Source organism: Janthinobacterium sp. CG3, from assembly GCF_000344615.1.
In the GTDB taxonomy this organism is placed as follows: Bacteria; Pseudomonadota; Gammaproteobacteria; order Burkholderiales; family Burkholderiaceae_D; genus Janthinobacterium.
This window is the reverse complement of the sequence record NZ_KB467824.1, coordinates 3,590,885-3,645,892: the sequence shown is the minus strand read 5'-3', so window position 1 is coordinate 3,645,892 and position 55,008 is coordinate 3,590,885. Positions and strand designations below refer to the sequence as shown.

50 protein-coding genes and 1 pseudogene (2 of these 51 only partly in view) are annotated in these 55,008 nt (G+C 68.0%); 24 read left to right on the top strand and 27 right to left on the bottom strand.

The features are described from left to right. From JANGC3_RS0116070 to JANGC3_RS0116060, 3 genes are all read left to right on the top strand, one after another. Positions 1 to 1,342, top strand: partial view of an APC family permease gene (locus JANGC3_RS0116070; protein WP_017877517.1) — the 3' portion only. The gene continues 620 nt to the left of window position 1, outside the view; the window shows 1,342 of its 1,962 coding nt (coding positions 621-1,962); the start codon falls outside the window, past its left edge; it ends in the stop codon at positions 1,340 to 1,342. Between the two features lie 420 nt (positions 1,343 to 1,762). Then, entirely contained in the window at positions 1,763 to 2,368 is a 606-nt protein-coding gene (locus JANGC3_RS33840; protein WP_081611883.1) for a PEP-CTERM sorting domain-containing protein, read from the top strand. Positions 2,369 to 2,482: 114 nt separating this feature from the next. Then, positions 2,483 to 4,159 carry an AMP-binding protein gene (locus JANGC3_RS0116060; RefSeq protein WP_026133057.1) on the top strand — a complete coding sequence of 559 codons (1,677 nt, stop codon included), beginning with the start codon at positions 2,483 to 2,485 and terminating at the stop codon, positions 4,157 to 4,159. A gap of 46 nt (positions 4,160 to 4,205) precedes the next feature. On the opposite strand, the gene JANGC3_RS0116055 is transcribed toward JANGC3_RS0116060, so the two are convergent. The 11 genes from JANGC3_RS0116055 to hutC form a co-directional block, all read right to left on the bottom strand. Then, a complete protein-coding gene (locus tag JANGC3_RS0116055; protein WP_026133056.1) occupies positions 4,206 to 5,813 on the bottom strand; it encodes an alkaline phosphatase D family protein in 1,608 nt (535 codons plus the stop codon). A gap of 91 nt (positions 5,814 to 5,904) precedes the next feature. Then, the gene (locus JANGC3_RS0116050; RefSeq protein ID WP_017877513.1) at positions 5,905 to 7,851 is read right to left on the bottom strand and encodes an AAA family ATPase; all 1,947 of its coding nucleotides are present in this window, start codon (positions 7,849 to 7,851) and stop codon (positions 5,905 to 5,907) included. Positions 7,852 to 8,222: 371 nt separating this feature from the next. Further along, positions 8,223 to 9,164 carry a choice-of-anchor A family protein gene (locus JANGC3_RS0116045; RefSeq protein ID WP_017877512.1) on the bottom strand — a complete coding sequence of 314 codons (942 nt, stop codon included), beginning with the start codon at positions 9,162 to 9,164 and terminating at the stop codon, positions 8,223 to 8,225. A gap of 147 nt (positions 9,165 to 9,311) precedes the next feature. Further along, a complete protein-coding gene (locus tag JANGC3_RS0116040; RefSeq protein WP_017877511.1) occupies positions 9,312 to 11,036 on the bottom strand; it encodes an ArnT family glycosyltransferase in 1,725 nt (574 codons plus the stop codon). A gap of 90 nt (positions 11,037 to 11,126) precedes the next feature. Then, positions 11,127 to 11,396 carry a type B 50S ribosomal protein L31 gene (locus tag JANGC3_RS0116035; RefSeq protein WP_017877510.1) on the bottom strand — a complete coding sequence of 90 codons (270 nt, stop codon included), beginning with the start codon at positions 11,394 to 11,396 and terminating at the stop codon, positions 11,127 to 11,129. A gap of 217 nt (positions 11,397 to 11,613) precedes the next feature. Further along, positions 11,614 to 12,876 (bottom strand): transcription termination factor Rho, encoded by a 1,263-nt coding sequence (gene rho / locus JANGC3_RS0116030; RefSeq protein WP_035787757.1) that lies wholly within the window; start codon positions 12,874 to 12,876, stop codon positions 11,614 to 11,616. Between the two features lie 138 nt (positions 12,877 to 13,014). After that, positions 13,015 to 13,341 (bottom strand): thioredoxin TrxA, encoded by a 327-nt coding sequence (gene trxA, locus JANGC3_RS0116025; protein ID WP_017877508.1) that lies wholly within the window; start codon positions 13,339 to 13,341, stop codon positions 13,015 to 13,017. Positions 13,342 to 13,609: 268 nt separating this feature from the next. After that, entirely contained in the window at positions 13,610 to 14,023 is a 414-nt protein-coding gene (locus JANGC3_RS29460; RefSeq protein WP_017877507.1) for a response regulator, read from the bottom strand. Beyond that, positions 14,020 to 14,463, bottom strand: a complete 444-nt coding sequence (locus tag JANGC3_RS29455) for a response regulator (protein WP_232429715.1) — start codon at positions 14,461 to 14,463, stop codon at positions 14,020 to 14,022. The genes JANGC3_RS29460 and JANGC3_RS29455 overlap by 4 nt, the downstream gene beginning before the upstream one ends. Positions 14,464 to 14,528: 65 nt before the next feature. After that, positions 14,529 to 18,809, bottom strand: coding sequence for a PAS domain S-box protein (locus JANGC3_RS0116010; RefSeq protein WP_157406677.1), 4,281 nt, complete (start codon positions 18,807 to 18,809; stop codon positions 14,529 to 14,531). Positions 18,810 to 19,017: 208 nt separating this feature from the next. After that, positions 19,018 to 19,737 (bottom strand): histidine utilization repressor, encoded by a 720-nt coding sequence (hutC, locus tag JANGC3_RS0116005; RefSeq protein ID WP_017877504.1) that lies wholly within the window; start codon positions 19,735 to 19,737, stop codon positions 19,018 to 19,020. A gap of 152 nt (positions 19,738 to 19,889) precedes the next feature. On the opposite strand from hutC, the gene ada reads away from it, so the two are divergent. The 9 genes from ada to JANGC3_RS0115960 all read left to right on the top strand — a co-directional run bounded on the left by ada (position 19,890) and on the right by JANGC3_RS0115960 (position 30,905). Next, complete coding sequence (gene ada / locus JANGC3_RS0116000) at positions 19,890 to 20,960, top strand: bifunctional DNA-binding transcriptional regulator/O6-methylguanine-DNA methyltransferase Ada (protein ID WP_017877503.1); 1,071 nt, start codon at positions 19,890 to 19,892, stop codon at positions 20,958 to 20,960. Continuing rightward, positions 20,957 to 21,673, top strand: coding sequence for a 2OG-Fe(II) oxygenase (locus JANGC3_RS0115995; protein WP_017877502.1), 717 nt, complete (start codon positions 20,957 to 20,959; stop codon positions 21,671 to 21,673). The genes ada and JANGC3_RS0115995 overlap by 4 nt, the downstream gene beginning before the upstream one ends. Positions 21,674 to 21,886: 213 nt before the next feature. After that, entirely contained in the window at positions 21,887 to 23,599 is a 1,713-nt protein-coding gene (hutU, locus tag JANGC3_RS0115990; RefSeq protein ID WP_017877501.1) for a urocanate hydratase, read from the top strand. A gap of 65 nt (positions 23,600 to 23,664) precedes the next feature. Next, positions 23,665 to 25,224 carry a histidine ammonia-lyase gene (hutH, locus tag JANGC3_RS0115985; protein ID WP_017877500.1) on the top strand — a complete coding sequence of 520 codons (1,560 nt, stop codon included), beginning with the start codon at positions 23,665 to 23,667 and terminating at the stop codon, positions 25,222 to 25,224. Between the two features lie 55 nt (positions 25,225 to 25,279). After that, the gene (gene hutG, locus JANGC3_RS0115980; RefSeq protein ID WP_017877499.1) at positions 25,280 to 26,068 is read left to right on the top strand and encodes an N-formylglutamate deformylase; all 789 of its coding nucleotides are present in this window, start codon (positions 25,280 to 25,282) and stop codon (positions 26,066 to 26,068) included. Beyond that, the gene (locus tag JANGC3_RS0115975) at positions 26,065 to 27,426 is read left to right on the top strand and encodes a formimidoylglutamate deiminase (protein ID WP_026133055.1); all 1,362 of its coding nucleotides are present in this window, start codon (positions 26,065 to 26,067) and stop codon (positions 27,424 to 27,426) included. The genes hutG and JANGC3_RS0115975 overlap by 4 nt, the downstream gene beginning before the upstream one ends. A 1-nt stretch (position 27,427) precedes the next feature. Next, positions 27,428 to 28,009 (top strand): HutD/Ves family protein, encoded by a 582-nt coding sequence (locus JANGC3_RS0115970; protein ID WP_017877497.1) that lies wholly within the window; start codon positions 27,428 to 27,430, stop codon positions 28,007 to 28,009. 103 nt (positions 28,010 to 28,112) lie between these two features. Continuing rightward, positions 28,113 to 29,339: an imidazolonepropionase gene (gene hutI / locus JANGC3_RS0115965; protein ID WP_017877496.1), complete on the top strand. Its 1,227-nt coding sequence runs from the start codon at positions 28,113 to 28,115 to the stop codon at positions 29,337 to 29,339. A 60-nt stretch (positions 29,340 to 29,399) separates the two neighbouring features. After that, positions 29,400 to 30,905 carry a glycine betaine ABC transporter substrate-binding protein gene (locus tag JANGC3_RS0115960; RefSeq protein ID WP_017877495.1) on the top strand — a complete coding sequence of 502 codons (1,506 nt, stop codon included), beginning with the start codon at positions 29,400 to 29,402 and terminating at the stop codon, positions 30,903 to 30,905. Between the two features lies 1 nt (position 30,906). Here JANGC3_RS0115960 and JANGC3_RS0115955 read toward each other — a convergent pair whose 3' ends face one another. The 3 genes from JANGC3_RS0115955 to JANGC3_RS0115940 all read right to left on the bottom strand — a co-directional run bounded on the left by JANGC3_RS0115955 (position 30,907) and on the right by JANGC3_RS0115940 (position 33,099). Beyond that, on the bottom strand, positions 30,907 to 31,086 hold the full coding sequence (locus JANGC3_RS0115955) for a hypothetical protein (protein WP_017877494.1): 180 nt from the start codon (positions 31,084 to 31,086) through the stop codon (positions 30,907 to 30,909). 580 nt (positions 31,087 to 31,666) lie between these two features. Next, a complete protein-coding gene (locus JANGC3_RS0115945; protein WP_017877492.1) occupies positions 31,667 to 32,155 on the bottom strand; it encodes a GNAT family N-acetyltransferase in 489 nt (162 codons plus the stop codon). 8 nt (positions 32,156 to 32,163) lie between these two features. After that, a complete protein-coding gene (locus JANGC3_RS0115940; RefSeq protein WP_017877491.1) occupies positions 32,164 to 33,099 on the bottom strand; it encodes a DMT family transporter in 936 nt (311 codons plus the stop codon). Between the two features lie 208 nt (positions 33,100 to 33,307). Between JANGC3_RS0115940 and JANGC3_RS32795 the strand changes: the two genes are divergently transcribed. Further along, positions 33,308 to 33,448: a hypothetical protein gene (locus JANGC3_RS32795; protein ID WP_157406675.1), complete on the top strand. Its 141-nt coding sequence runs from the start codon at positions 33,308 to 33,310 to the stop codon at positions 33,446 to 33,448. Between the two features lie 20 nt (positions 33,449 to 33,468). On the opposite strand, the gene JANGC3_RS0115930 is transcribed toward JANGC3_RS32795, so the two are convergent. Both JANGC3_RS0115930 and JANGC3_RS0115925 read right to left on the bottom strand, forming a co-directional pair. Continuing rightward, entirely contained in the window at positions 33,469 to 33,927 is a 459-nt protein-coding gene (locus JANGC3_RS0115930; protein WP_017877489.1) for a glycine zipper 2TM domain-containing protein, read from the bottom strand. A 163-nt stretch (positions 33,928 to 34,090) separates the two neighbouring features. Beyond that, positions 34,091 to 34,528, bottom strand: coding sequence for an Mpo1 family 2-hydroxy fatty acid dioxygenase (locus JANGC3_RS0115925; protein ID WP_026133053.1), 438 nt, complete (start codon positions 34,526 to 34,528; stop codon positions 34,091 to 34,093). Positions 34,529 to 34,627: 99 nt separating this feature from the next. Here JANGC3_RS0115925 and JANGC3_RS0115920 point away from each other — a divergent pair, with 99 nt between their 5' ends. Both JANGC3_RS0115920 and JANGC3_RS0115915 read left to right on the top strand, forming a co-directional pair. Beyond that, positions 34,628 to 35,134, top strand: coding sequence for a DNA-deoxyinosine glycosylase (locus tag JANGC3_RS0115920; protein WP_035788743.1), 507 nt, complete (start codon positions 34,628 to 34,630; stop codon positions 35,132 to 35,134). Positions 35,135 to 35,190: 56 nt separating this feature from the next. Beyond that, on the top strand, positions 35,191 to 36,114 hold the full coding sequence (locus JANGC3_RS0115915) for an alpha/beta fold hydrolase (RefSeq protein WP_017877486.1): 924 nt from the start codon (positions 35,191 to 35,193) through the stop codon (positions 36,112 to 36,114). 14 nt (positions 36,115 to 36,128) lie between these two features. Here JANGC3_RS0115915 and JANGC3_RS0115910 read toward each other — a convergent pair whose 3' ends face one another. Further along, the gene (locus JANGC3_RS0115910; RefSeq protein WP_017877485.1) at positions 36,129 to 36,560 is read right to left on the bottom strand and encodes a DUF1801 domain-containing protein; all 432 of its coding nucleotides are present in this window, start codon (positions 36,558 to 36,560) and stop codon (positions 36,129 to 36,131) included. 69 nt (positions 36,561 to 36,629) lie between these two features. Here JANGC3_RS0115910 and JANGC3_RS0115905 point away from each other — a divergent pair, with 69 nt between their 5' ends. Continuing rightward, positions 36,630 to 36,824: a hypothetical protein gene (locus JANGC3_RS0115905; protein ID WP_017877484.1), complete on the top strand. Its 195-nt coding sequence runs from the start codon at positions 36,630 to 36,632 to the stop codon at positions 36,822 to 36,824. A gap of 22 nt (positions 36,825 to 36,846) precedes the next feature. Here JANGC3_RS0115905 and JANGC3_RS0115900 read toward each other — a convergent pair whose 3' ends face one another. Together JANGC3_RS0115900 and JANGC3_RS0115895 are read right to left on the bottom strand one after the other, a co-directional pair. Next, positions 36,847 to 37,791: a GGDEF domain-containing protein gene (locus JANGC3_RS0115900; RefSeq protein ID WP_017877483.1), complete on the bottom strand. Its 945-nt coding sequence runs from the start codon at positions 37,789 to 37,791 to the stop codon at positions 36,847 to 36,849. Between the two features lie 168 nt (positions 37,792 to 37,959). After that, positions 37,960 to 38,661 carry a S24 family peptidase gene (locus tag JANGC3_RS0115895; protein WP_157406673.1) on the bottom strand — a complete coding sequence of 234 codons (702 nt, stop codon included), beginning with the start codon at positions 38,659 to 38,661 and terminating at the stop codon, positions 37,960 to 37,962. Between the two features lie 226 nt (positions 38,662 to 38,887). Here JANGC3_RS0115895 and JANGC3_RS0115890 point away from each other — a divergent pair, with 226 nt between their 5' ends. Both JANGC3_RS0115890 and JANGC3_RS0115885 read left to right on the top strand, forming a co-directional pair. Next, on the top strand, positions 38,888 to 39,430 hold the full coding sequence (locus JANGC3_RS0115890; RefSeq protein ID WP_017877481.1) for a hypothetical protein: 543 nt from the start codon (positions 38,888 to 38,890) through the stop codon (positions 39,428 to 39,430). Positions 39,431 to 39,680: 250 nt separating this feature from the next. After that, entirely contained in the window at positions 39,681 to 40,028 is a 348-nt protein-coding gene (locus JANGC3_RS0115885; RefSeq protein WP_017877480.1) for a hypothetical protein, read from the top strand. A 33-nt stretch (positions 40,029 to 40,061) separates the two neighbouring features. On the opposite strand, the gene JANGC3_RS0115880 is transcribed toward JANGC3_RS0115885, so the two are convergent. The 3 genes from JANGC3_RS0115880 to JANGC3_RS0115870 form a co-directional block, all read right to left on the bottom strand. After that, positions 40,062 to 40,847: an enhanced serine sensitivity protein SseB C-terminal domain-containing protein gene (locus tag JANGC3_RS0115880; protein WP_017877479.1), complete on the bottom strand. Its 786-nt coding sequence runs from the start codon at positions 40,845 to 40,847 to the stop codon at positions 40,062 to 40,064. 191 nt (positions 40,848 to 41,038) lie between these two features. Beyond that, positions 41,039 to 42,247: a DUF2863 family protein gene (locus tag JANGC3_RS0115875; RefSeq protein WP_026133051.1), complete on the bottom strand. Its 1,209-nt coding sequence runs from the start codon at positions 42,245 to 42,247 to the stop codon at positions 41,039 to 41,041. 78 nt (positions 42,248 to 42,325) lie between these two features. Then, positions 42,326 to 43,192, bottom strand: a complete 867-nt coding sequence (locus tag JANGC3_RS0115870; protein ID WP_017877477.1) for an HDOD domain-containing protein — start codon at positions 43,190 to 43,192, stop codon at positions 42,326 to 42,328. Between the two features lie 242 nt (positions 43,193 to 43,434). On the opposite strand from JANGC3_RS0115870, the gene JANGC3_RS0115865 reads away from it, so the two are divergent. Then, positions 43,435 to 44,001 carry a DNA-3-methyladenine glycosylase gene (locus JANGC3_RS0115865; RefSeq protein WP_026133050.1) on the top strand — a complete coding sequence of 189 codons (567 nt, stop codon included), beginning with the start codon at positions 43,435 to 43,437 and terminating at the stop codon, positions 43,999 to 44,001. A 56-nt stretch (positions 44,002 to 44,057) separates the two neighbouring features. Here JANGC3_RS0115865 and JANGC3_RS0115860 read toward each other — a convergent pair whose 3' ends face one another. Both JANGC3_RS0115860 and JANGC3_RS0115855 read right to left on the bottom strand, forming a co-directional pair. Then, positions 44,058 to 45,836 (bottom strand): methyl-accepting chemotaxis protein, encoded by a 1,779-nt coding sequence (locus tag JANGC3_RS0115860; RefSeq protein WP_017877475.1) that lies wholly within the window; start codon positions 45,834 to 45,836, stop codon positions 44,058 to 44,060. Between the two features lie 60 nt (positions 45,837 to 45,896). After that, positions 45,897 to 46,361, bottom strand: a complete 465-nt coding sequence (locus JANGC3_RS0115855) for a cache domain-containing protein (protein ID WP_017877474.1) — start codon at positions 46,359 to 46,361, stop codon at positions 45,897 to 45,899. 348 nt (positions 46,362 to 46,709) lie between these two features. Between JANGC3_RS0115855 and JANGC3_RS0115850 the strand changes: the two genes are divergently transcribed. The 3 genes from JANGC3_RS0115850 (at position 46,710) to JANGC3_RS0115840 (ending at position 50,564) form a co-directional block, all read left to right on the top strand. Next, on the top strand, positions 46,710 to 48,107 hold the full coding sequence (locus JANGC3_RS0115850) for a KamA family radical SAM protein (RefSeq protein ID WP_051068385.1): 1,398 nt from the start codon (positions 46,710 to 46,712) through the stop codon (positions 48,105 to 48,107). 304 nt (positions 48,108 to 48,411) lie between these two features. Further along, entirely contained in the window at positions 48,412 to 49,698 is a 1,287-nt protein-coding gene (locus JANGC3_RS0115845) for an MFS transporter (protein WP_017877472.1), read from the top strand. Positions 49,699 to 49,712: 14 nt separating this feature from the next. Continuing rightward, on the top strand, positions 49,713 to 50,564 hold the full coding sequence (locus JANGC3_RS0115840) for a fumarylacetoacetate hydrolase family protein (RefSeq protein ID WP_017877471.1): 852 nt from the start codon (positions 49,713 to 49,715) through the stop codon (positions 50,562 to 50,564). A 41-nt stretch (positions 50,565 to 50,605) separates the two neighbouring features. On the opposite strand, the gene JANGC3_RS0115835 is transcribed toward JANGC3_RS0115840, so the two are convergent. After that, positions 50,606 to 51,940, bottom strand: coding sequence for an aspartate aminotransferase family protein (locus tag JANGC3_RS0115835; protein WP_017877470.1), 1,335 nt, complete (start codon positions 51,938 to 51,940; stop codon positions 50,606 to 50,608). 199 nt (positions 51,941 to 52,139) lie between these two features. Here JANGC3_RS0115835 and JANGC3_RS0115830 point away from each other — a divergent pair, with 199 nt between their 5' ends. Then, on the top strand, positions 52,140 to 52,694 hold the full coding sequence (locus JANGC3_RS0115830; protein ID WP_017877469.1) for a carboxymuconolactone decarboxylase family protein: 555 nt from the start codon (positions 52,140 to 52,142) through the stop codon (positions 52,692 to 52,694). A 70-nt stretch (positions 52,695 to 52,764) separates the two neighbouring features. Here JANGC3_RS0115830 and JANGC3_RS29450 read toward each other — a convergent pair. After that, positions 52,765 to 53,677 (bottom strand): annotated as a pseudogene (locus JANGC3_RS29450) (helix-turn-helix domain-containing protein). A 181-nt stretch (positions 53,678 to 53,858) separates the two neighbouring features. Here JANGC3_RS29450 and JANGC3_RS0115820 point away from each other — a divergent pair. Then, positions 53,859 to 54,770, top strand: coding sequence for a DMT family transporter (locus JANGC3_RS0115820; protein ID WP_017877468.1), 912 nt, complete (start codon positions 53,859 to 53,861; stop codon positions 54,768 to 54,770). Between the two features lie 93 nt (positions 54,771 to 54,863). Here JANGC3_RS0115820 and JANGC3_RS0115815 read toward each other — a convergent pair whose 3' ends face one another. Then, on the bottom strand, positions 54,864 to 55,008 hold the 3' portion of the coding sequence (locus JANGC3_RS0115815) for an alpha/beta hydrolase (RefSeq protein ID WP_026133049.1). The gene runs 524 nt beyond the window's last position; only the last 145 of its 669 coding nucleotides appear in the window; its start codon lies off the right edge, out of view; its stop codon occupies positions 54,864 to 54,866.

The window sequence follows — 55,008 nt, the reverse complement described above, 5'->3', positions numbered from 1 at the left end:
AACCACCGAGCTGGCCAGCAGCATCGGCTGGACCGGCGTGGCCGGCATGCTGCTGCTGGCCTATTCCCAGGGCGGCGGCACCTATACCGGCCTGGAGGCGGTGTCGAACAACGTCAACCTGCTGGCCGAGCCGCGCGTGCGCACCGGCAAGGTGACGATGCTGTACATGGCGCTGTCGCTGGCGTTCACGGCCGGCGGCATTATCTTGCTGTACCTGCTGTGGGACGCCAAACCGACGCCGGGCGAGACGCTCAACGCCTCGACCTTCAAGAGCATCATCGCCAGCATGGACCTGGGCGGGCCGCTGGTGAACCAGGTGCTGCTGGTGATCGTGCTGGCGTTCGAGGCCGGCCTGCTGTTCGTGGCCGCCAACACCGGCTTCCTGGGCGGCCCGTCGGTGCTGTCGAACATGGCGGCCGATTCGTGGGTGCCGCACAAGTTCCGCTACCTGTCGACCCGGCTGGTGACGCAGAACGGCATCCTGGTGATGGGCCTGGCCGCGCTGGCGATCCTGTTCTGGACCGCCGGCAGCGTGACGCTGCTGGTGGTGCTGTATTCGATTTCGGTGTTCCTGACCTTCGCCATCTCGCTGTTCGGCCTGTGCCTGTATTGGATGCGCAACCGCAAGGAGGGCACGCACTGGCTGCGCCGCCTGCTGCTGTCGCTGGTTGGCTTCGTCATCTGCGCCGGCATCCTGGTGATCCTGGTGTTCGAGCGCTTCGCCGAGGGCGGCTGGGCTACCGCCGTCATCATCGCCGCCATCGCCGCGCTGTGCATTGTCATTCGCAAGCACTACGGCCAGACCAAGCGCGCCATCCATTCGGTCGACGAGGTTTTCGCCGCCCAGCCGTTCGGGCCGGGCGTCGAGCCGATCGAGCCGGACCCGGACCACCAGACCGCCGTGTTCATCGTCGGCACCTCGCGCGGCGGCGGTCTGCACGCGCTGTTGTGGGTGCAGCGCATGTTCCCCGGCCATTTCAAGAACTTCATCTTCGTCAACGCCAGGACGGTCGATTCGCACGCCTACGGCGGCGAGGGCGCGCTCGAGCAGATGCGCAGCGAGGCGGCCAAGACGCTCGAATTCTTCGTCGATTTTTGCCACAGCCACGGCATGGCGTCGGCCTCCTACATCGGCTTCGGCACCGACGCCGTCGACGAGGTGACGCGGCTGTGCGAGGACATCAGCGAGGACTTCCCGAACGCGATCTTCTTCACCAGCAAGCTCATTTTCGCCACCGACAACTGGTTCACGCGCCTGCTGCACAACCAGGCCGCGCTGGCGGTGCAGCGGCGCCTGCATCTGGAGGGTTTGCAGATGGTGATTCTGCCGATGAAGGTGTAGGCGCCGGCACGCCGGCAATAGCGACCGCGCCGCTCCCCGGGCCGCGGCCGCGCGCTGGCGCAACATCCTGCTGCAGGCAGGAGATCGGTTGTTGTGCCAACTCAAGGAATTTTTCAGTCAATGTCGTGAAGCCTGCGTAACAGTATATTCTTTCTCTCTCCCCCGCCACGGTAGGCCTCGCCCCCTGCGTCGGCTTCTGCCCCTCCCGTGGCAACGCCTGTGTCTAGCCGCGGTTCCCAGATGCGCGCGCCGGCCCGGCGCGAAAACGACTCTTTCTATTGTTGTTTTTTTTGTTTTTTTTCCCGCTAAGTATTATATAAGTAATATTGTCTGTGCCATACTATTGATGTTAGGAAATCAATTCCCACGCTCTTGTGCTGCGGAAGTGTCTTTTTATATAAATCAATTGAAAGGTTTCATATGGAACTAGGATTTTTGGGCACCTTCGCTGCGGCGGCCGCTCTCGCCGCACCCTTCGCTTTGCCCGCCAGCGCCGCAGACGATTTCACCGTGCACAAATTTTCGTTCAGCCAGCAGCAAGCGGATAGCTCCTACTTTACCGGCACTTTCAACGGTATCGATTTCGACAGCGACGGCTTCCTGAGCGCTGACGAGACGTGGAATTTCACTTACGCCGCTTTCGACGGCCCACGCGGCTACCTCGATGGTAATTTTCGGGTGTCGTATGAATGGATGACCTTTAACCTGTCGGAATTCAAGGCCAATCCCAACAGCGACTCGCTGCTTAAATTTTCCGCCTTTACCGACTGTGCGCATTGCTCCGGCTACTACCGCAGTATCTATTCGGAAAATTCGCAAACCGACTTTGCATACACAAACGTAAATCTGTTCCACTCCAAGGGCGCCGGCAATTCCGATCTTCCTGATTATTTCAACCGCCACATCAATGGCCACGTCGTGATCCGCGACCTCACCCTGTCCGCCGTGCCTGAGCCAGGCACCTACGCGATGCTGCTCGCCGGCTTGGGACTGCTCGGTTTCGTCGCGCGCAAACGTCGCGCCTAAGCAAGCAGGGGTGGCGGCGTAATCCCCGCGTCAGCAAAAAAGCTTATGATTTCCCTATCAGAGCGCGCAGCGCGGCCGCAAAGGCCGCGCCCGCCGCCGTCATAAGGAGATCGGATGCAACAGCTTAGTTATGTACACGGCGCCCACCAGACGCCGTTGATCGGTGCCACCATCGGCGCCTACCTCGACGCCGTGGCCCTGCGGCACGGCGAACGCGAGGCGCTGGTCGTGCCGCACCAGGGCGTGCGCTGGAGCTACCGCGACTTCCACGCGCGGGTCGAGCGGCTGGCCGCCGGCTTGTTGAAGCTGGGCTTGCAGCCGGGCGAGCGCGTCGGCATCTGGTCGCAAAATTGCAGCGAGTGGGTACTGACCCAGTTCGCCACGGCGAAGGCCGGTTTGATCATGGTCAATATCAACCCGTCCTACCGCCGTTCCGAGCTGGAATACGTGCTCGACAAGGTGCACTGCAGCGCCTTGATCCTGGCGCCCGCCTTCAAGACCAGCGACTACCTGGCGATCCTGCAAGACGTGGCGCCGGAACTGCGCCATTGCGCCGCCGGCGATCTGCGCTCGCCGCGCCTGCCGCACCTGCGCCACGTGATCCGGCTGGGCGCGCAACACACGCCGGGCATGCATAATTTCGACGCCGTGGCCGAGGCGGCCGGCGCCGCCGATCTGGCGCGCCTCGCCGAGGTCGCCGCCACCCTGCAGTTCGACGACGCCGTCAACATCCAGTTCACCTCCGGCACCACCGGCGCGCCCAAGGGCGCCACGCTGACCCACCACAATATCCTGAACAACGGTTTTTTCATCGGCGAGGCGATGCGCCTGACCGAAGTCGACCGGCTGTGCATTCCGGTGCCGCTCTACCATTGCTTCGGCATGGTGCTGGGCAACCTGGCCTGCGTCACGCACGGCGCGGCGATGGTGTATCCGGGCGAGGGTTTCGACGCCAGGGCGGTGCTGGACACCGTGCAGGCCGAGCGCTGCACCGCCTTGCACGGCGTGCCGACGATGTTCATCGCCATCCTCGACCATCCGGCGTTCGGCGAGTTCGACCTGTCGAGCCTGCGCACCGGCATCATGGCCGGCTCGCCGTGCCCGATCGAGGTGATGACGCGCGTGGTCAAACTGATGCACATGGCCGACATCACCATCGCCTACGGCATGACGGAGACCGCGCCGGTCAGCTTCCAAAGCTCGGTCGACGACCCGCTGGCGCTGCGCGTGTCGACCATCGGCCGGGTCCATCCGCACCTGGAGGTGAAGATCGTCGACGCCGGGGGGCGCATCGTGCCGCGCGGCGAAAAGGGCGAGTTGCTCACGCGCGGCTATTCGGTGATGCGGGGGTACTGGGGCGACCCGGAGAAGACCGGCGAGGCGATCGACGCGGCGCGCTGGATGCACACCGGCGACCTGGCGGTGATCGACGCCGACGGCTTTTGCAGCATCGTCGGGCGTTCCAAGGACATGGTGATACGCGGCGGCGAAAACATCTATCCGCGCGAGGTCGAGGAGTTTTTGTACCGCCATCCGAAGGTGCTGGACGTGCAGTGCGTCGGCGTGCCGGACCCGAAGTACGGCGAGGAGCTGTGCGCCTGCATCATCCTGCGCCCCGGCGCGCGGGCCGACGCCGAGGAGATCCGCGCCTTTTGCGACGGCCAGATCGCCTACTACAAGGTGCCGCGCTATGTCCGCTTCGTCGAGGCGTTTCCGATGACGGTGACGGGCAAGATACAGAAGTTCATCCTGCGCCAGCAGGTGGCGGGCGAGCTGGGACTGGGCGGCTGAACGCCGCCGGCAAACGCCGAAGCGGCCTGACTTCACGCCATTCGGCTCACACGCCAGCGGCGGGGATGGTCTGGGCGAATTGCGACACGCCGTTCAGGTCCAGCAGTTCCACCGTCATGGCCTTGGTCTGCGGCTCGATGCTCACTTCGCCGAAGAACTGGAAGCCGGCGAACGGCGACGAGTTCTGTAGCACCGGGGAGCGGGCGAACACCTCGGTCGGGCCGAAGGTTTTGTCGAGCTTGCCCGGGCCGAAGGAGCCGGCGTTCATCGGGCCGGCGACGAATTCCCAGAACGGCGCGAAGTCGCTGAACTGCGCCTTGGCCGGGTCGTAGTAGTGCGCGGCGCAGTAGTGCACGTCGGTGGTGATCCAGACGACGTTCTTGACCGCCTTGACGCCCTTGAGCAGACGGGCCATTTCCAGTTCGCGCCCCGACGGCGCGCCGTGGTCGCCGTTGGCGCTGCCCTCCCAGCGCGCGTTGCCCTGGGCGTCCTTGCCGTCGCCCACCTGCAGGCCGATCGGCATGTCGGCCGCCACTACTTTCCAGGTCGCCTTCGACGCCGCCAGTTCGGCGATCAGCCAGTCCACCTGCGCCGTGCCGAGGAAGGCGCTGTCGGCGTTGTCGACGCTTTGCAGGTTGGCGCTGTTCGGGCCGCGGTAGCTGCGCATGTCGAGCACGAACACGTCGAGCAGCGGGCCGTACGACAGGCTGCGGTAGATGCGCTGCGGTTCGGCCTGTTTGTAGTAGCGCATCGGCGCGTATTCGAGGAAGGCGCGGCGCCCGCGCGCGGCCAGCGTCGCGACGTTCTTCTCGGTGTAGCGCGGGTCCGCCGACAAGTCCTTCGAGCCGCTGTAGTTGTTGGTCACTTCATGGTCGTCCCACTGCCAGATTTGCGGCACCTGGGCGGCGAACTTGCGGAAGTTCAGGTCCAGCGTGTTGTAGGCGTGGCGGCCGCGGTATTCCTTCAGCGTCTCGGCCACCTTGCTGACCTCCTCGGTGACCAGGCTGGTCCAGATGCGCCCGTCCTCGGCCGGCGTGCGGGCCTGGATCGGGCCGTCGGCGTAGATCGTGTCGCCGTTGTGGATGAAAAAATCCGGATCGCGCCGGCGCATCGCCTCGTACATCTTGACGCCGCCGAACTCGCTGTTGATGCCCCAGCCCTGGCCGGCGGTGTCGCCGCTCCAGTGGAAGCGCAGCGGCCGCTTGCCGTCGGCGGCGGGGGGCGTGCGGAACTGGCCGGACACGGTTTCGCTTTCGATGCGGCCGTTGTCCGGGTCGACGTAGCGCACCCGCACGAAGACGGTTTGCCCGGCCGGCAGGCCGCTCAGGTCGACGCGGGTGGTGAAGTCGCTGGCCTCGCTGGCGGTCGGGCCGACGATGCGGCTGGCGTTGGCGAAGCGTTCGGTGGTGTCGTATTCGACGATCATTTGGGCGTTGCGGTCGCTGCGGCTCCAGATCACGGCGCGCTCGCCGGTGACGTCGCCGAACTGGATGCCGGAGGGCAGCTTGGGCCGTTCGGCTTCACTGGGCAGCACGGCCGGCGCGGCGCCGGAGCCGCCGCAGCCGGGCAGCAGCAGCGCGCCGCCCAGCGCCGAAGCGCCGGCCAGCATGCCGCCCTGCGACAGGAAGCGGCGGCGTGAGATGGATGATGTCATGGCTAGCCTCGTGGTGGAATTGTCCACGAGTGTAGGGGGCGATTATGACAGCGCCATGAATCCGCCCGCGGTGCGCCCGGGCGGCCGGGCCTTACGCCGCCTCGGCCAGCGCCAGCGCGGTGAAGCCGCCCGGCATGTCGATTTCCATGCGTTCCTCCAGCAGCGCGAAGATGGCGTCCTTGGACAGCACGTAGCGCTCCAGCAACTCGGTTTTCAGCGAGGCGATGACGGCCTTGTAGTCGCCGATGGCCCCCAGCGTGTAACTGTACAGCTCGTCCGCCTTGGCCTCGACCTGGCGCAGCGTGTGCTCGCCGTTGCCGTCCTGCTTGAACTGGCTGTAGTCGATCTTCGAGCGCGAGTACATCGACAGCCGGTTGACCATCATGTCGAGCATCGCGGTGGCCTTCTGGATGTCGTTCTGGCTGCCCACCGAGATGCCGCGGGCGCCGTAGAACAGCTCCTCGGCGGCGACCCCGCCGTACAGCTGGATGACGTCGCGCTCCATCTCCTCGAGCGTGCGCAGCGACAGGTCGTCGCCGGCCGACAGCACGTAGCCCAGCGCGTTCAGCTTGGAGACCGACTCGGTGCTGATCTTCAGCAGGTGCGACTTTTCCTTCACCTCGGCCAAGCTCAAGCCCTGGCGCAAATAGGGGTCGATCTGCATGAAGAAGTGGCCCAGCTCGTGCAGCGCGATGCGTTCGCGCTGCAGCGCCTTCTCGGCCGTGGTGGCGCGGTCGGTCAGGCCGATGGTCGAGCGCTCGAAGGCGCGGAACATCAAGTCGGTGTCGATCACGGCCTTGTCCTGGATCGCGATCATGCTGGCGCGGTCGACCACCGACTCCAGCAGCGCCGGGCTGAGGTTGGCGGTGATGTCGGCCACCTGGTTCAGGTCGAGCCGGTCCCAGGCCACGCAGCCTTCCTGCTTGCGCCCGAGGAAGCTGCGCAGCAGTTCGGCGCGCTCGGCCTTGTTCGGCAGGCGGAAATTGATCTTCACCGAAAAGCGCCGCAGCATCGCCTCGTCCATCTGGCTGGAGGCGTCGTCGAAGTTCGACGCCACCACCCAGATCACGCCGCTGCCTTGGTCGCTCTTGACGCCGTCGAGCAGGCCGAGCAGGGTATTGGCGGTGTCGTCCTCCCATTTCTTCTCGCCGCGCCCGCGCGGCATGAACAGCGTTTGCGCCTCGTCGAGGAAGATGATGCAGTTGCCGCGCGCGCAGGCCTTGCGGTACAGCGCGTTGAGGGCCTTCGAGCCGCCACCGATGTAGCCCGATTCCAGCGCCGAGCCGGACGCCTGGATCAGCGGCAGGTTCAGCTTCTTGGCCAGGTAGCCGGCCAGCTTGGTCTTGCCGGTGCCGGCCGGCCCCGTCAGCATGACGTTGAAGGGCTTGTCGATGTTGTGCGAGCGGTACACGCTGCGGTGGCGGATCATGTCCTCCAGGTGCAGCACCTCCTGCTTGATGTCGTCCATGCCGATCAAGTCGTCCATGCTGCCCTTGAGCTGGTCGGGCGTGATGACGGTGGTGCTCATGCCCATGCCGGGGATGCCGAACTTGAGCGCGAACAGCAGCAACGCGACGACGGTGATGTCGAAGGCGTGGCGCTTCAGAAAGGCGGCCGAGGCCGCCACCGGGCCGGCGTCGGCGTCGTCTTGCAGCACGGCCTTGTGCGAGGCCAGGAAATCGTCCTTGGCGATGGCGTACGGAATGCCGTTGCGCAGCAGGATTTCGCGCTCCAGGCTCAGGTGCGAGGTGCTCGGCACCTTCACCACGTGCAGTTGCGCGGTGTCCTTGAACTTGAAGATATAGCGCGGCGCCTCCGACAACGGCTTGGCCACCAGCAGGTATTCCAGGCGCGCGCGCTGGCCGGCCAGCGCGGTGATTTCGGCAATGTTTTGCGAGCGCACCAGCGGGATGGCCACCTGCTCGACGTCGCCGCCGAAATAGGTGGCCAGGCCGATGCCGAGGGCGGCGAGCACGCCGAGCATCAGGCGGACGTAGGTGTTCTTCAAGGCGAGCTGGAGTTTATAGAATGTGGGCATAGCAATACTCAACAGTGGCAATGGTCTGGCGGACGGCGCGGCGGGGTGCGGACGCTTGTGTGACGCAATAGTCGGACGAGATGCGCGGGGCGGGGCGCAGGCGGCGGGCAAGGCAGCGCAAGCCGCCGATACCACTTCGCCAAGATTTCAATGCCGTACGGCAATGCGTAATATGCCGACTATAGCGCTATGTGGGCGCTTTGTGTTGAGCTGGCGCATAAAAAATTTGGTCGCGCAACAGCCGTGCTTGCCTAGTGTAGTTGCTTCGACAAGCTGTGCGGCGCGCCACTGTTGTACATATTAAAACGACCCGGGCGCTGGCGCGGCCGGGTCGTTCTCGATCATCTCGCCACGGCGGCCGTGGCGCACGCTCAGGCCGCCTTGCGGCGGCGCAGCACCAAGCCCATCAGGCCCAGGCCGGCCAGCAGCATCGCATAGCTTGCCGGTTCCGGCACGGCCGAGACGCTGACGCCCTTGAAGCCGAGCGCGCCGATTTCGACGCTGGAATGGCCCTGGCCGATGGCCATGACGGAGTCGGCGACCAGGCTGCCTTCCAGGTGGCCGCTGCCGGAGAACTGCGCCAGCGGCGCCAGAATGCTGCCCCAGGCGTAGGTGGTCAGGCTGGCGCTGGTGGCGGCCGAGAAGTTGAACAGGGTGCGCTCGCCGAAGGCGCTGAAGCTGGCGTAGCCGCCCGACAGCTTGATGCTGGTGGCGCTGTCGTTGATGATGATGTGCGCGGTGCTCTTCAGCGAGGAGATGTCCAGCGTCAGGTTTTGCAGCGACGAGGAGTCGATGTTGAACACGTTGACGTCGGCGTTCTTGTCGCCGACCAGGGTGTAGCCGCTGTTTTCAATGACCACGGTGCCGGTCGACTTGAGCTGGGCGACGCTGTTCGACAGGGTGCTCAACTGGGTCTTGGCGGCGGCGAAGTCGATCGGCGCGCCTTTGACGAAAGTGCCCGGGGCGAACCATTGCTTCGTCGTCAGTTTGTTGCCGTAGACGGCGCCGCCGTTGGCGATGTTGCCGGTGCCAATCTTCAGGTTGCCGCCGGCGACCAGCACGGGCGCGCCGGCCGGGCTTTTCTGGCCGACCGAGAAGCCGCTGAGGAATACATCGCCGCCGGCCGCCAGGCGGCCTTCGACGTCGCGGAAACCGCTGTTGGCGCTGTTGCCGACCTGGCCGAAGATGAAGGCCGAATAGCCGTTGGCCGGGCCCAGGTCGATGCCGAGCGGGGCGGCGCCGGCGGCGCCGGCGCAAAACAGGGCGGCCGCGGCGGCCGGGATAAGACGTACTGCGAAGGAAATCGATGGCATGGGCGTACTCACATTAGCGTTGATGGGTTCAGGCGGCATAAGGTGGGGGCGCCGGAAACAAGACCGCGTATTATATCCAAAAACCAACTAATATTTCTAGTTAATAACAATAGGCGGTATAGGAATGAGGCGATATGGAGGAAGCGGCTAGTCGGCCCGGTGGTATAGCCGGAAGCGCTCGGAGTTGTCGGACGGGCGACGGCCCTCCCACACCTTGACCCATTGCTTGCCGCGGAACTGGGGCGCGATTTCCTTGTCGTCGCGCAGCTTGGTGCTGTCCTGTAGCAGCAGCACGTCGCAATGGCCGCCTTGCATGCCGGCGAACGGCAGGTGCGCATAGTAGGCGAACGAGGCGCGCTGCGCCGGGCCGACGTTGGTGTCGATGCAGTTGGGCGCCGGCGGCAGCTTTTGCGCGATCTGGCGGGCGACGCTGGCGTAGCTCTTGCTGTAGTTCAGCTCGGGCAGGAACAGCGTCATGATCAGCACCCACAGCAGGATCAGGCCGCCGGACGACAGCACCACGGCGCGCCACAGCACGGCGGGCTGGCGCGAGATGCGCCAGTGCACCAGCGCGATCCAGCCGGCGGTGGCGCCGGCGGCCACGAAGAAGGCCACCAACTCCAGTTCCGGCGTGAAGCCGGGCACCAGCTTGAGGACGTTCTTCGACAGTTGCGCCGGCCAGCCGGTTAGCTTGGCGAACCAGAACAGCCAGAACACGGCGGCGCAGGTGGTCAGCACCATCACCGAGAACCAGTCGATGGCGTTGATGGCGCCGCGCTTCATGGTCAGCAGGCCGAACGCGGCCATCACCGCCAGCGGCGGCAGCAGCGGCAGCAACTGGCTTTGGTCCGGGTTCGGGTGGCACAAGGCCAACAGCGCCAGCATGCTGACGAAGCTGACCGGTACCACCACGTGCAGCACGTGGTGCTGGCGGCGCCAGGCGTAGACGGCCCAGGCCGCGAACGGCCACGCCGGCCAGAAAAACCACATGCCGACGCGGCAGAAAAATTGCAGTCCGGCCAGGCCGGGCGCGCCGAGCTGGGCCTGGTTCCAGGCCAGCCACGGCGCCAGCGGCGAGCCGCCGAACGGTTGCAGCAGCTCGGCCGGCAGCAGCCAGAGCAGGGTGACCAGCAGCGCCACCGCCAGCGCCGCGGCCAGGTCGCGCAGCACGCGCAAGGCCGGCAGGCGCAGGAAGCGGGTGCACAGGAACAGCGCCGCCGTCAGCGCCAGCGGCGTGACCCAGCCGCGCGCCAGCGTCAGGCCGCCCAGCGCCAGGCCGACCAGGGCGGCGTTGCGCAGCGACGGCAGTTCGACGTAGCGCACGGCCCGGTACAGCAGGTAGGCCAGCAGCGTCACTTGCAGCGTTTCGGCGGTGTTCTGGTGGCTGTGGTTGAGCAGGCCCAGGCAGCCCAGGTAGATCAGCACGGCGGCGTCGGCCAGGGTGCGGCCGAAGTCGTCCGGCTCGGGCTGGCCGCCGAAGGCCAGGCGCAACGGCTGGGCGTCGGGGCGCCGGCCCAGGTTGAAGGCGGTGTACCACAGCGACAGCACGCCGCCGCCGAAGATGCCGATGGTGGCCAGGCGGGCGCCGAAGACGTCGCCGACCAGCCAGCCGAACAGTTTGATGCACAGCGCGCCCAGCCAGAACGTCAGCGGGCCTTCCTCGGGCGCCGGCAAGCCGGCGATGTTGGGCCACAACCAGTCCTGCAGGCCGCCGTGGGCCATCGTCCACATGACGCCGAAGCTGGCGGCGTCGTCGTTTTTCCACGGTTCGCGTCCGATCAGGCCGGGCAGGATGTACAGCAAGCCGAGCGCGAACAAGGCCCAACGTGGCAGCGCGAGGGTGGCGGCGGCGGGAAGGCGGACTGGCTTCATCGTTCAAGGGCGCGCAAAAAAAGGGGTAGACGGAGTATCAACGAAAAAAGGCAGCCGCAGCTGCCTTTTTTTGCGCAAAGCGGCAAAGACTTAGCCTGCTGCGACTTGGGTTTTCGAACCCACGGTACCGAATTTCTGACGGAACTTCTCGACGCGGCCAGCGGTGTCGACGATCTTGTGCTTGCCGGTAAAGAACGGGTGCGATTCAGCCGACACCTCGATTTTCACCAGAGGGTATTCTTTACCTTCGTGGGTGATCATTTCGCGGGTCTGGATGGTCGAACGGGTGACGAATTTGAAATCGCACGACAGGTCGTGGAAGACAACTTCGCGGTAATTTGGATGTGTATCGACTTTCATGTGTACCTCTAATAGTTTGGTAGCCAAACAGCACTTCGTCGGTCGCCGTACTTCTTGACCCGATTGCCGATCACTTGCCGGGGGTTAAATAATGCAACCGCAGATTATACAGCGCCGCCGCCGTGCTGGCAAATGTAAAAAACGGGGACAGACCACGATTTTCCGGCAATCTTGCCGGGAAATCGTGGTCTGTCCCCGGTGTGCCGGCCGGTGTTGCTTAGCCGCCGCGGCGCATCATGTCGAAGAATTCGGCGTTGTTCTTGGTCGCCTTCATCTTGTCGAGGATGAATTCCATCGCTTCGATCTCGTCCATCGAGTACAGCAATTTGCGCAGGATCCAGATCTTTTGCAGCTGGTCCGGCTTGATCAGCAACTCTTCGCGGCGGGTGCCCGATTTGTTCAGGTTGATCGCCGGGTAGACGCGCTTCTCGGCCAGGCGGCGCTCCAGGTGCACCTCCATGTTGCCGGTACCCTTGAATTCCTCGAAAATCACGTCGTCCATGCGCGAGCCGGTTTCGATCAGCGCGGTGGCGATGATGGTCAGCGAGCCGCCTTCCTCGATGTTGCGGGCGGCGCCGAAGAAGCGTTTCGGGCGCTGCAGCGCGTTGGCGTCGACGCCGCCGGTCAAGACCTTGCCCGACGCCGGGATCACGGTGTTGTAGGCGCGCGCCAGGCGGGTGATCGAGTCCAGCAGGATGACCACGTCCTTTTTCATTTCGACCAGGCGCTTGGCTTTTTCCAGCACCATCTCGGCCACCTGCACGTGGCGCGTGGCAGGCTCGTCGAAGGTCGAGGCGACCACTTCGCCGCGCACCGAACGCTGCATCTCCGTCACTTCCTCCGGGCGCTCGTCGATCAGCAGCACGATCAGCGTGATGTCGGGGTGGTTGGCGGTGATGGCGTGGGCGATGTGTTGCAGGATCACCGACTTGCCGGACTTCGGCGAGGCCACCAGCAGGCCGCGCTGGCCCTTGCCGATCGGCGCGATCAAGTCGATGATGCGGCCGGTGATGTTTTCCTGGCCGTTCATTTCGCGTTCCAGGCGCAGCGGCTCGTTCGGGTGCAGCGGCGTCAAGTTTTCAAACAGGATGCGGTGCTTCGACATTTCCGGCGATTCGCCGTTGACCTTGTCGACCTTGACCAGCGCGAAATAGCGTTCGCCGTCTTTCGGGGTGCGCACTTCGCCCTCGATCGAGTCGCCGGTGTGCAGGTTGAAGCGGCGGATCTGCGACGGCGAAATGTAGATGTCGTCGGTCGAGGCCATGTAGCTGGCGTCGGGCGAGCGCAGGAAGCCGAAGCCGTCCGGCAGCACTTCCAGGGCGCCGTCGCCGAAAATCTGTTCTCCTGATTTCGCGCGCTTCTTCAAAATGGCAAACATCAGTTCCTGTTTGCGCAGGCGGGCCGCGTTGTCGATATCAAGACCGATCGCCATCTCCAGGAGGGCGGATACGTGTAGGGCCTTTAGTTCAGATAAGTGCATAGTGTGTTGAGTGTCCCGAGACGGGAAGTAAAGGTAGGGGAGGGAGCTGCGTGGTGTTGGTCAATTAGGGGGCGAACTTGGTGGGCCCGGTTCCCGGCCAGTCAGGCGGCGTTGCGGGCGCAACGCCGCCAATGATACTTAAATATTGCTGTCGATGAAAGAGGTCAATTGGCCTTTTGCCATCGCGCCCACTTTTTGCGCCGCAGCCACACCGTTCTTGAACAAAATCAGGGTCGGAATGCCACGGATGCCGTGTTTGGCCGGAATCGCCTGGTTGGCGTCGACGTCCATTTTCGCGATCAGGATTTTACCGTCGTATTCCTTCGCCACTTCTTCCAGGATAGGCGCGATGGCCTTGCAGGGACCGCACCACTCGGCCCAGAAGTCGACCAGCACGGGGCGGTCGGCCTTCAGGACGTCGGCTTCGAAGGATGCATCGGTGATGTGTTTGATATTTTCGCTCATATTTTCCTCAATCGAGGTGTGGGATCAACAATTATGAATAATGCCTGGAGATTAAGCCATTTTCTGTCTGGTTTCGCCGTCCACGCTTCCTGGGTACATCCGGCAGGTGGGGGCATCGTGCGCAAATTCAATGTTATTGGAAGGTGCGGCCAGAGGGTGTGCGGGCGGGGATGGCTGAAATAATAACCCATTTTTCAAAAATGTGGAGACTATTGCGGAAAATTATCGCCGGGCTTGCGCTGGCGCAAGCCCGGCGCCGGCGGCCGCCTCAGCCGAGCTGGCCGATGGCGCGCGCCAGCGCCTCCGGCGCCGGCGGCTTCGGCAGCGCCGCCAGCACGCGCAACTGGTGGAACTGGGCCATCAGGCTGGCCGAGTTCAAGACCCGGTCCTCCTGGCCCGACAGCAGGATCACGCCGCCGTCGTAGCGCCGCTCGGCCAGGCCGGTCAGTAGCTGGAAGCCGTCGACGCCGGGCATCTGCAGGTCGGCCACCACCAGGTCCGGCTTGGCGCCGGCTTGGTCGAAGGCGGCGATGGCGCCGGCGCCGTCGGCCGCCGTGGCGATTTCGACGACGCCGAGCTGGCGCAACTGCTCGCCGACGATGTCGAGCATCAGCGCGTCGTCGTCGACCAGCAGCACGCGCAGGCGCGCCAGCGCCGCGCCCGGGCCCGCGGCGCCGCTCACGCCGGCACCGTTCGGCCGGCGGCCAGGTCGGCTCGTTGTTGCAGCGCAACCATGTGCAGCAGGTCGGTGCGCTCCATCGGCTTTTTGTAGGCGCCCAGCAGGCGCAGGCCGTGGGCCTCGGCCAGGCGCTCGGCGGCCTTGCGCACCGCCACGTGCATGCCCGACAGCAGCACCACGCCGCCGTCGAAGCCGGCCTCGGCGGCCAGGCGCAGGAATTCGATGCCGTCCATTTCCGGCAGCGACAGGTCGCAGATCAGCAGGCGCGGCCGGTGCAGCCGCAGCGCCGCCAGCGCCGCCGCCGCGTGCGCCGCGGCGACGACGTCGAATTCGCCCAGTTGGTCCAGCATCTCGGCCAGGACCTCGAGCATGAAGGCGTCGTCGTCGAGCAGCAGCACGCGCATGGGCGCGGGCGCGGCGGGGGGCGGGCGGGTGTCGTTCATGGCTACCTCGTCGTGGTGATTATGGGTATGGATTATTCTTGTTGCCGGTGCTTGTTGGCCGCGCTTCAGTCGTCGTTGGCGAAACTGGTGTTGGTCATGATTTGTTCGGTGACCAGTTCCAGCAGCGGCCACAGGCGCGCCACCAGCAGGGCGGCCTGCTCGGCCTCGCGCGCGGGTTCCTGCAGCGGCAGCGTTTCCAGATTCTGGCACAAGTCGGCCAGGCCGAGCGCGCCGACGGTGCGCGCCGACGATTTGATGCGGTGGCCCAGCTCGCGCACCTGCTGCACGTCGCCGCGCGCCAGCGCCGCCTCCATGTCGGCGAAGCCCTCCTGCGTGGTCTGCAGGAACTTGAAGGCGAACTTGCGCACCTTTTGCGGATTGTAGCCGAGCAGCTTGGCGAGGATCGACAGGTCGATCACCCGCGGGTCGCCGGCCAGCGTGGTCTTGAACGCCGGCGCCCGCGCCGGCCGCGCCGGCGCCGGCGCCGCCGGCTCGCGCTCGGGCAGCCAGTTGGCGATGGTCTGGTACATCATGCCGGGCTGGATCGGCTTGGAGATGAAGTCGTCCATGCCGGCCTCGACGCAGCGCACCCGGTCCTCGCTGGTGGCGGTGGCCGTCATCGCCAGCACGCGCATGCCGGCCGTGGCCGGGTCGGCGCGGATGCGCCGGGTCGCCTCCAGGCCGTCCATCAGCGGCATTTGCACGTCCATCAGCACGCAGTCGAATTCGGCCTGGCGCAGCAGGTCGAGCGCCTCGACGCCGTTGTTGGCCAGGCACACCGAGGCGCCGGCCTCCTCCAGCATCTCCAGCGCGATCTGCTGGTTGAAGGTGTTGTCCTCGACCAGCAGGATGCGCGCGTGCTTGAGCGCGGCCATGACGGCGGCGCTGTTGGCGCTGGCCAGCATCGCCGCGGCGGCCTGCTTGACGTGGTCGACCACCGTCGGCACCGTCGACGTCGACACGCCCAGGCGCGCGGTGAACCAGAAGGTGCTGCCTTCGCCGGGGCGGCTGTCGACGCCGACGTCGCCGCCCATCAACTGGGCCAGTTGCTTGCAGATCGCCAGGCCCAGGCCGGTGCCGCCGTATTCGCGGGTGGTCGAGGTGTCGGCTTGCTGGAACGACTGGAACAGCTTGCCCATCTCGTGCTCCGACAGGCCGATGCCGTGGTCGCGCACCTCGAAGCGCACCAGGCAGTCGCTGGCGTCGGCCACCACCAGCGCCACCTTCACCGTGATGGCGCCCTGTTCGCTGAACTTGATGGCGTTGTTGGCGTAGTTGATCAACACCTGGTTCAGCCGCAGCGGGTCGCCGCGCAGCATGCGCGGCAGGCGCGGGTCGCGCTCGAACACCAGCGTCAGGTTCTTGCCGGCGGCCTTGGGCGCGACCACCGTCGTCAGCGTCTGCATCACATGGTCGAGGCTGAAGTCGACCCGTTCGATCTCCAGCTTGCCGGCCTCGATCTTCGAGATGTCGAGGATGTCGTCGATGATGCCCAGCAGGTGCTCGCCGGCGAAGCGGATCTTTTCCAGGTAGTCGCGCTGGCGCGGCTCCAGCTCGGTCTTCAACGCCAGGTAGGCCATGCCGATGACGCCGTTCATCGGCGTGCGGATCTCGTGGCTCATATTGGCCAGGAACTGGCCCTTGGCCTGGCTGGCCTCCTCGGCCACCTGCTTGGCCTGGTCGAGCTGCTCGGTGCGCTGGGCAACGCGCTCCTCGAGCGTTTCGTTGAGTTCGCGCAGCGTCTGCTCGGCGCGCTTGTGGTCGGTGATGTCGGTCAGGCTGGAGACCACCATGCCGACCTTGCCGTGCTCGTCGGCGATGGCCTCGGTGTTCACCGACAGCCAGCACAGGCTGCCGTCGGCCTGCTGCACGCCCATCACCACGTCGCGCACCGCCGCGCCGCTCGACAGGGCGATGTGGACCGGGTGGCTGGCCTGGTCGAAGGCGCTGCCGTCCTCGCGCACGGCCGGCCACAGCCGGTTGGCGTCGGCCGGCGGCAGCAGGCGCGCCGCCGCCGCGTTGCTCTCGAGGATGCGCCCGGCGCTGTCCTGCACCACCAGGCCGTTGGTGACGGCCTCGAACACCGAGGCCATGCGCTGGTTCGAATGGCGCAGCGCCACCGCGGCCAGGCGCCGCTCGGTGATGTCGGTGATCATCGCCAGGGTGCCGCCGTGCTCGCCGTTTTCGGCGGCGATCGGCGTCGTCGACAGCAGGCCCCACAGGCTGGAGCGGTCCTTGCGGAAAAAGCGGAAGTCGCCCTGCTCGGGCTGGCCGGCGTGGCGCCGCTGCAGGTGCTGTTCGAGCTGGACGTGGCCGTCGCGGTCCATGAACTCGTGCATCGCCCGGCCCTGCATCTCCTGCACCGTGTAGCCGAGCATGCGCGCCATCTTCGGGTTGGCGAAGCTGGTCTTGCCGGCCGCGTCGGTCATCCAGATGCCCTCGGCGGCGGTTTGCACGATCAGGCGGTAGCGCTCGCTGCTGGCGTGCAGCGCCTCCTCGGCGCGCTGGCGCTGGGTCATGTCGCGCAGCGCGACGATGGAAAAGTCCTGGCCGGCCATGCGCAGCGGCGTCAGGTTGACCTTGGCCGGGAACTGGCTGCCGTCGCGCCGGCGCGCCGTCAGCACCCGGCCCGGCATGCTGGGGCGGGCGAACAGCTCGCGCTGGCCGGGCGGGCCGCGCATGGTGTCGGGCACCAGTTGTTCCAGCGACAGGCCGAGCAACTGCTCGACCGGGTAGGCGAAGCAGCGCGCGCCGATCTGGTTGGCGTAGCGGATGCGCCCGGTGGCGTCGGCCAGCAGCATGGCCTCGGGCGCCGCCTCGAGGATGGCGCGGACGCGCTCCTCCTCCTCGGCCTTGCGGGCGTTGATGTCGACCAGCGTGCCGCCGGCGCGCAGCGCCCGGCCCTCGCCGTCGCGCTCGGTCACGGTGGCGCGCGCCAGCACCCAGGTCCAGCCGCCGTCGCGCCGGCGCAGGCGCAGCTCGCACGCAAGGCGGGCGCGGGCGCCGGCCGGCGCGGCCAGGCCGGCGCCGAATTCGCGCTCGACGCGCAGGCGGTCGTCCGGATGCACCTGGGCCTGCCACTGCTCGGGCGCCAGCGCCAGCTCGCCGTCGCGGTAGCCGAGCATTTCGTGGCAGCGCGCCGACAGGTCGAGCGCGCGCATGCCGCGCTGCCAGTGCCAGACGCCCTCGCCGGCGCCGTCCAGCGCGAAGCCGGAGCGCAGCTCGGCGCCGGCCAGGCGCGCCTCGCTGGCGCGCAGGCGCGCGCCCAGGCGCTGCGCGCGCCACAGCGCCGCCGCCAACAGCAGGACGGCGGCCGCCGCCCCATACGGTAGCAGCGAGCGCGCGCGCGGCTGGTAGAGCAGGCCGTCGAGCGGGTAGTCGGCCGGCAGCAGGCCGAGCCGGTGGTAGGTGGCGGCGATGGCGCGCCAGCGCGCCGGCGTGCCGCTGCCCAGCGGCGCGCCGTTTTGCTCGACCAGCGCGGCGGTGGCCTGGGCCTCGGCCAGCAGGTGTTCGCGGTGGGGGCTGTTCGGGTAGCGCGCGCGGATCAGGTCGGCGATCTCGCCCTGGTGCGCCAGCGCGTAGGTCCAGCCGCGCAGCGTCGCCTCGCGCATCGCGCTGGCGCGCGCCGGATGCTCGCGCAGCTCGCTCTCGGTGGTATACAGGTTGTCGCCGTAGAAGTCGATGCCGGCCTGGCGCGGCGCCAGCAGCTGGTAGCCGACGTGGCCGCGTTCGAGCACGTAGGGCGCGCGCGCGATGTTGGCCGAGATGGCGTCGACCTTGCCGCCGATCAGGTCGTCGTAGTTATAGCTGTGCCGCTCCAGGCGCAGCGTGTCGAGCGCGATGCCCTGTTGTTTCAGGTAGGCTTGCAGCTCCTCGCTGTCGGGTCCCAGCATGACGCGGCTGCCGGCCCAGTCGCGCCGCGGCTGGCCGTTTTCCAGGTGGCGCACCGCCAGCACCGCCGCCGAGTGCTGGAACACCTGCGCCAGCACCACCAGCGGCCGGCCGGCGGCGCGCTTGAGCAGCACGCTGCTGTTGCCGACGCCGTACTGGGCGCTGCCGTCGAGCACGGCGGCGGAGAAGTCGGCGCCCGGCTCCATCTCGCGCAGCGTCACCTCCAGGCCGGCGTCGCGGTAATAGCCCTGTTCCTGCGCCGCGTAGTAGCCGGCGAACTGGAACTGGTGGCGCCAGCGCAGTTGCAGCGTGACCTTTTCCGTCGCCGCCGCGTCGGCGCCGGCGCCCGCCAGCAGCGCCCAGGCGAGCGCCCACAGCGACAGGCGCCGCCGGCGGCTGGCCGTGGAGCGGCGGGGGGGCGGGGGGCGGCGGTGCGGCAAGTGCGTCCCTTTCATGGGCGGGGTTGGGGGCGGCGCGGGATTTTTCCCGAGCAACTATAGCATCGAATTTTTACCGGCAGGGTTAACTTTCGCCGCGCCGGCGCGGCCGCGGGCGATGCGCGACGTTTCCCGTTGATATAGCTCAATTGGCGGGCACATCGTGACAATTAGTGAGAATTCAGGGCGCGCCGGCGGCAACGCGGCGGCGGGCGCCGCCGCGCGCCTAGGCGAAGCTGCCGGCGAACTGGTAGCGGTGGCCGGGGTGCCACATGGTCGCGATCGAGGCCACCTGGCCGCCCGAGCGGGTCTGGCGGCGCAGCACCAGGCAGGCCTGGCGGGTGTCGACGGCCAGCATGTCGGCGATGTCGCGCGGCGGCGACAGCGCCTCGATGCTGTAGGTGGCGCCCTGCAGCGGCGCGGCGGCCATCAGGTACTCGTTGGGCGTGATGGCGGAAAAATCCTGCACCATGTAGTCGGGCGCCAGGGCCGGGTTGACCCAGCGGTCCTCGACCTGGATCGGCACGCCGTTTTCATAGTGCACGATCAGCGAATGGAACAGCGCCAGCTCGGGCGCCAGCGCGAACTGCTTGGCCAGCGGCTCGCCGGCCTTGGCGCGCTCGAGCAGTTGCAGGCTGCTGCGGTGGACGTGGCCGCGGGCGCGGATCTCGTCGGCGATGCTCTTGATCTCGAGCAGCGTGGCCTGGTATTTTTGCTGGGCGACATAGGTGCCGGAACCCTGGCGGCGCGTCAGCACCTGCTCGGTGGTGAGTTCGCGCACGGCGCGGTTGACGGTCATGCGCGAGACGCCGAACTGCTTCACCAGCGCCTGCTCGGAGGGGATCACGTCGCCCTCCCTCCAGCGGCCGGCGGCGATCTCGGCCAGCAAATAGTCCTTGATGCGCTGAAAAATGGGCAGGTTGTCCTGTGCAGCTTGATCGTCCAATGGTCTCTCCGAATGCCGCCCGGGGGGGCGTGGCCGGTAACGATTCTAGCATTGCGCGGCGGCGCCGCGATTCAAAAGCAAGCGCCGGGGTGTGCGCGGCGCGCCGGCTCGCTATCATGGAGCCATTCCTTACCATCCGCCGGGAGCACGCCATGAACGACACAGTCTACGCCAGCGAGGAGCAGCGCTGGGCCGCGGTGCAGCGGCGCGACAGCCACGCCGACGGCGCCTTCTACTATTCGGTGCGCAGCACCGGCGTGTACTGCCGGCCCTCGTGCGCGGCGCGCGCCGCGCTGCGCCGCAACGTCGCCTTCCACGCCAGCCGCGAGGAGGCCGAGGCGGCCGGCTTCCGGCCCTGCCTGCGCTGCAAGCCGGAGCAGCCGCCGCTGGCCGAGCGCCGCGCCGCCATTGTCGCCCAGGTCTGCCGCCTGATCGACGCCGCGCCGGAACAACTCGACCTGGAGGCGCTGGCGCTGGCGGCCGGCATGAGCCGCTTCCACTTCCACCGCGTCTTCAAGGCGCACACCGGCATCACGCCGAAGGCCTACGCGGCGGCGCGCCGCGGCGCCCGCGTGCAGGCCGCGCTGGCGCAGCCGAAGGAGCGCGCCGGCAGCGTCACCGAGACGCTGTACGCGGCCGGCTTCAACTCCAGCGGCCGCTTCTACGCCAGCGCGCCGGCGCTGCTGGGCATGACGCCGCGGGCCTTCCGCGCCGGCGGCAGCGGCGCGGCGATCCGCTTCGCCATCGGCGCCTGCACGCTGGGGGCGATCCTGGTGGCGGCGACCGACAAGGGCATCTGCGCGATCCTGCTGGGCGACGACCCGGAGGCGTTGGCGCGCGAGCTGCAAGACCGCTTCCCGCGCGCCGAACTGCTGGGCGCCGAGGCGGCGTTCGAACAAACCGTGGCGCGCGTGGTCGCGCTGGTGGAGGCGCCGGAAATCGGCCTCGACCTGCCGCTCGACGTGCGCGGCACCGCCTTCCAGCAACGGGTCTGGCAGGCGCTGCGCGAGATCCCGTCCGGGCGCACCGTCAGCTACGCCGAACTGGCGCAACTGGTCGGCGCGCCGAAGGGCGCGCGCGCGGTGGCCGGCGCCTGCGCCGCCAACGCGCTGGCGGTGGCGATCCCCTGCCACCGGGTGGTGCGCCAGGACGGCTCGCTGTCGGGCTACCGCTGGGGCGTCGAGCGCAAGCAGGCGCTGTTGGAACGCGAGGCCGGCAAATGAGCGGCGCCGACCTGGGCGCGCGGGTGGCGGCGCTGGACTGGGCGCGCCTGGCCGAGGACCTCGACGGCCACGGCTGGGCGCTCGCGCCGGGCCTGTTGGCGCCGGCCGAATGCGCGGCGCTGGCGGCGGCCTACGCCGAGCCGGCGCGCTTTCGCAGCCGCGTCGTGATGCAGCGGCACGGCTACGGCCGCGGCGAATACCAGTACTTCGCCTACCCGCTGCCGGCGCCGGTGGCGGCGCTGCGCGCGGCGCTGTATCCGCCGCTGGCGGCGATCGCCAACCGCTGGTACCAGGCGATGCGGCTGGCGCCGCGCTTTCCGGGCGCCCACGCCGACTTCCTGGCGCGCTGCCACGGCGCCGGCCAAACCCGGCCGACGCCGCTGCTGCTGGAATACCGCGAAGGCGACTACAACTGCCTGCACCAGGACCTGTACGGCGAACACGTCTTCCCGCTGCAGGCGGCGCTGCTGCTGTCGCGGCCCGGGGTCGACTTCGACGGCGGCCAGTTCGTGCTGACCGAACAGCGCCCGCGGATGCAATCGCGCGTCGACGTGGTGCCGCTGGCGCAGGGCGACCTGCTGCTGTTTCCGGTATTCCACCGCCCGGTCAACGGCGCGCGCGGCAGCTACCGCGTCAACATGCGCCACGGCGTTTCGCGCCTGCGCGGCGGCCTGCGCCACACCCTCGGCATCATCTTCCACGACGCCGCCTGAGCCCGGCGTGTCGCGTTGACCGGCCGCGCGCCGCCAAAACCAGCCAAAACCCCAGGCAGGGAGCCGGGGTCGGACCCCGCGGGTCTGCCCCCCGAACCCCGCGCCGTTGGTTTTTAACACAAAAAACTGGTTGACTTAGTTGTATAGACAACCTATCCTTTCAGCATGCAAGGAGCGTTCGCGCCCACTTCCCACCCAATCCGAGGAGACGATATGAACAAGCAAACGAGCAGCCTGGACCAAGACCCGCGCTATGACGCCAGCCGCGAGATCCGCGCTCCGCGCGGCACCGAGATGAGCTGCAAGAACTGGGGCGCCGAGGCGGCCTATCGCATGTTGCAAAACAATCTGGACCCGGAAGTGGCGGAAAACCCCAAGCATCTGGTGGTCTACGGCGGCATCGGCCGCGCCGCCCGCAACTGGGCGTGCTTCGACCAGATCCTGGCCTCGCTGCGCGAGCTGGAGGACGACCAGACCCTGCTGATCCAGTCGGGCAAGCCGGTCGGCGTGTTCCAGACCCACGAGAACGCGCCGCGCGTGCTGATCGCCAATTCCAACCTGGTGCCGAAGTGGGCCAACTGGGAGCGTTTCAACGAACTCGACCGCGCCGGCCTGTTCATGTACGGCCAGATGACGGCCGGCAGCTGGATCTACATCGGCACCCAGGGCATCGTCCAGGGCACCTATGAAACCTTCGCCGAAGCCGGGCGCCAGCATTTCGGCGGCGACTGGGGCGGGCGCTGGATCCTCACCGCCGGCCTGGGCGGCATGGGCGGCGCGCAGCCGCTGGCCGCCACCATGGCCGGCGCCGTCTCGCTGAACATCGAGTGCCAGCAGAGCAGCATCGACTTCCGCCTGCGCACCCGCTACCTCGACAAGCAGGCCGGCAGCATCGACGAGGCGCTGGAACTGGTCAAGTACCACACCGACCGCAAGGAGGCGATCTCCATCGGCCTGCTGGGCAACGCCGCCGAGATCCTGCCGGAGCTGGTCAAGCGCGCCAAGGCCGGCGGTATCGTGCCCGACCTGGTCACCGACCAGACCTCGGCGCACGACCTGATCAACGGCTACCTGCCGCGCGGCTGGAGCGTGTCGGACTGGAAGTCGGCGCAGCAAGACCCCGAGCGCCACGCCCGCCTGAGCGCCGCCGCCGCCGATTCCTGCGCCGCGCACGTGCAGGCGATGCTGGACTTCCACGCGATGGGCGTGCACACGGTCGACTACGGCAACAACATCCGCCAGGTCGCGCTCGACCACGGCGTCGAGAACGCCTTCGACTTCCCCGGTTTCGTGCCGGCGTATATCCGGCCGCAGTTCTGCGAGGGCCGCGGGCCGTTCCGCTGGGTGGCGCTGTCGGGCGATCCGGAAGACATTTACAAGACCGACGCCAAGATCAAGGAGTTGTTCCCCGAGCACAAGCAGGTGCACCACTGGCTCGACATGGCGCGCGAGCGCATCGCCTTCCAGGGCCTGCCGGCGCGCATCTGCTGGCTGGGGCTGGGCGAGCGCCACATCGCCGGCCTGGCCTTCAACGAGATGGTCCGCAACGGCGAGCTGAAGGCGCCGGTGGTGATCGGCCGCGACCACCTCGACACCGGCTCGGTGGCCAGCCCGAACCGCGAAACCGAGAGCATGAAGGACGGCACCGACGCGGTCTCCGACTGGCCGCTGCTGAACGCCATGCTGAACACGGCCGGCGGCGCCACCTGGGTCTCGCTGCACCACGGCGGCGGCGTCGGCATGGGATACTCGCAGCATTCCGGCATGGTCATCGTTGCCGACGGCACCGACGCGGCGGCCAAGCGCCTGGCGCGCGTGCTGGTCAACGACAGCGGCTCGGGCGTGATGCGCCACGCCGACGCCGGCTACGAAAGCGCGGCCGCCTGCGCCAAGCGCAACGGCCTGAACCTGCCGATGATCAAGTGAGCGCGTAACTAGAGCGCACGCCGCACGCCACCGCACACCTACATATATATAGAGAGAGAACGACTATGAAAAGCAGCAACAAGAGCTGGACCCTGAACCCGGGCGCGATGACGCTGGCCGACCTGCGCACCGAATGGGCGGCGCCGTCCGCGCTGAGCCTGGCGGCGGACGCCTATCCGGTGATCGAGGCCTCGGCCGCCGCCGTGCGCGCCATCGTCGCCAAGGGCGACGCCGCCTACGGCATCAACACCGGCTTCGGCCTGCTGGCCAAGACCCGCATCCCCGACGACAAGCTGGAACAACTGCAGCGCAACCTGATCCTGTCGCACTCGGTCGGCACCGGCGAGCTGATCTCCGACGCCGTGGTGCGCCTGGTCATGCTGATGAAAATCGGCAGCCTGGCGCGCGGCTATTCGGGCGTGCGCCCGCTGATCGTCGACACCCTGATCGCCCTGTACAACGCCGGCGTCATGCCGGCCATCCCGGCCAAGGGCTCGGTGGGCGCCTCCGGCGACCTGGCGCCGCTGGCGCACATGACGCTGGCGATGCTGGGCGTGGGCGAGGTGCGCGTGCACGGCGAGATCATGCAGGCCAGCGACGCGCTGAACGCGGCCGGCATCGCGCCGGTGGTGTTGGCGGCGAAGGAGGGCCTGGCGCTGATCAACGGCACCCAGGTGTCGACCGCGCTGACGCTGCACGGCCTGTTCATGGCCGAGCGCCTGCTGGAGGCCGGCATGGTCACGGGCGCGCTCTCGCTCGACGCCGCCAAGGGCAGCGACGCGCCGTTCGACGCCCGCGTCCACGCGGTGCGCGGCCAGCCCGGCCAGATCGCCGCCGCCGGCGTGTACCGCCAACTGGTGGCCAACAGCGCCATCCGCGCCTCGCACCTGGTCGGCGACGAGCGCGTGCAAGACCCGTACAGCCTGCGTTGCCAGCCGCAAGTGATGGGCGCCTGCCTGGACCTGATCGTCAACGCCGGGCGCACCCTGCTGATCGAGGCGAACGCCGTCACCGACAACCCGCTGATCTTCCAGGAAGCCGGCGACGGCCTGGCGAAGATCGTCTCGGGCGGTAACTTCCACGCCGAGCCGGTGGCCTTCGCGGCCGACACGCTGGCGCTGGCGATCGCCGAAATCGGCGCGCTGTCGGAGCGCCGCATCGCGCTGCTGATCGACGCCACGCTGTCCGGGCTGCCGCCGTTCCTGGTGCGCGACCCGGGCGTGAACTCCGGCTTCATGATCGCCCACGTCACGGCCGCCGCGCTGGCGTCGGAGAACAAGTCGATGGCGCATCCGGCCAGCGTCGACAGCCTGCCGACCTCGGCCAACCAGGAAGACCACGTCAGCATGGCCACCTACGCCGGCCGCCGCCTGGACGACATGGCGCACAACACCGCCGTCATCGTCGGCATTGAGCTGCTGGCCGCCGCGCAGGGCATCGACTTCCACCGTCCTTTGAAGACCTCGCCGCAGCTGGAGCACGTGCATTCGCAGCTGCGCCAGAAGGTGGCCTTCTTCGACGCCGACCGCTTTTTCGCGCCGGACATCGAGGCGGCCAAGCAGATGGTGGTGACGGGCGAGCTGAGCGCATCTTGCCACGGCCTGTTCGTTCCCCTGTACGCTTAATAAGTAGGTAGAGTAGAGCCCGGACCGTTTGGTCCGGGCGCAAGGAGACTACATCATGGACTTCCGATTTAACGCGGGCAGCATCCCCCTGCTGGTGTCGATGCCGCACGTCGGCACCGACATCCCGGACGACGTCGCGGCCGCTTTCACGCCCGCCGCGCTGGACAAGGCCGACACCGACTGGCACCTGGTCGAGCTGTACGGTTTTTTGCGCGAGATGGGCGCCTCGACCCTGTCGGCGCGCTGGTCGCGCTATGTGGTCGACCTGAACCGTCCGCAGGAAAACACCAATCTATATCCGGGCCAGGACACCACCGGCCTGTGCCCGGTCGACACCTTCCACCGCGCGCCGCTGTACCTGCCGGGGCGCGAGCCGGGCGAGGCCGAGGTGCAGCAGCGCCTGCAGCGCTACTGGCGCCCCTACCACGCGCAGTTGCAGGCCGAGCTTGAGCGCATGCTGCGCATCCACGGCAGCGTGGTGCTGTGGGACGCGCATTCGATCGCCTCGGTGGTGCCGCGCTTCTTCGACGGCAAGCTGCCCGACCTGAACTTCGGCACCGCCGACGGCGCCAGTTGCGCGCCCGGCCTGCGCGACGCCGTGGTCGGCCTGGCGCGGGCGCAGGACGAATTCAGCGTCGCGGTGAACGGCCGCTTCAAGGGCGGCCACATCACGCGCCACTACGGCCAGCCCGGCGCGAACGTGCACGCGATCCAGCTGGAGATGTGCCAGTGCCTGTACATGGACGAGGCGGCGCCGTTCGGCTACCGCCCCGACCTGGCGGCGCGGGTGCAGGGCCTGCTGCGCCAGATGACCACGGCCGCCGCCGATTGGGCGCGCCGGTGAGCGCGCTGTTCGCGCGCCACGCGCTGCTGCCGGACGGCTGGCAAAAGGACGTGCTGCTGGAGTGGGACGACGCCGGCGACCTGCTGGCGGTGGCCGCCGGCGTTACGCGGCCGGCCGGCGTCGAAGCGGCCGGCTACGTCCTGCCCGGCATGGTCAACCTGCACTCGCACTCGTTCCAGCGCGCGCTGGGCGGCCAGACCGAGAAGGCTGGCGACAGCCCGGACAGCTTCTGGACCTGGCGCGACTTGATGTACCGCTTCGCGCGCAACATCACGCCCGAGCACATCGAGGCCATCGCCGCGCAATTGTTCACCGAGTGCCTGCGCCACGGCTACACCGCCGTGTGCGAGTTCCACTACGTGCAGCGCGACCCGGGCGGCGCCATGTACGCGCGCCCGGCCGAGACGGCCGAGCGGGTGGTCGCGGCGTCGCGCCACAGCGGCATCGGCATCACCATGCTGCCGGTGCTGTACAGCTACTCCAGCTTCGGCGAAGTGCCCTTGAAGCCGGAGCAGAGCCGTTTTAAAACCAATCCCGACGACGTGCTGAAGATCGTCGAGGCGCTGGCGCCGCTGCGCGACGGCCAGACCGAAGTGGGCTTCGCGCCGCACTCGCTGCGCGCCGCCTCGGTGGCGCAGATCAACGAGGTGCTGCTGGCGCTGCCGGCGGCGCGCCCGGTGCACATCCACATCGCCGAGCAGCAGCAGGAAGTGGCGCAGTCGCTGGACTGGTGCGGCCGCCGTCCGGTGCAATGGCTGCTCGACCAGGTCGCCGTCGACCAGCGCTGGTGCCTGGTGCACGCCACCCACCTGCTGCGCGACGAGGTCGACAGCCTGGCCGCCAGCGGGGCGGTGGCCGGCCTGTGCCCGACCACCGAGGCCAACCTGGGCGACGGCATGTTCCCGCTGCCCGAGTTCCTCGCCGCCGGCGGGCGTTTCGGCATCGGCAGCGACAGCCACATTTCGCAGGGCGCGGTGGAGGAGTTGCGCTGGCTGGAGTACGGCCAGCGCCTGCAGCAGCGCCGCCGCAACGTCGCCCACAGCGACGGCCAGCGCCATGTCGGCGACTTCCTCTGGCAGGGCGCCTTGCAGGGCGGCGCGCAGGCTTCGGGGCGGCGCCTGGGCGCGTTGGCGGCCGGCAGGCGCGCCGACCTGATCGTGCTCGACGACGAGCACCCGAACCTGTGCGGCGCCGCGCTGCAGGATGTGCTGGGCAGCTTCATCTTCTGCGGCAACGACAACCTGGTGCGCGACGTGCTGGCCGGCGGCCGCTGGGTGGTGCGCGGGCAGCGCCACGTGGCGCAGGACGCCATCACCGCGCGCTACAAGCGCACGCTGGCCGAACTGCGGCGGTTCTGACATGGCCCGGTTCATCGCCCATGCGGACCTGGTGGCGGCGCCGTGGAAAAACGGCGGCGGCAGCACCACCGAGGTCGCCGTCTTTCCGCGCGGCGCGGGCTTCGACGACTTCGACTGGCGCATCAGCCTGGCGACGATCGCCCGCAGCGGCGCCTTCTCCGTCTTCCCCGGCATCGACCGCAGCCTGTGCCTGGTGGCCGGCGACGGCGTCACGCTGACGCTGGACGGCGAGCGCCGCATCACGCTCAGCGCCGCCAACCCGCTGCTGTGGTTCGCCGGCGAGGCGGCGGTGCACGCCGACGTCGCGTCGATCACCACCGACTTCAACGTGATGACCCGGCGCAGCCGCTGCCGCCACCAGCTCGAACGCGTCAGCGTACCGGCCGAACTGGCGCGGCGCAGCCCGACCACGCTGCTGTTCGTCGCCGACGGCGGCGCCGTGGTGGCGCGCGCCGGCGCGCGCGCATACACGCTCGGCCTGTTCGACGCGCTGCTGCTCGACGCCGACGACGCCATGCACTGGTCGCTGGCCGCCGGCGCCGGCGCCGGCGCGACCGTCTTCGTCGCCGATCTGATCACCTGAAACCAAACCCGCGGCGGCGAAAAAATGGGGCCAGAGCCCGGGCGCCAAGGCGCGAAGGTCCGACCCCGGCTCACCCACCACCCGACAATTAAAGGCGGCAAGCATGCAAACCTGGGACGTGCTCTACACGAATGTTCACCTGGCCACGATGGTCGACGGCTACGGCGAGATCCTTGACGGCGCCATCGCCGTCAAGGACGGCCGCATCGCCTGGCTCGGGCCGCGCGCCGCGCTGCCCGCCAGCGCCTGCCCGGTGGTCGACGGCGGCGGCTGCTGGCTGACGCCCGGCCTGATCGACTGCCACAGCCACATCGTCCACGCCGGCAACCGCAGCGACGAATTCGAGGCGCGCCTGAACGGCGCCAGCTACGAGGACATCAGCAAGGCCGGCGGCGGCATCATGTCGACGGTGCGGGCGACCCGCGCCGCCAGCGACGACGAGCTGCTCAGGCAAAGCCTGCCGCGCGTGGCCAGCCTGCTGGCCGAGGGCGTGACGACGCTGGAAATCAAGTCCGGCTACGGCCTGTCGCTGGAGTCGGAGGAGAAAATGCTGCGGGTGGCGCGCCGCGTCGGCCAGGTGCTGCCGGTGGCGGTGGCCACCACCTTCCTCGGCGCGCACGCGCTGCCGCCGGAGTACGCCGGCCGCGCCGACGCCTACATCGACCTGGTGTGCGAACAGATGCTGCCGGCGCTGGCCGGCGCCGGCCTGGTCGACGCGGTCGACGCCTTCTGCGAGCGGATCGGCTTTTCCGCCGCCCAGACCGAGCGCGTGTTCCGCGCCGCGCGCGCGCACGGGCTGCCGGTCAAGCTGCACGCCGAGCAGTTGTCCGACCAGGGCGGCAGCGAGCTGGTGGCGCGCTACGACGGCCTCTCGGCCGACCATTTGGAGCACCTGACGCCGGCCGGCATCGCCGCCATGGCCGCGCACGGCACGGTGGCGGTGCTGCTGCCGGGCGCCTATTACTTCCTGCGCGACACCCAGCCGCCGCCGGTGGCCGCGCTGCGCGCCGCCGGCGTGGCGCTGGCGGTGGCGACCGACTGCAACCCCGGCACCTCGCCGATGACCTCGCTGCTGCTGGCGATGAACATGGCTTGCACCCTGTGGCGGTTGACGCCGCGGGAGGCGCTGGCCGGCTGTACCATCCAGGCCGCCAAGGCGCTGGGTTTGCAGACGCAGGTCGGCAGCCTGGAGCTGGGCAAGCGCGCCGACTTCGCGCTGTGGCACATCGCCCGCCCGGCCGACCTGGCGTACGCGATCGGCTTCAATCCCTGCCGCGGCGTCGTCAACGGCGGCGTCTGGCGCGAACCAGTGGTAAGCTTGCCGGCCTGACCGGCGCGCCGCCACGTTGCCCGCAACGCGGCGGCGCGCCGGCACCACTCTGGAGCACGCGTGCGCGCCAAACCCACCTTCACCTGCCTGTTCGCCCTGCTACTGTGCTTCAGCGCCGCCGGCGCCGCCGCCGACACGCTGAAAATCGGCTCGAAGCGCTTCACCGAGTCCTACATCCTCGGCGAAATCCTGACCCAGCGCGCGGCGTCGCTGACGCCGGCCGAGCACCACCAGGGCCTGGGTAACACCGCCATCGTGCTGGCCGCCCTGCGCTCGGGCAATATCGACCTCTACCCCGAATACCTGGGCACCATCGACAACGAAATCCTCAAGCACGCCCAACCGGCCTCGCTGGAACAGATCCGCCGCGAACTGGCGCCGCTCGGGCTGGGCGTGGCGGTGCCGCTGGGCTTTAACAACACCTACGCGCTGGCGATGCGCGCCGACGCCCCCGCCGGCATTGCCAGCCTGAGCCAGCTGGCCGGCCAGCCCGGCTTGACATTCGGCCTGTCGCAGGAATTCATCGGCCGCGCCGACGGCTGGCCCGGCCTGGCGGCGCGCTACGGCCTGGCGCAGCGGCCCAGCGGCCTCGACCACGGCATCGCCTACGCGGCGCTGGCGCAGCGGCAAGTCGACGTCATCGACATCTATTCGACCGACGCCAAGATCCAGCAGTACGGCCTGCGCGTGCTGGCCGACGACCTGGCGTATTTCCCGCGCTACGACGCGGTGCTGCTGTACCGGCTCGACGTGGCGCGCCGCTTCCCGGCCGCCTGGCGGTCGCTGCAGGGGCTGGAGGGCAGCATCAAGGGCACCGACATGGTGGCCATGAACGCCGCGGTGGAGATCGGCGGCAAGAGTTTCGCCGCGGTGGCCGCGGAATGGCTGGCGTCCGGCCGGGCGGCCGCGCCGCAACGGGGCGGGGCGGGGCGCGGCCTGCTGGAAAAGATATTCGACGACAATTTCTGGACCCTGACGCGCCAGCACGTCACGCTGGTGCTGCTGTCGCTGGCGCTGGCCTGCGCGGTCGGCATACCGCTGGGCGTGCTGGCGGCGTTCGTGCCGCGCCTGCGGCAAAGCGTGCTGGCGCTGGTCGGCGTGTTGCAAACGGTGCCGTCGCTGGCCTTGCTGGCGATGCTGATCCCGCTGCTGGGCATGATCGGCACGGCGCCGGCGCTGGTGGCGCTGTTCGTCTACGCCTTGCTGCCGATCGTGCGCAACACCTGCACCGGCATCCTGCAAGTGCCGCGCGGTTTGCGACTGGCGGCGCTGGCGCTGGGGATGCGCCGCCGCGAACGCCTGCTATATGTGGATTTGCCGCTGGCGCTGCCGGTGATACTGGCCGGCGTCAAGACGGCGGCGGTGATGAGCGTGGGCACCGCCACCATCGCCGCCTTCATCGGCGCCGGCGGCTACGGCGAGCGCATCACCATCGGCCTGGCGTTGAACGACAACGACATGCTGCTGGCCGGGGCGATTCCGGCCGCGCTGCTGGCCCTGCTCGCCCAGGGCCTGTTCGAGCTGGTCGAACGCTACGCCGGGGCCGGCGCGCGCGCCCGCCGCTAAATTACAGCGACAGCAGTTTGGAACGTACCGCCACGACTTCGCGGTGCAGGATCCGCTCCGCATGGAAATCGTTTTCGCGTTGCGCGGCGATGGCTTGCAAGTCGCGCGTGTAACGCGTCAGCCGCGCGCGCAGATAGGCGCGGTAGACGAGCGTGGCGATTGGATTGGGCAATATTTTCATGGTGCGTACTCCGTGGTCGTTGGCGGCAGCCCCATTTTGTGGGAGCGCGGCGGCGCCATCCTTGCGCCGAATCAAGCGGCCGGCGCCTTCGCGGCGGCGCGCGCGCCAGCGCGGAGTTTGAGTTCCCGCAAGGCGGCGGCCGCCCGAAGCCGCAAAATGGACCTTCGCCCGGGGCTTGCCCGCCTTTTGTCAGCGTTATCCGAGGAGATCGGCATGCTTGTAACTGCAACAATTTTAGTTTGCGCCGCCTGCGTCAAGGCATATCAAATATGGATGAGGTCGAAGCGGGGCGGTGAGTCCGATAGCGCGCTCCAGCCCAGCGTCGGCATGCACGGCGGGCTGGTAGAGCCGAGAAGATAGGCTTGACAGCCAGCGTCGCCGGCGCCGGCTGGCGTGGGCGTCGCGCAACACGCGAAGTGTAACGCCGCCGGTAAGCACGGTAAGCAAATGTAAAGACGAGCGAAGACGCTTTCGACGCGGGTTATATTGAACCCGTTGAATCAACCCTCCCCTCCCACTTAACAATGGGTTTCCCCCACGGCGCTGTATGCACGTGGGATTTTTTTTGCCCGACGCTTTGTCAGGCGGCGTCGGACAAGGCGGCCAGGGCCGCGCCGCTGAGGCGGCAGATGCGCAGGTCCGGCAACACGTCGGCGCCGACGCCCTGGTAAAAGCGGATGGCGTTGTCGTTCCAGCTCATGACGCCCCACTCGAAACGGCTGCAACCGCGCCGTAGCGCCAGCTGCGCCAGCGTCGCCAGCATCTGCTTGCCATAGCCGAGGCCGCGCGCGGCGGGCCGGACGTACAAGTCTTCCAGATACAGGCTCTTGCGGCACTGGAAACTGGAGAAGGTGTGGAAAAACAGCGCGATCATCACCGGCGCGCCGTCCACGCAACCGACCAGCGCCTCGCAGCCGGGGCTGGCGCCAAACAGGGCCTGGCCCAGCATGGCGGCGTCGGCGACGAGCAGCTGTTCCACGCCGCCGAACTGGGCCGATTCATAAATCATGGCGTAAATGGCGTCGACGTCGGCCGGCTCGGCCGGGCGGATAATAAAGCTTGCTTGCATGATGTCTCCTATGGGTTTGTCAACGAGGCGCTGGCGGCCGGCGCTGTCGGCGTTGGCGTCGGCGCGCGCAGCGCCCAGGCCACGCTGGACAGGCACAGCAGCATGCCGGCCCATTCTCCCGGCCCGGGGCGGTACTGTTCCAGCTGGATCGACAGCAGCACCGAAATGACCGGCGTGACGACGCCGACATACACGGCTTTTTGCGAGCCGATGCGGTCGATCAGCGTGAAGTAGGCGCCGAAGGCGACGACCGAGCCGAACAGCGCCAGGTACAGCAGGCCGATCCAATAGCGCGGCGTCGCCGGCAGTTGCAGCGACTGGCCGGTGGCCAGGACCCACAGCGCGACCAGGGCGCTGCCCCACAGCATCGCCCAGGCCATCGTCAGCAGCACGTTGGACGACTGTTCGCGCACCTTGACGACGATGACGTTGCCGACCGAGCTGGAGATGGTGGCCGCCAGCGCCAGCGCGAAGCCGAGCATGAAGCGGCCGCTGCCGCCGTTCAGCGTTGCCTGCCACGAGGCGCGGATCGACGGATAGAACAGCAGGGTGACGCCGCACATCGCCACCGCCGCCGCGCACCAGGTGCGCCAGGTCAGCGGCGTGCCGAAGGCGAGGCGGTTGCACAGCGGATTCCAGAACACCATCAAGGCAAACAGCACGCTGACCAGCGCCGACACCAGGTACTGCTCCGAGCTGTAGGTGCAGACATAGCTGAAGCCGAAGGTGGCGAAGCCCTGCAGCATCAGCCAGCGCTGGGCGCGCCAGGGCAGGCGCAGGCGGTCGCCGCGCAGGCGGCACCAGAGGAACAGCACGGCCGCGGCCAGCCCGAAGCGGACCATCACCGAGACGGCCGGCGCGACCTCGCCCAGTTGCAGCGTGATGGCCCAGAAGGTGGAACCCCAGATCAGGGAGGCGATAAGAAAGAGGAGGGGAGAAGACATCCGGGCAGTATATGGTTTTTTACAACATCTTGCCCGGTGTCTATGTTTTACCACGATGGCGGCCGCTTGTGGCGCATTTGGTCCTAGGCGGTTGAGCCAGCGCAGGGGCGGGCGGCTTGCTTACTTTTATAGCAATGCCTGAATTATTATGGGAATTGCAAGTAAATCCGCGCTGCAATCCGCCCCGCACGCGCCCCGGCGCAATTCCATGAAAGGTCATTCCATGAAATTCCCGCTGCAACTCAAAGTGGCCAGCCTGTTCGCTTACATCGTCGCGGCGGCCGCGCTGGTGGTGGCGCTGGCCGACGGCCACGGCCACGCGCTGATCGCGGCCGGACCGTTCGCCTAGGCGCCGCCGGGCCGGCGGCGTCAGTGCGTGACGCGGGTGGTGCGGCCGTTCGACAGCAGGCGCACCCGCTCCCCCGCGCGGAACATTTCGTCGGCGTCCTGGGTGATTGCGCGCAGTTCGCCATTGTCCAGCCGCACCGTGATTTCAAAACCCTTGCGTTTCATCATGTTCGCTTCCACGTTCTGGCCCGCCAGGCCGCCGGCGACCGCGCCCAGAATGCCGACCGCCACCGCGCCGTTGCCGCCGCCGATGGCCGAGCCGGCCAAGCCGCCCAGGGCCGCGCCGGCCAGCGTGCCGGTGCCGCTGTTGCCCTTGTCGATCATCACTTCGCGTATGGATTCGACGCTGCCAATGCGCACCGACTGCTCGTTTTGCGCCTGCCGGGCGTTGTAGACGCTGCCGGAATTGGGCGCGACCACGCAGGCGCTCAGGCCCACGACCAGGGTTGCGGCGAGGGCGGCCGTCATCAGTGCTTTCATGCGTAACTCCATAGGACGAAATTGGTTGGATGGGGCCGGCGCGCGCGTCGAGCCAGCATGCTTAGCATATCGATAATTTGTTTGGGCAACTAGTGTGAAGAAGTAAGAATCTGTTACCGCTCAGCTTGCCGGCGCATGCGGCCGCGGCGGCATGCGCGGATCTTCAATAGGCCAGCCTGAGGCGGCGGTAAAGGAAGCCCAGCACGAACAGCGGGCCGATCAGCAAAAAGCGCAGGTCGTCGAGGAAGGACGGCTTCTTGCCCTCGATCTGGTGGCCGATGAACTGGCCGATCCACGCCAGCACGAAAATCGCCAGCGACAGCGGCAGCACGGCGGCGGGCGGCATCGCCATGAGCAGGCCGAGCATGGCCGCCGCCATCAGCAGCATGCCCGCCGCAAACGGTTTCGACAGTGTGAAGTAGTACAGCAGCGCGGCCGCGCTGGCCGCCACCGCCGCCAGCGGATGGACCGCCCACAGCAGGCCGAGCAGGGTGAACACGATCACCGGCACGCAGACGAAATGGATCACTTCGTTGGCGGGGTTCAAGTGGCTTTCGCTGTAGCGGGCAAGCAGGGTGTCGATGGTTCTTGGCTCTGGCATGGATAGTCTCCGTTATTGTTGGTTTGGGCCGTGCCGGCAAATTCTACACCGGAACATCGCGGCCCTCGCCGGCGCGCGCCATCCGTTAAAATGACGGCCATGCCGACCCCATCCGCTCCTTCCCTCACCGGCCTGGCGCCGGTGCTCGCGCCCGCCACCCGTATCCTGATATTGGGCAGTTTCCCCGGCGCGGCCTCGCTCGCCGCGCAGCAGTATTACGCCCATCCGCGCAACCAGTTGTGGCCGATTTTGTCGGCGCTGACCGGCGAGGACCTGGCCGGCTTGCCCTACGCCGAGCGCCTGCCGCGCCTGCTGGCGCACGGCTTCGGCCTGTGGGACGTACTGGGCGCCTGCGAGCGCGCGGGCAGCCTCGACTCCGCCATCCGCAAGCCCGCCGCCAACGACTTCGCCCGCCTGCGCGAGCTGTGCCCGCGGCTGGAAACGGTGGGCTTCAATGGCCAAACCTCGGGCAAGTTCGCCCCGCAATTCGCCGCGGCGGGCTATCGAACAGTCATTCTGCCCTCTTCCTCGCCAGCACATGCCAGTGTTAGCTTCGAGCAAAAATTGCAGGCATGGCGGCAGCTGGTTAATCAGCCATCGCTTTGACGGCTGTTCGCGTTTCTGCTGTAAGGTAGCGGGTCTGCGATTCTTGGCCCGCTCATATGATTGCTTTACTTGATAGTTTGTTGACGCGCTGGTCCGCGTCGGGCCGGATGGCTGCCATCGCTGCTTCGCCGGCGAAGAGGATCATCGACAGCCCGAGCGGATCGATTCGGGTATTGGACACGGGTTCAGGCAAGCCATGCGTGGTGGTCGTGCCAGACGGCCCGAACGTGGTTGAACACTATGAACACTTGTCAGCGTTGCTGGTTCGGGACTATCGGCTGGTGTGCTTCGACATGCCCGGTTTCGGGTTGTCGCTGCCATCCTCATCCTATCGCCATTCTTTGGATCAGGGGGCGAGGGCGGTGCTGGATGTCCTCGATGCGCTCGGCATCCGCCAGGCGACCCTGGCGTTTAGCTGCGCCAACGGTTTCTACGCCTTGCGCGCGGCGCAAATCGCGCCGCGGCGTATCGCTAGCCTGTTCCTTGCGCAGACCCCGTCCTTGTCCGCGATGCACGCCTGGACCATGCGCACGGTGCCGTGGCCGTTGAGGATACCCGTGTTGGGCCAACTGGCCGCATGGGCCTTTCGTCTGAAGACCACGAATGCGTGGTATGCAATGGCATTGCCCCGCGGCACCGACCGGACTTTTTATCGCCGCCACGCCCACCACGCGCTTGCCCGAGGCGCCTGTTTCTGCCTTGCCGGCGTGGTGCAGGGTCTGCTTCGTGAGGCGATCTCGGCCGTCAAGGTGGCGCGCACGCCTTGCACCATGGTGTGGGGCGGCTCGGATCGCTCCCATCGCGCCACCAACGCGCAGTCACTGCTCGATTGCGTGCCGCATGCGGAGATTATTCATTTCGAGGATTGCGGACACTTTCCAGACCTGGAACAACCGGAACGGTATGCGAAATTCTTGAATGAACACATGCTCAAGCACGTCAGCGGAGGCGGCCAAGTGGAAGCATCGACGCAGCGATAGCGCTCTTCGGCCGTCTACGCTGGTGGCCGGCGCCGCTGGGCGGCCGAGGCGGTGTTCAAGGCCACGGCGGCGCGGATGAGCGCCTGCAACGCCTTTTCATCAATCGCGTCGTCCTGATGGAAATCGATGGCGCGCCTGGTGTTGCCGTCGAGGCTGGCGTTGAACAGACCCGACGGGTCGTCCAACGCGGCGCCCTTGGCGAAGGTCATCTTCACGGCATGCTTGTACGTCTCGCCGGTGCAGATAATTCCCGCGTGCGACCACACGGGCACCCCCCGCCACTTCAACTCCTCGACCACTTCGGGGTCGGCCTGCCTGACGAGGGCGCGCAGCCGGGCTAGCGTTTCGCCGCGCCAATCACCCAACTCCTTGATTTTCGCGTCTATCAGCTGGGAGGCGGAGTCTCCTGCTATTTCTTGCTCCCCTTCGCCCTTGGTTTTCGTCATGGTTGTCGTCGCTTTCTTCGTGCTTGTTGTCGCGCCTCGCCGCACTCCCCGGTTACGCCCACCCATTGTATGCCTGATCCCGCACATTGGCATACCCCGCGCCTAGACAGCGCCGACGGCACGTTCCGCCTGGCGGCGCCGGCGGAGGGGGTGTACCAGATCGGCGTGGCCGTGGATGGCTGCGCGCCGGCGTCGGCGACGGCCGTCGTCAAGGGCGGCCAGGAAGTCCTACTCAGGCTGCAATTGAATCCGGCCGCAAACTAGTCCTAGGCCTGGTCCGAGTCCGCTAGGCCGAACGCGCGCAGTTGCGGCCAGCGGTCTTGGCCATATAGAGGGCGCAGTCGGCGCGTTCGAGCAGGCTTTCGAGCGTGTCGCCGGCGCGCAATTGCGTGTCGCCCAGCGAGATCGACAGCCGGTGCGGCAGCGCGCCGGGCGCCGCCGCCGGTTCGGCCACCGCCAGGCGCAGGCGCTCGGCGACGAGCGCCGTTTGCGGACCGGCCGTGTCCGGCAGCAGCACGGCAAATTCCTCGCCGCCGTAGCGCGCCAACAGGTCGCCCGGGCGCAGGTTGTCGTTCAGCGCCAGCGCCACCGCGCGCAAGGAGCGGTCGCCCGACAGGTGGCCGTAGGTGTCGTTGACGCGTTTGAAGTGGTCGATGTCGATCATCAACACCGACAAGGGTTTGCCCTCTTGCAGGCTGGACTCGACTTTGCGCCGGAACGCTTGCTCCAGCCAGCGCCTGTTGTGCAGGCCGGTCAGGCCGTCGACGAGCGCCATGCTTTCGAACTCGTTTTGGCGGTGCATGCCGTCCCTGACGGCTTCGTTGCCCTGGCGCACGCGGCTGGACAGCATGACCAGCATATTGCGCGAGATCGCGTGGGATGCGTGGATCAGCGACCACATCGTGTCGCGCGGAATCACCAGCAGGCGGCTGGCGGCGCTGGCGAGCACCTGCGCCGAGGTCTCCCTGCCTTCGATCATAGACATCTCGCCGACGCATTCGCCGGCGCCCAGCCGCACATACGACGGTTGAGCCGATGTGGTGAGGTGGATAGCCAGCTGCCCCTCCAACAGCACGTAAAGCTGGTCGTTGGGCATCCCCGCCTCCAGCAGGACGGCGCCGGCCGCGACCTCGATCACGCCGCAGCTGTCGAGCAGGTGCGCAATCGCGTCGAAGCGGACGTCGGCAAACAGTTTGGTCTTGGCGAGCTCTTCGCGAAGGCGGCTTAACATTGGCGATCCCGCAACGACGTGGTGAATGAAGCAACATATTATACGGGGGTTTTTCCGGCGCCGACGATTTGCCCCGGCTGCCGCGCCTGCGCGTCAAGCGAGCGGCTTGCAGCGCACGGCAAAGTCGACGTGATAATTGATAAATTCATTGAAGAATTCTCGCGGGGCTCAAATACGGTCGCTTTCCTTGCGCACCACGCGGCCGACGATCAGGCACTCGTTGCCGCGGCACATCTTGCGGTGGTACTTGCGCTGGTCCGGATTGTCCGATGTCAACCACCACTGGCCGATGTCGCGCGCCAGCCGCTTGACCACCGCCTCGCCCTCGTAGTTGACGGCGAACACGACGCCGTCGGCCGGCTGGGTATCGGCGGTGTTGATGATCACCACGTCGTCCTGGAACAGGGCCGGTTCCATGCTTTCGCCCTTGACCTTGATCGCCACCAGGCGCTCCGGCTGGAAGCCGTTGCGTTCGACCCAGGTGCGCGGCACGCTGATCATGCTGCCGTCGTAGCTCTCCGGCTCGATGCTGAAGCCGGTGATGCCGGCCGACAGGCACAGCCTGACCTTGCGGATCGCGCAAAAGCGCTCGTCGTCAATTTCCGCCACCACGACCGGGCGCAGGCCGGGCAACGGGGCGGCCTCGGCCGGCGCGGCGCCCTGGTCGAAGTACATCGTTTCAATCGCTAGGTCGGCCTCCAGCTTGCGCGCGATTTTTTCGCTGAAGGCGCGGCCGTCGCGGTAGGTCGGCGACAAAATTTGCGACATGCGCGCCTCGCTCCAGCCGCTCGCGTCGGCAATATTCTTGCGCATGTTGCCGTACTGGTCGCGTAGCAGGGCCAGCAGGCGGTCGCGTCTGTATTGATACATATCCATATCGACATTACACCTTAAATTTACCGTTTGATAAATTACCAAATGCTTGACTTTAGCATTATCAATCGCTAAAGTCGAGTCCTGATGTGAATACACCGGAGCAAGGGATGTGCGATGCAAGAGCCATCACCGCCCCAGCGACGCGGCCGAGGGGCGGTCCGCGCAAGCACACAGGCATTATTCTGCGCGCCGGGCGGCGTGCCTTACAGGGAGAAACATCATGGGATTTTCCGAACAATTCATCGCATCGCTAAGCTCGCGGGATCTGCGTGACGACGAGTTCCACCACGATCTGGACGCTATCGGCGCGGCCGCACGGGCCGGCGACCTCGGCGCGTTGCTGTGCCGCGTGAAATACGCCGACGGCAGCGTCAACCGCCTGTCCGAGGGCAACTCGGGCAATCTGGCGCAACTGTTGCGCGTATGGACCGCCAAGGTTGGCGAGACGGGGCGGACGCGGCGCTGGGCCAAGGCCAACACCGCCTGGGACATACAGGCCGCCAACACGCTGTACCGCCGGGTCGCCGAGGCCTCGCTGGCGCACTGGCTCGACGGCAAATGCAAGCGCTGCGGCGGCACCGGCATCGCGCCGCCGTCACGCCGTGTCGCCTGTGCCGCGTGCCAGGGCAGCGGCGACGCGCCGGTCAGCTGCCCGGGCAGTTTTGAGCGGGAAAAAATCAAGGAGATGGTCGGCGAACTGGAGGGCCTGCTGCAGACGCACGGCGCGCGCGCGGCGCGGCTGCTGGGGCGGCGCCGGCGCTAAAAAATGCTGGGGAGACAGAGATTTGAATGAAACCACCCGATACACACTTTCCTCACTCGTAATAGTCGCGTCAGCCGGCGCGGCACCGATAGGGGAAATTAGCGCAGATTGAGGCCGCCACCGGCGCCACCACGTGCGCACAACAACGCCGGTCGCGCGGATCGCCGCGCGGTCTTTTTTTATCTTCAAGCTAATTCACACGCACGCTCAACCCAACCCGCCCCGGCGGGTTTTTTTTATGGAGGTAGACATGGCAGAACCCGTATCCACCATCGCCGCGCTCGGCGCCGCGCTCATCGCGCCGGCGCTGGCGTACCTGCCGGGCGCGGTCGGCGCGGCCGTTTCGCTGAAGTTCCTCGGCGACGGTCCGAGCCGTTCACAAAAGCTGATCTCGTTCGCCGCCGGTGTCGCCTGCGCGGTCTACGTCGCGCCGGCGTTGATCGAGTTTTTCAGCATTGGCGGCGCGCAGGTGCAGGCCGGCGTCGAGTTCCTGGTCGGCCTGTTCGCGCTGGCGATCGGCCGTCAGTTGTTTATCGAGATTAACTCGGCCGACCTCATCGGCGCGCTGAAACGGCGCTACTTCGGCGACCGCAAATGACGCCGCAGGCCGCCGCCGCCGCCGCCCGCGCCGCTACGCGTGGCCGGCGCCGGGCCCGTGGTGCAGGCGGGCGCCCCAGCTGCGCTCGTAGAACGGCGCCACGCTGTTGAGGAAATAGTCGCTCAGCTTGTCCTCGCCGGCCACCACCAGCGTCAGGTCGACCGGCTCGCCGGGCGGCGCGGCGGCGGCGGCGACGGCGCCGGCCCGGCGCAGCAGTTGTTCGGTGTCGCCGTCGGCGTCCAGGCCCACCAGCAGGTGCGGCTGGCTGTCGAGCGAGGGCGCCAGCATCAGCGACAGGTAGGCGGCGCGGGCGTTGGCGCAGCCGGCCAGCAGCGTCGTCAGCGCGTCCACCAGCTTGCTGGGGTAGCGCTGCGGCTGGCCCAGGAACACCTGGGTGGCGTCGGCCGCCAGCCGCGCCCCGCTTGGCGCTGGCGCGCCGTCGCGCAGCATGGTGGCGACCTCTTCGGGCAGGAACTCCTTGCCGTACAGCGACTTGGGATTGAGCACCAGCGCCGCGCCCTTGGTGATCTCGAACAGCGAGCGGGCCGACAGTTGCAGGTAGTTGCAATCGGCGTCGACGGCGCGCTGCAGCGCCGCCACCGAGCTGAAGAAGGGGATGATGGTGGAGCCGTCGCTGCGGGTCCAGTTTTGAATCGAGATCGACTCGCCCGGGTCGACGTCGCCGAACGGCCCCGGCTCGCTTTCGCCGACCACGTAGATGTCGGCGTCGAGCAGCGCCCGGTAGAAATGGACGCGTTGCGCCGGGTCGTCCGCCGCCAGGCGCAACGACTGTTCCAGATGGCTCTCTGCACCTTGCATGCGACCTCCGTGAATGCGATGAAGAACGGAAGAAGCGCAGCCGCCGGCGCTTCCCATGTGAGTGGAAAGTCTAGCGCCGATGGCCGGCGCTTCGCTTGTCGACGATCAGAGGATGCCGCGAAGGGCGGGCGCGCCGCCGGATGGCGCACGCCAGGGCCGACGAGGCGGGCCCCGGGTGGGGGCGGCGCCGCTTACCGCGGCTGGTACGGCTGCGCTTCCAGCGCCAGGCCGGCGCCGTCGAAGCGCAGCGCCACCGCGACGTCGCGCACGCCGAGGGTGGCGAGGGCGTCGGCGATGTCGTCGACCTCCACCGCCAGGTCGGCGGCCAGGTCGAGCGGCTTTTCCGAGGACGCCAGCAGGGCGCCGCCGGCCGCGTACAGGTTGACCCGCAGCACCATGTCGCCGCGCACGTCGGCCGGCCCGACCACGGCGCCGGCCTGCCCGGCGGCGACGCCGTGTTGCCGCAGCGCGGCGTTGATCTCGGCCATCATTTGCAGCATGAAGTATTCGGCCATGCCTTGTTCCTTACCGCCGTGGAACAGGTCCTGGTACAGGAAATGGATCTCCGGCGCCGCGCCGGGGGCCGCCAGGCAGCGTTGCAGCAACGGCGCCACCCGCACCGTCCAGGCCTGGTAGCGCGCCATGCGCGCGGCGAAATAAGCGTCGGCCGCGGCTTCCTCCTCGGGCGCCTGGTAAAACGGATCGTCGGCGCGCTTGAGCGCGAAGCCGAGCAGGAAGCGCAATTCGACGGCGGCGTCGCCGGCGCCGAAGCCGCTGTCGCTCCAGCCGGCGATGCTGCGCTCGAGCGCCGGCGTCGCCGTCACCTTCTTGTCCGTCATCGAGGCCCAGGCGTCGCGCACCATCTCGTTGAGGTGGCTGTAGGTGATGCGGTCGATTTCGTCGAGGTCGTAGGCGTGGTTCATCAGCACCACCTTGGCCTTGGGGCTTTCCAGGCCCGCCTGCTGGAAGCTCTGCACCAGTTGCTCGAACGCGTCCTGGTCCTGGAAACCCTGCTCCTGCCGCAAGCCGCCGGTGCTGTGCACGAACAGCGGCACCACGAAGGCGTTGATCTCTATCGTCGGCGCGCCCTCGCGGCGGATCAGCACGGTGGAGGCGGCCTCCTCGATGTGGCCGCGCAGGTACTGGTAGGCGCCGACGTCCTCGTACTTGGCGCGCTCGATGGCCTCGTACAGCACCTCGTCCTTCTTCTGGTTGAGGTTTTTGCGGATCATGCGCTGGAACTCGACTTCCTTCTGGCGCAGCACCTCGCTCATGGTGTCGCTGTCTTCCTGCTCGACCAGGTCGAGCGCCAGGTCGCACAGCGATTGCGTCAGCACATCGTCTTTGTCTGCGGCGGTGTCGCTCGATTTGCGGGGCGCGGGGCGCTTGTTTTTTGGCATGGTGGTATCGGTATCGTTCTGTGCGGGGTGGTAGGGGGGGCGCGCCGGGTCGGGTCGGTAGCGCAGTGCTGGAATGCCTTAGTGGTCGCTGTCGAACATCTCGTGCAGCTCGTCGAGCAGCTCGTCGGTTTCCTCGTCGCTCAGGCCGAGGTGCCGGCAGGCCAGCGCGCCGCCCTTGTCCCACTCCAGCGAGTTGCTGTTGCCGTGGTAGCGCTGGATGCCCTTTTCGGCCAGCAGCGACAGCGCCACCAGCGAGCGGATGGCGTCGTCGGTGGCCGGGTCTTGCAGCACGCGGTAGTCGTGGTGCAGCAGGATCGCCCACGAGACGTCGCTCGACAGGCCCCAGTTGCGCGCCAGCAGGCAGCCGATCGCCGCGTGGTTGGTGTTGTGGCGCGCGTCCTCGATGACGGTGAAGCAATGCTCGGCGTCGTTGCTGGCCGCCTCGAAGGTGTTGACGTAGTCGGGGAAGCGGTTCATCAGCAGCGGCACGCCGATGTCGCAGAACAGGCCGAAGGTGTGGGCGATGTCGGGCGGGGCGATGCGCAGCTTGCGCGAGGTGAACACCAGCGCGCGCGCGCGCTTGGCCGAGACGTCCCAGAATTCGTTCAGCGACACGCCCTCGGCCTCGACCGCCTGGCGCGCCAGCATGCCGGTGACCAGCGCGCTGCACTGGTTCACGCCGAGGAAGTTGATGCCCTGCTCGACCGACTTGGCCTTGCGCGCGGCGCCGTAGAACGGCGAATTGGCCAGCTTCAGCAGGGCGCCGGAGATGCCGACGTCGTTGGCGATGATCTTGGCGACCCGGCGCGGCGACGGGTCCGGCTCGGCCAGCTCGCGCTGCAAGTCGACGAGCAGGCTGGGTCGGGGCGGGATGCGCAGCGAGCGCATCAGGGCCGCGACCGGATCGTCTTCGTCTGCTTTCGCTGTGGCTGCCACTTTCGTCATCGTTGTCTTCAGGTCAGGCTTGCATGGGTATACGCGCGGCGCCGGCGCGCCACACCCGATTATCGCTGTTTACTGCCGGCAATTGCTTGTATTCCTGGGCGGCGCCTTGAAAAAAGTCGATATTTTTTTAAAGAAATGCACGCGCCGGCGTGTTTCCGCGCCGTCGTGGCGGCATGTCGGCGCGTCCATCATGCCGATTCGATAAGAAGCGCGGCGGCCGCCGCCGGTATACAATCGGGCGCATGACTATCCTGCTTCCCGGCATTGATTTTAGCGCGCCCTCGTTGTATGTGGCCCAGCAATTGATCGGCGCCACGCTGCTGGTCGGCGGCGTCGGCGGGCGCATCGTCGAGACCGAGGCCTACGACCGCGCCGATCCGGCCTCGCACACCTTCGGCGGCCCGACCCGGCGCAACGCGCCGATGTTCGGGCCGCCGGGGCGCAGCTATGTGTACCGCTCCTACGGTTTGCACTGGTGTCTGAACGTCGTCTGCCGCGAAGAGGGCCACGGCGCCGGCGTGTTGATCCGCGCGATCGAGCCGCTGGCCGGGCTGGCGCAGATGCGCAGCCGGCGCGGCCTGGCCGACGCGCGCCTGCTGTGCGCCGGGCCGGGCCGGCTCTGCCAGGCGCTGGCGGTGGACGCCGGGCTCAACGACATGGCGCTCGACGCGGCGCCGTTCCAGCTGAGCGCGCGCGCCGAGACGCCCGATATCGTGGCCGGGCCGCGCATCGGCATTTCCAAGGCGGTCGAGCTGCCGTGGCGTTTCGGCCTGGCCGGCTCGCGCTTCCTGAGTCGGCCGCTGCGCTAAACCGCGACGTTGGCGGGCCGCTAACCCGAGCTACAAAACCGGCTTAACTGCCGCCCTCAACCGTCGCGCCGTTGGCCGCCCCAGCCGGGGGCGTTGCGGCGGTCGGCGTTGGCGCCGCCGCGCAGCGGGCCGCCGTCGGCGCGCCGCTCCAGGTCGCCCTTCAGCGCGGCGCGGGCCGGCGCCTTGGCCGGGGGCCGCGCGGCGCCGGCGGCGGCGGCCGCCGCCGTGCCGGCCGAGCGCGCCGCCGCCGCCGCCGCCGCCGAGCGCGCCGTCGCCGGCGCCGTCCCGGGCGCGTCGATCTTGAACACCAGCGCGGCCTGCGACAGGCGCGCGGTCTGGTCTTGCAGGCTGGCGGCGGCGGCGGCGGCCTGCTCGACCAGCGCGGCGTTTTGCTGCGTCATGTCGTCCATCTTGCCGACCGCCTCGTTGACGTCGCCGATGCCCTCGGCCTGCTCGGCGCTGGCGGCGCTGATGCGGCCGATCACCTCGTTGACCTGCTGCACCGAGGCGACGATGTCGGCCATGCTGGCGCCGGCTTGCTGCACCAGCACGCTGCCGTCGTCGATGGTGCCGACCGAGGTGGCGATCAGCGCCTTGATTTCCTTGGCGGCGGCGGCCGAGCGCTGCGCCAGGTTGCGCACCTCGGCGGCGACCACCGCGAAGCCGCGGCCCTGCTCGCCGGCGCGCGCCGCCTCGACGGCCGCGTTCAGCGCCAGGATGTTGGTCTGGAAGGAGATGCCGTCGATCACCGAGGTGATGTCGACGATCTGGCGCGAATGGGCGCGGATGGTTTCCATCGTCGTCACCGCCTGGCCCATGGCGCTGCCGCCGCGCAGCGCCAGCGCGGCGGCGTCGGCCGCCAACGCGCACGCTTGCTTGGCGTTGCCGGCGTTTTGCGTCACCGCCAGCGTCAGGCTGGCCATCGCGCTGGCGACTTGCTCCAGCGCGGCCGCCTGCACCTCGGTGCGGCCGGACAGGTCCAGGTTGCCGTCGGCGATTTCATGCGAGGCCTGGTCGATCGACTGCACCGCCGCGACGATGGTGCGCAGCGTCTGGTTCAAGTGGGCGATGCTCTGGTCGAGCAGGCGCGAGGTCTGGGCGATCTCGTCGCGCCCGTCGTTGCGCGCCGCGCCGATCAGGCTGCCGTCGGCCAGCTCGTGCACCACCTCGGAGATCAGGCCGATGTCGCGCAGCATCGCCTGGCGCACCCAGATCGTCACCACCAGCGACAGCGCGATCGACAGCAGCACCAGCGCCGCCATGCCCAGCCCGAGCGCGTTGAACTCGGCCTTGGCCTGCTGGTGGGCGCTGGCGCCGAGGCGTTTTTCCAGCGCGCCCAGCTGCGCCAGTTGCTCGTTGAGCGCGAGGAACTGCTTCTCCGCCTTGGCCATCGAATTGGCGGCGATCGACAGGTCCATCTGCGCCAGTTCCATGGTCTCGGTGACGGCCTTGCGGTAACTGGCCAGCGCGCCCTGGGCGTCCTTCAGCAGGGCCGCCTCGTCGGGCGCGGCGGCGACCGCCAGGCGCGCCAGTTGCTGTTCGATGGCGCCGTGCTTGCTTTTGATCTGCCGCATCAGCCCGTCCAGCCTGGCCTGGGCGAAACTGCCGCTGATCCACGACAGCAACTGGTAGGTGTTGGCGTGCACGTACTTGGCGTCGCCGGCGACGTCGGCCGCGGCGCTCATGCGCCCCATGTGCACCTGCGCCAGGTTTTCCATCGAGCGGTTTTGCCGCACCATGCCGTAATAGGCGCCGGCCGCCGTGGCCACCAGCAGCAGCAGCACCAGGCAGGGCGCCAGCAGTAGTTTCGGACCGATACGCAAACTCTTCAACATGGTTCACTCTCCCGCCAGTGGCGTCATTCGGGGCTGCCGCGGCATGGCGGGAGCCGCGGCTTATTTCTTGTAGATGCCGGCCTCGAGCACCACGTCGCCGACCCGCAGGATGTAGGTGGTTTTCGGCTCGATCTTGCCGCTGGTCGGGTTCTTGTACTGGTAGTCGACCCAGCCCTTGCCTTTCTTTTGCGCCAGTTCGATGATCTCGCGGCGGTATTTCTTGCCGTTGGCGTCGGGCACGTCGGTCAAGTCCTTGCCGACGATGGACTGGTTGACCGGGTGCGCCAACACGATGCCGCTGTTGATGTCGCGCATGTCGACGTACAGCGAACCCTGGATGAACTCGGGGTCCTTGGCGCTGATTTTTTTCATCATCTCCTCCTTGCCGTGCGCCTTCATGAAGGCGGCGCCTTTTTCGGCCATCGCGATGGCGTCTTTTTCGGTCGGCTCGGCGTTGGCGAAGGCGCCGGAGCTGGTGGCGGACAGGGCCAGGCACAGAGCGGTGGCGGCGAATAAGCGTTGCATGGTGTTCTCCTTTTGGTGGGGGGGGGGGGGCGGCGGCATGGCGAATGTTGCTCATGTGCATGAATGTAATGTACCCCCCGCGCCGCCCACATGGATTGCGCTAGAACAATCAGGCCTCGTCCGAGCCCCGAATACAATTTCCGAGTGGAAAACAATTGATGTGCGACAAGAACTTTTCGCGTCGTCGGCCTACCATCGAAACATGGCCCGAACGCACAAACAGCGGGGCCGCACTGGGGTCCGCCACGGCAAAGGCGGGCGCCGCCGGTTACCGACACCTGATTGGAGAGCGCCTTGACCACCACCACCACCACCAACAACACCGCCACCGCCGCCAGCGGCCCCGCCATCGCCAGCAGCGGCGCCGTGCCAGCCAAATTCAAGCCCTACACGCGCCAGAGCATCGTCCAGTCGCGCCAGTGGGGCTTGCTCGGCGCCGAGCAGCAGGAGGCCGTGCAGGTGGTCTCGCACGTGCTGCCGTTTCGCACCAACGAGTACGTGATGGACCACCTGATCGACTGGAGCAACATCCCGGACGACCCGATCTACCGCCTGACGTTCCCGCACCGCGACATGCTGCCGGCGGCCGAATACGCGCAGTTGCGCGACCTGGTGTTGCTCAAACGCGATCCGCAAGCCATCGCCCGCTTCGTGCACGGCATCCGCATGCGCATGAACCCGCACCCGGCCGGGCAGATGACGCACAACGTGCCGCGCGTGAACGACGCGCCGCTGCGCGGCCTGCAACACAAGTACGACCAGACGGTGCTGTTTTTCCCCAGCTCCGGCCAGACCTGCCACGCCTATTGCACCTTCTGCTTCCGCTGGCCGCAGTTCGTCGGCATGGAGGACATGAAGTTCGACGCCAGCGAGTCCGGCGAACTGGTGTCCTACCTGAAGCTGCACCCGGAGGTGACCGACGTGTTGATCACCGGCGGCGACCCGATGATCATGAACACGCGCTCGCTGGCCGCCTACATCGAGCCGCTGCTGCAGCCGGAACTGGCGCACATCCAGAACATCCGCATCGGCACCAAGTCGGTGGCGTACTGGCCGCAGCGCTTCGTCAGCGACAAGGACGCCGACGACCTGCTGCGCCTGTTCGAGCGGGTCGTCAAGGCCGGCAAAAACCTGGCCGTGATGGCGCACTACAGCCACGCCGTCGAACTGCGCCAGGACATCGCCCAGCGGGCCGTCAAGCGCATCGTCGGCACCGGCGCCACGGTGCGCATGCAGGGGCCGCTGATCCGCCACATCAACGAAGACCCCAAAGGCTGGGCCGAGCTGTGGCAGACCGGGGTGCGCTTGGGCGCGATTCCCTACTACATGTTCGTCGAGCGCGACACCGGCCCCAGCGAATACTTCCAGCTGCCGCTGGCGAAGGCGCACGAGATCTTCCAGGCCGCCTACCAGATGGTGTCGGGCCTGTCGCGCACGGTGCGCGGGCCGTCGATGAGCGCCTTCCCCGGCAAGGTCGTCATCGACGGCGTCGTCACCATCGGCGGCGAAAAGCTGTTCGCGCTGCAGTTCCTGCAGGCGCGCAACCCGGACTGGGTGCGCAAGCCGTTCTACGCCAAGTTCGACCCGTCGGCGACCTGGTTGGACCACCTGAAGCCGGCCTTCGGCGAGAAGAAATTCTTCTTCGAGGAGGACGCCGACGCGCCGCGCAAGGTGATTCCGCTGCAACCGGCCGGGCGCGGCCACGGCGGCGCCGGCGACGCTTGCGGCGACAGCAAACTGGCGTAGCGCGCGCCGCGCCGCACAGCCGCACGGCGCGCACGCGCGACACCAGCCGCACCAGCCGCACCAGTCATACCAGCCGCACCAGTCATACCAGTCGCACAATCCGGGGTGTCAATGCGCGGCCCAACCGCGCGCGGCCCGGCGCGCCTGCCCGGCCAAAAAGCCGCCGGGCCGGGAGCAATTCGGCCCCCGCCTTTGCCCGGCGCGCGCGCGGTATTCCAGCCGTATATCGATGGTATCTCGATGCAATAACGGTGATGCGGCCCGACCCGGGCGGCGCCGCCGTGCCCTCAACAAGGAGGACGTGATGGTCAAGCTGCAACCGCGGTGGCCGGCCGGGAAGATGCCCGGGGTGGCCGTGTTTTTCCAGGTGTTCCTGCCGTTCGCGCTGGGCCATTACCTGTCCTGCCTGCTGCGCACGGTGAACGCCGTGCTGACCCCGCACCTGCAGGCGGAGTTGAGTTTGAATCAGCTGCAAGTGGCGCTGCTCAGCAGCGCCTTCTTCCTGTCCTTCGCGCTGGTGCAACTGCCGATCGGCGTCGCGCTGGACCGCTACGGCCCGCGCAGAGTGCAGTCGCTGCTGCTGCTGCTGGCGGCGCTGGGCGTGCTGATGTTCAGCCACGGCCACAGCTTCGGCGCGCTGATACTGGCGCGCGTCGTCATGGGCGCCGGCCTGGGCGGCAGCTTCATGTCCGCCGTCAAGGCGATCTCGACCTGGGTGCCGCCGGTCCAGCTGCCGGCGGTGCACGGCTACCTGATCGCCATCGGCGGCTTGGGTTCGGCCTCGGCCACCCAGCCGGTCGAGCTGGCGCTGCAGTCGATCGACTGGCGCGGCGTGTTCAACGCGCTGGCCGTGGCGGCCTTGCTGGTCAGCCTGCTGGTGCACCGCTGGGCGCCCAGCCCGGAGTTGGGCGCGCAGCGCCGGCCGGTGACGCTGGACTCGCTGCGCGAGGTCTACCGCAACCGCGCCTTCCGCGACACCATCGCCCTGATGCTGGTGCCGCACGCCGTGTTTTTCGGCGTGCAGGGGCTGTGGATCGGCCAATGGCTGGGCGACGTCGTCAAGCTGCCGGCGCCCGCCGTGGCGAGGGTGCTGGCGCTGAGCATGGGCGCCGTCATCGTCGGCGCGGTCGGCGTCGGCAAGCTGGCCGAGGCGGCCGCGCGGCGCGGCGTGCCGCCGCTCAGCGTGGCCGCCGGCGGCATCGTCGTCTTCGTCGCGGTGCAGTGCGCGCTGGTGTGCGACTACGGGCCCAACATGCTGTGGCTGGCGATCGCGTTCACGCTGGTGGGCACCATCACCGGCCTGGAATACGCGATCGTTTCGCAAAGCGTGCCGGCGGCGCTGGCCGGGCGCGCGGCCACCTGCCTGAACCTGCTCATTTTCGTCGGCGCTTTCTTGGTCCAGGCCGGCTTCGGCATGATCCTGTGCTTCTGGACGCCGAACGCGGCGCGGCAGTATCCGGCGCAGGCTTACCAGGTCGCGTTCGCGCTGTTGATCGTGCTGCAACTGCCCGGGCTGCTGCGGTTTTTCCTGCGCCGCCACGGCGGCGCTTCGGCATCCGGTAAAATGGCGCCCTGCACGGCACTCACATGACTCGAAGGAAGAATATGAAATTGGTTCGCTATGGCCGCCCCGGCAAAGAAAAACCCGGCTTGATCGATGAATTCGGCAAGCTGCGCGACCTGTCCGGCGTCATCGCCGACATCGACGCCGGCCAGCTGTCGGACAAGGCGCTGCGCAAGCTGAACAAGCTCGACCCGGAAACGCTGCCGCTGGTGCGCGGCAACCCGCGCTTCGGCGTGCCGCTGGCGCGCGTCGGCAAATTCATCGGCATCGGCTTGAACTACGCCGACCACGCCGCCGAGGCCGGCCTGCCGGCGCCGGCCGAGCCGATCGTCTTCATGAAGGCGACCAGCTGCCTGTCCGGACCGGACGACGCGGTGATGCTGCCGAAGGGCTCGAAAAAGACCGACTGGGAAGTCGAGCTGGGGGTCGTCATCGGCACCCGCGCGCAGTACGTCGGCGAGGAAGAGGCCTTGAACTACGTGGCCGGCTATTGCGTCGTCAACGACCTGTCCGAGCGCTCCTACCAGCTCGAACGTGGCCCGCAGTGGGACAAGGGCAAGGGCTGCGACACCTTCGGCCCGGTCGGACCGTGGCTGGTGACGCGCGACGAGGTGGTCGACGTGCAGCGGCTCGACCTGTACCTGGAACTGAACGGCAAGCGCATGCAAACCGGCAACACCGAAACGATGATCTTCAGCGTCGCGCAGATCGTCAGCTACCTGTCGCAGTTCATGACGCTGGAACCGGGCGACGTCATCGCCACCGGCACGCCGCCGGGCGTGGGCGCCGGGCGCAAGCCGCAGCGTTTCCTGAAAAAAGGCGACACGCTGCGCCTGGGCATCGCCGGCCTCGGCGAGCAGCAATCGGACGTCATCGCCTACCAGGCGTTTTGATGGCGCCGGCGCGGCGCCCTTGACACCCGGGGCGGCGCGCCTTAGCGCGTGACGGCGGCGACGGCGTCGTCGAGGGCGTCGGCCAGCCGCGAGACGATCTCCGACAGGTCGGCCTCGCTGGCGATGAACGGCGGCGCCAGCAGGATGTGGTCGCCGCGGCGCCCGTCGATGGTGCCGCCCATCGGGTACACCATCAGGCCGCGCGCCATCGCGCACTCCTTGACGGCGGCGTGCAGCCGGCGCTCCGGCGCGAACGGCTCCTTGCCGTCGCGCTCGCGCACCAATTCAATTCCCAACAACAGGCCGCGGCCGCGGATGTCGCCCACGTGCGGGTGCGCGCCGAAGGCTTCGCGCAGGCGCGACATCAACGAGGCGCCGCGCAGCGCGGCGGCGTCCACCAGGTGCTCGCCGGCGATCACCTCCTGCACCGCCAGCGCGGCCGCCGCCGCCACCGGATGCGCCATGTAGGTGTGGCCGTGCTGGAAGGCGCCGCTGCCCTCGCGCAGGCGCGCGACGACGTGGCCGCGCGCCAGCACCGCGCCGATCGGCTGGTAGCCGGCGCCCAAGCCCTTCCCCAGCGCCACCAGGTCCGGCACCACGCCCTCCTGCTCGATGGCGTACAGGCTGCCGGTGCGGCCCATGCCGCACATGACCTCGTCGATGATCAACAGCATGCCGTACTTGTCGCACAGCGCGCGCACGCCCTTGAAGTAGCCGGGCGTCGGCGGCACCGCGCCGGCGGTGGCGCCGACTACGGTTTCGGCGCAAAAGCCGATCACCCGGTCCGGTCCGGCGGCGAGGATGGCGTCCTCCAGCTCGGCGAGCAGGGCGGCGGTGTAGTCGGCGCGGCTCTGGCCGGGCGCGCGGTCGCGGTATTCGTAGCAGGGCGCCACGTGCGGCACGTCGATCAACAGCGGCGCGAAGGGCCGGCGGCGCCATTCGTTGCCGCCCAGCGCCAGCGCGCCCAGGGTGTTGCCGTGGTAGCTCTGGCGCCGGGCGATGAAGACGCCGCGCTCGCCCTGGCCGGATTCGACGGCGTACTGGCGCGCCAGCTTGAGCGCCGTCTCGATCGCCTCCGAGCCGCCCGACACCAGGTACACGCGGTCCAGGTCGCCCGGGGCGTCGGCCGCCAGGCGCGCGGCCAGCGCCTCGGCCGGCGCGCTGCTGAAAAAGCCGCTGTGGGCGTAGGCCAGCGCGTCGGTCTGGCGGTGCATCGCCGCCAGCACGTGCGGGTGGGCGTGGCCCAGCGACGATACCGCCGCGCCGCCGCTGGCGTCGAGGTAGGCCTTGCCGTCGCGGTCGTACAGGTACATGCCGCCGGCGCCGGCCGCCAGCGGCGGCTGCTGGCGCAGGTTGCGGTGGATCAGATGGCTCATGGCTTCCCCTTGGCGGTTGGTCGCGGCGGTGCGACTGGAACGCTGACAATAGACGCGATTGGCATCGATTTCTTTGATTTTTTCCGGTACTTGTGCGAATATTTTCCAAACGTAATTTTTTTAATGTCTGAATCGCCAGTAAATTGTAAAAAGAGAAACTTCGGGCGCCGCGTCCCCCAACCAGCACAGGCCACATGCCATGACGGACCGCCTCGGCCCCATCCCCTTCGAGCAGTTGAGCGAACCGCAGCGCGTCGTCGCGCAGGCGGTCATCGACGGCCCGCGCGGCGCGCTGTACGGGCCGTTCGTGCCGCTGCTGCGCAGCCCGGAACTGATGGCGGCGGCGCAGGCGATGGGCGAATACCTGCGCTACCGCAGCGCGATCGGTACGCGCCTGTCGGAGCTGGCGATCCTGGTCACGGCGCGGCAATGGAGCCAGCAGGTCGAGTGGGCGATCCACGCGCCGCTGGCGTTGCACAACGGCGTAGCCGGGAGCACCATCGAGGCCATCGCCGCGCGCCGGCGCCCGGCCGAGATGCCCGCCGACGAAACGCTGGTGCATGATTTTTGCCTGGAGCTGCAGCAGCGGCGCATGGTGTCCGACCACACCTACGCGGCCGCGGTGGCGATGTTCGGCGAGCGCGGCGTGGTCGACCTGATGGGCATCAACGGCTACTACACCTTCCTGTCGATGCTGATGAACGGCGCCCAGACGCCGGCGCCGGCGTCGAGCGCGGCGCCGCTGCCGGAGTAGCGCAAGCGGCGTCCAGCGCTGCCGCCGATCCGACCCACGACAACACGCCAACCCGGCCCTTCGTGCGCGCTCAGCGCAGCATCTGCCGATAGCGGCTGGGCGCCACGCCGACGCCGGCGCGGAAGCGGTGGCTGAAGTGGCTCAGGTCGGCATAGCCGCAGGCCTGGGCGATGTGCTGCAGCGGCAGCGCGCCGTCCTTGAGCAGCGCGCGCGCGCTCGAGGCGGCGCGCGGCGATCCACGCCGACGGCGGCATGCCGAAGGACAGCCGGAACATCCGCGCCAGGTGGAACTCCGACAGGCAGGCCAGTTGCGCCAGCAGGCCCAGCGTTAGCGGCTGGCCCAGGTGGGCGTCGATGAACTCGGCCAGGCGGCGCCGCACCGCCGGCGCCAAGCCGCCGCGCAGCCCCGCCTGGGGCCGGCGCATCGACTGCGATTGCAGCAGGTGGCTGAGCATGGCGTGCGTCATCTCGTTGGCGCGCAGCAGCGCGTCGGCGCCCTGCCAGGACTGGCCGATCAGCGCGTCGGACAATTGCGCGATGCGGGCGTGCTCGAAATAGGTGCGGTCGGCCAGCGTCAGTTCGCGCGGCTCGCGGTCGAGTTCGATGACGGCGCGGCGGGTGAAGTGCTCGGGCAGGAAGTAGACGTGCAAAAAGCGCAACTGGTCGCGCACCAGCCAGCGCGACTCGTGCCAGTCGGGCAGGGTGCACAGGCGCCCCGGCGCGCCGTACACGCCGGGCAGCTCGCCGCGTTCGGTGCGGTAGCCGCCGCCCAGGTAGTAGGACAGCGTGTGGTGGCCCGGCTGCGAGTAGGCGGTTTCCTCCTCGTCGGTTTCGCGCTGCCAGATGGCGATCGCCAGGTTGTCGCCGAGCAGGGCGAAACGCTCCAGTTGCGCGTTGGTGCCCGACAAGGTCTGGAACACCGTATGCTCGATCGTGCCGGCCGGCGGCGGCGCGTTGTTGGCTGGAAGTGGCAGGTTTGGCATGGTGGTCGGCGCTGGGCGGGCGGCCCCGGAAGGCCCTGGGCCAGACTGTAGCACGGCGGCGCCGGCCGCGTGCCGCGGCGCCCGCCGGCGCGCCATCAAGACCGCAATCCCAGACAAGTCGGGCGGCGCCGCATGGCGCATGCTGGCCGTTCCATCTTCGGACAGCCTTCCCGGAACAGAAATGAATCCCTTCCTCTACGTATTAACCGTCCTGATCTGGGGCACCACCTGGATCGCCATCAAATTCCAGCTCGGCGTGGTGCCGGCGCCGGTGTCGATCGCCTACCGCTTCTGGATCGCCGCCGCCGTGTTGCTGCTGGTGCTGCTGCTGAGCCGCCAGCGCGTCTGGCCGCCGCGGCGCGCCTGGCCCTACCTGCTGGCGCAGGGCATCGCCCTGTTTTGCTGCAATTTCCTGTGCTTTTACTATGCCAGCCAGTGGGTGCCGAGCGGCCTGATCGCGGTGGTGTTTTCCACCGCGCCGCTGTGGAACGCCGTCAACGGCCGCCTGTTCCTCGGGCGGCCGATCCGCCGCCAGGTGATGGCCGGCGCGCTGCTCGGGCTGGCCGGCATCGGCCTGCTGTTCCTGCCGCAAATGCAAGGGCACTGGGGCGACGGCGGTATGCTGCTGGGACTGGGGCTGGCGCTGCTGGGCACGGTATTTTTCTCCTGCGGCAACCTGCTGTCGAGCCGTATGCAAACGCTGGGGCTGACGCCGTGGCTGACCAACACCTGGGCCATGCTGATCGGCGCGACGCTGCTTGGCGCCGGCGCGCTGGCGCTGGGCATGCCGTTCGCGCTGGACGCCAACCCGCGCTACCTGGCGTCGCTGCTGTACCTGGCGATTCCCGGCTCGGTGATCGGCTTCACCGCGTATTTGCTGCTGGTCGGGCGCATCGGACCGGACCGGGCGGCCTATTCGACGGTGCTGTTTCCGGTGGTGGCGCTGACGGCGTCGACGGTGTTCGAGGGGTATCACTGGAGCGCGCCGGCGTTCGCCGGCCTTGGTTTGGTGTTGGCGGGGAACGTGCTGGCGTTTCTGCCGGCGCGGGCGCCGGCGCCGGCCGCGGTGGCGGGCTTGGCGGGCAGGGCGTAGGCGCCGCCGGTTTGTTATGGGACGCGGGCGTTTTTCGTAGATCGGGTTAGCCGGAACGGCGTAACCCGACTGGCGTCGGCAGCGGCTCGGCGGCTACGCCAGCACGCGGCGCAGCCAGGCGCCGATGTCGTCGACTTCTTCGCCGCACAGCGAGTGCTGCATCGGGTAGTCGTGCCATTCGACCTGGTAGCCCAGCGCCTGCAGCGCGTCGCGCGACTGCTCGGCGCGCATCATCGGC

What these genes read in the sequence shown, in the direction of transcription:
- JANGC3_RS0115900 (WP_017877483.1), bottom strand. Translation starts at nt 37,791, where the DNA reads ATGTTAAGCCGCCTTCGCGAAGAGCTCGCCAAGACCAAACTGTTTGCC.
- JANGC3_RS0115870 (WP_017877477.1), bottom strand. Translation starts at nt 43,192, where the DNA reads ATGACGAAAGTGGCAGCCACAGCGAAAGCAGACGAAGACGATCCGGTC.
- rho (WP_035787757.1), bottom strand. Translation starts at nt 12,876, where the DNA reads ATGCACTTATCTGAACTAAAGGCCCTACACGTATCCGCCCTCCTGGAG.
- JANGC3_RS0115860 (WP_017877475.1), bottom strand. Translation starts at nt 45,836, where the DNA reads ATGTTGAAGAGTTTGCGTATCGGTCCGAAACTACTGCTGGCGCCCTGC.
- JANGC3_RS0115895 (WP_157406673.1), bottom strand. Translation starts at nt 38,661, where the DNA reads ATGTATCAATACAGACGCGACCGCCTGCTGGCCCTGCTACGCGACCAG.
- JANGC3_RS0115995 (WP_017877502.1), top strand. Translation starts at nt 20,957, where the DNA reads ATGAGCGGCGCCGACCTGGGCGCGCGGGTGGCGGCGCTGGACTGGGCG.
- JANGC3_RS0115925 (WP_026133053.1), bottom strand. Translation starts at nt 34,528, where the DNA reads ATGCCAGAGCCAAGAACCATCGACACCCTGCTTGCCCGCTACAGCGAA.
- JANGC3_RS0116035 (WP_017877510.1), bottom strand. Translation starts at nt 11,396, where the DNA reads ATGAAAGTCGATACACATCCAAATTACCGCGAAGTTGTCTTCCACGAC.
- JANGC3_RS0115945 (WP_017877492.1), bottom strand. Translation starts at nt 32,155, where the DNA reads ATGCAAGCAAGCTTTATTATCCGCCCGGCCGAGCCGGCCGACGTCGAC.
- JANGC3_RS0115905 (WP_017877484.1), top strand. Translation starts at nt 36,630, where the DNA reads ATGCCTGATCCCGCACATTGGCATACCCCGCGCCTAGACAGCGCCGAC.
- JANGC3_RS0116040 (WP_017877511.1), bottom strand. Translation starts at nt 11,036, where the DNA reads ATGAAGCCAGTCCGCCTTCCCGCCGCCGCCACCCTCGCGCTGCCACGT.
- JANGC3_RS0116060 (WP_026133057.1), top strand. Translation starts at nt 2,483, where the DNA reads ATGCAACAGCTTAGTTATGTACACGGCGCCCACCAGACGCCGTTGATC.
- JANGC3_RS0115855 (WP_017877474.1), bottom strand. Translation starts at nt 46,361, where the DNA reads ATGCAACGCTTATTCGCCGCCACCGCTCTGTGCCTGGCCCTGTCCGCC.
- JANGC3_RS0115920 (WP_035788743.1), top strand. Translation starts at nt 34,628, where the DNA reads ATGCCGACCCCATCCGCTCCTTCCCTCACCGGCCTGGCGCCGGTGCTC.
- JANGC3_RS0115915 (WP_017877486.1), top strand. Translation starts at nt 35,191, where the DNA reads ATGATTGCTTTACTTGATAGTTTGTTGACGCGCTGGTCCGCGTCGGGC.
- JANGC3_RS0115835 (WP_017877470.1), bottom strand. Translation starts at nt 51,940, where the DNA reads ATGAGCCATCTGATCCACCGCAACCTGCGCCAGCAGCCGCCGCTGGCG.
- JANGC3_RS32795 (WP_157406675.1), top strand. Translation starts at nt 33,308, where the DNA reads ATGAAAGGTCATTCCATGAAATTCCCGCTGCAACTCAAAGTGGCCAGC.
- JANGC3_RS0115845 (WP_017877472.1), top strand. Translation starts at nt 48,412, where the DNA reads ATGGTCAAGCTGCAACCGCGGTGGCCGGCCGGGAAGATGCCCGGGGTG.
- hutG (WP_017877499.1), top strand. Translation starts at nt 25,280, where the DNA reads ATGGACTTCCGATTTAACGCGGGCAGCATCCCCCTGCTGGTGTCGATG.
- JANGC3_RS0115875 (WP_026133051.1), bottom strand. Translation starts at nt 42,247, where the DNA reads ATGCCAAAAAACAAGCGCCCCGCGCCCCGCAAATCGAGCGACACCGCC.
- hutU (WP_017877501.1), top strand. Translation starts at nt 21,887, where the DNA reads ATGAACAAGCAAACGAGCAGCCTGGACCAAGACCCGCGCTATGACGCC.
- JANGC3_RS0115940 (WP_017877491.1), bottom strand. Translation starts at nt 33,099, where the DNA reads ATGTCTTCTCCCCTCCTCTTTCTTATCGCCTCCCTGATCTGGGGTTCC.
- JANGC3_RS0116010 (WP_157406677.1), bottom strand. Translation starts at nt 18,809, where the DNA reads ATGAAAGGGACGCACTTGCCGCACCGCCGCCCCCCGCCCCCCCGCCGC.
- JANGC3_RS0115930 (WP_017877489.1), bottom strand. Translation starts at nt 33,927, where the DNA reads ATGAAAGCACTGATGACGGCCGCCCTCGCCGCAACCCTGGTCGTGGGC.
- JANGC3_RS33840 (WP_081611883.1), top strand. Translation starts at nt 1,763, where the DNA reads ATGGAACTAGGATTTTTGGGCACCTTCGCTGCGGCGGCCGCTCTCGCC.
- JANGC3_RS0115885 (WP_017877480.1), top strand. Translation starts at nt 39,681, where the DNA reads ATGGCAGAACCCGTATCCACCATCGCCGCGCTCGGCGCCGCGCTCATC.
- JANGC3_RS0115865 (WP_026133050.1), top strand. Translation starts at nt 43,435, where the DNA reads ATGACTATCCTGCTTCCCGGCATTGATTTTAGCGCGCCCTCGTTGTAT.
- JANGC3_RS0115830 (WP_017877469.1), top strand. Translation starts at nt 52,140, where the DNA reads ATGACGGACCGCCTCGGCCCCATCCCCTTCGAGCAGTTGAGCGAACCG.
- JANGC3_RS0115910 (WP_017877485.1), bottom strand. Translation starts at nt 36,560, where the DNA reads ATGACGAAAACCAAGGGCGAAGGGGAGCAAGAAATAGCAGGAGACTCC.
- JANGC3_RS0116045 (WP_017877512.1), bottom strand. Translation starts at nt 9,164, where the DNA reads ATGCCATCGATTTCCTTCGCAGTACGTCTTATCCCGGCCGCCGCGGCC.
- JANGC3_RS29455 (WP_232429715.1), bottom strand. Translation starts at nt 14,463, where the DNA reads ATGAACGACACCCGCCCGCCCCCCGCCGCGCCCGCGCCCATGCGCGTG.
- trxA (WP_017877508.1), bottom strand. Translation starts at nt 13,341, where the DNA reads ATGAGCGAAAATATCAAACACATCACCGATGCATCCTTCGAAGCCGAC.
- JANGC3_RS0115955 (WP_017877494.1), bottom strand. Translation starts at nt 31,086, where the DNA reads ATGAAAATATTGCCCAATCCAATCGCCACGCTCGTCTACCGCGCCTAT.
- JANGC3_RS0115840 (WP_017877471.1), top strand. Translation starts at nt 49,713, where the DNA reads ATGAAATTGGTTCGCTATGGCCGCCCCGGCAAAGAAAAACCCGGCTTG.
- ada (WP_017877503.1), top strand. Translation starts at nt 19,890, where the DNA reads ATGAACGACACAGTCTACGCCAGCGAGGAGCAGCGCTGGGCCGCGGTG.
- JANGC3_RS0116055 (WP_026133056.1), bottom strand. Translation starts at nt 5,813, where the DNA reads ATGACATCATCCATCTCACGCCGCCGCTTCCTGTCGCAGGGCGGCATG.
- hutI (WP_017877496.1), top strand. Translation starts at nt 28,113, where the DNA reads ATGCAAACCTGGGACGTGCTCTACACGAATGTTCACCTGGCCACGATG.
- JANGC3_RS0115820 (WP_017877468.1), top strand. Translation starts at nt 53,859, where the DNA reads ATGAATCCCTTCCTCTACGTATTAACCGTCCTGATCTGGGGCACCACC.
- JANGC3_RS0115970 (WP_017877497.1), top strand. Translation starts at nt 27,428, where the DNA reads ATGGCCCGGTTCATCGCCCATGCGGACCTGGTGGCGGCGCCGTGGAAA.
- hutH (WP_017877500.1), top strand. Translation starts at nt 23,665, where the DNA reads ATGAAAAGCAGCAACAAGAGCTGGACCCTGAACCCGGGCGCGATGACG.
- JANGC3_RS0115890 (WP_017877481.1), top strand. Translation starts at nt 38,888, where the DNA reads ATGGGATTTTCCGAACAATTCATCGCATCGCTAAGCTCGCGGGATCTG.
- JANGC3_RS0115880 (WP_017877479.1), bottom strand. Translation starts at nt 40,847, where the DNA reads ATGCAAGGTGCAGAGAGCCATCTGGAACAGTCGTTGCGCCTGGCGGCG.
- JANGC3_RS0116050 (WP_017877513.1), bottom strand. Translation starts at nt 7,851, where the DNA reads ATGCCCACATTCTATAAACTCCAGCTCGCCTTGAAGAACACCTACGTC.